Source organism: Pseudomonas sp. B26(2017) (assembly GCF_002113045.1).
In the GTDB taxonomy this organism is placed as follows: domain Bacteria; phylum Pseudomonadota; class Gammaproteobacteria; order Pseudomonadales; family Pseudomonadaceae; genus Aquipseudomonas.
In genome coordinates, this window is the sequence record NZ_NEJJ01000013.1 from 55,907 (window position 1) to 113,577 (window position 57,671).

47 protein-coding genes (2 of these 47 running past the window's edge) are annotated in these 57,671 nt (G+C 60.3%); 26 read left to right on the forward strand and 21 right to left on the reverse strand.

Going from position 1 to position 57,671, the window contains the following annotated elements:
- Positions 1-160, forward strand: the 3' end of a protein-coding gene (locus tag CAF79_RS19680; RefSeq protein ID WP_085699686.1) for an ABC transporter ATP-binding protein. It extends 950 nt beyond the left edge of the window; the window shows 160 of its 1,110 coding nt (coding positions 951-1,110); its start codon lies beyond the left edge, outside the window; it ends in the stop codon at positions 158-160.
- Between the two features lie 49 nt (positions 161-209).
- Here the strand turns inward: CAF79_RS19680 and CAF79_RS19685 are convergent, their stop codons facing one another.
- On the reverse strand, positions 210-992 hold the full coding sequence (locus CAF79_RS19685; RefSeq protein ID WP_085699688.1) for a PhzF family phenazine biosynthesis protein: 783 nt from the start codon (positions 990-992) through the stop codon (positions 210-212).
- 89 nt (positions 993-1,081) lie between these two features.
- Positions 1,082-1,552 (reverse strand): Cys-tRNA(Pro) deacylase, encoded by a 471-nt coding sequence (gene ybaK, locus CAF79_RS19690; protein ID WP_085699690.1) that lies wholly within the window; start codon positions 1,550-1,552, stop codon positions 1,082-1,084.
- A gap of 360 nt (positions 1,553-1,912) precedes the next feature.
- Between ybaK and CAF79_RS19695 the strand changes: the two genes are divergently transcribed.
- The 4 genes from CAF79_RS19695 to glpD all read left to right on the forward strand — a co-directional run bounded on the left by CAF79_RS19695 (position 1,913) and on the right by glpD (position 7,054).
- The gene (locus CAF79_RS19695) at positions 1,913-2,764 is read left to right on the forward strand and encodes an MIP/aquaporin family protein (protein WP_007953183.1); all 852 of its coding nucleotides are present in this window, start codon (positions 1,913-1,915) and stop codon (positions 2,762-2,764) included.
- Positions 2,765-2,842: 78 nt separating this feature from the next.
- Complete coding sequence (gene glpK, locus CAF79_RS19700; RefSeq protein WP_085699692.1) at positions 2,843-4,345, forward strand: glycerol kinase GlpK; 1,503 nt, start codon at positions 2,843-2,845, stop codon at positions 4,343-4,345.
- A gap of 95 nt (positions 4,346-4,440) precedes the next feature.
- Positions 4,441-5,196: a DeoR/GlpR family transcriptional regulator gene (locus CAF79_RS19705; protein WP_007953179.1), complete on the forward strand. Its 756-nt coding sequence runs from the start codon at positions 4,441-4,443 to the stop codon at positions 5,194-5,196.
- A 319-nt stretch (positions 5,197-5,515) separates the two neighbouring features.
- Positions 5,516-7,054, forward strand: a complete 1,539-nt coding sequence (gene glpD / locus CAF79_RS19710) for a glycerol-3-phosphate dehydrogenase (RefSeq protein WP_085699694.1) — start codon at positions 5,516-5,518, stop codon at positions 7,052-7,054.
- A 55-nt stretch (positions 7,055-7,109) separates the two neighbouring features.
- Here glpD and CAF79_RS19715 read toward each other — a convergent pair whose 3' ends face one another.
- Positions 7,110-7,997, reverse strand: a complete 888-nt coding sequence (locus CAF79_RS19715) for a LysR family transcriptional regulator (RefSeq protein WP_085699898.1) — start codon at positions 7,995-7,997, stop codon at positions 7,110-7,112.
- Between the two features lie 106 nt (positions 7,998-8,103).
- Between CAF79_RS19715 and CAF79_RS19720 the strand changes: the two genes are divergently transcribed.
- The 15 genes from CAF79_RS19720 to CAF79_RS19790 all read left to right on the forward strand — a co-directional run bounded on the left by CAF79_RS19720 (position 8,104) and on the right by CAF79_RS19790 (position 24,196).
- Positions 8,104-9,471, forward strand: a complete 1,368-nt coding sequence (locus CAF79_RS19720) for an MFS transporter (RefSeq protein WP_085699696.1) — start codon at positions 8,104-8,106, stop codon at positions 9,469-9,471.
- Positions 9,452-9,868 (forward strand): DUF4440 domain-containing protein, encoded by a 417-nt coding sequence (locus CAF79_RS19725; protein ID WP_085699698.1) that lies wholly within the window; start codon positions 9,452-9,454, stop codon positions 9,866-9,868. The genes CAF79_RS19720 and CAF79_RS19725 overlap by 20 nt, the downstream gene beginning before the upstream one ends.
- Positions 9,865-10,797, forward strand: a complete 933-nt coding sequence (locus CAF79_RS19730) for a PDR/VanB family oxidoreductase (protein WP_085699700.1) — start codon at positions 9,865-9,867, stop codon at positions 10,795-10,797. Before CAF79_RS19725 ends, CAF79_RS19730 begins: the two co-directional genes overlap by 4 nt.
- Before the next feature lie 41 nt (positions 10,798-10,838).
- On the forward strand, positions 10,839-12,113 hold the full coding sequence (locus CAF79_RS19735; RefSeq protein WP_234205900.1) for an aromatic ring-hydroxylating dioxygenase subunit alpha: 1,275 nt from the start codon (positions 10,839-10,841) through the stop codon (positions 12,111-12,113).
- On the forward strand, positions 12,094-12,576 hold the full coding sequence (locus CAF79_RS19740; RefSeq protein WP_085699704.1) for an aromatic-ring-hydroxylating dioxygenase subunit beta: 483 nt from the start codon (positions 12,094-12,096) through the stop codon (positions 12,574-12,576). Before CAF79_RS19735 ends, CAF79_RS19740 begins: the two co-directional genes overlap by 20 nt.
- Positions 12,577-12,604: 28 nt before the next feature.
- Complete coding sequence (locus tag CAF79_RS19745; protein ID WP_139832615.1) at positions 12,605-14,305, forward strand: NAD(P)/FAD-dependent oxidoreductase; 1,701 nt, start codon at positions 12,605-12,607, stop codon at positions 14,303-14,305.
- A gap of 31 nt (positions 14,306-14,336) precedes the next feature.
- Positions 14,337-15,674, forward strand: coding sequence for an amidase family protein (locus CAF79_RS19750; protein WP_085699706.1), 1,338 nt, complete (start codon positions 14,337-14,339; stop codon positions 15,672-15,674).
- 68 nt (positions 15,675-15,742) lie between these two features.
- On the forward strand, positions 15,743-17,011 hold the full coding sequence (mtr, locus tag CAF79_RS19755; RefSeq protein ID WP_085699708.1) for a tryptophan permease: 1,269 nt from the start codon (positions 15,743-15,745) through the stop codon (positions 17,009-17,011).
- Positions 17,012-17,274: 263 nt separating this feature from the next.
- Complete coding sequence (locus CAF79_RS19760) at positions 17,275-18,201, forward strand: glutamate/aspartate ABC transporter substrate-binding protein (RefSeq protein WP_085699710.1); 927 nt, start codon at positions 17,275-17,277, stop codon at positions 18,199-18,201.
- Between the two features lie 192 nt (positions 18,202-18,393).
- Positions 18,394-19,140, forward strand: coding sequence for an amino acid ABC transporter permease (locus CAF79_RS19765; protein ID WP_085684522.1), 747 nt, complete (start codon positions 18,394-18,396; stop codon positions 19,138-19,140).
- Positions 19,140-19,811 (forward strand): amino acid ABC transporter permease, encoded by a 672-nt coding sequence (locus CAF79_RS19770; RefSeq protein ID WP_085699712.1) that lies wholly within the window; start codon positions 19,140-19,142, stop codon positions 19,809-19,811. The genes CAF79_RS19765 and CAF79_RS19770 overlap by 1 nt, the downstream gene beginning before the upstream one ends.
- A complete protein-coding gene (locus CAF79_RS19775; RefSeq protein WP_085699714.1) occupies positions 19,808-20,542 on the forward strand; it encodes an amino acid ABC transporter ATP-binding protein in 735 nt (244 codons plus the stop codon). The genes CAF79_RS19770 and CAF79_RS19775 overlap by 4 nt, the downstream gene beginning before the upstream one ends.
- Positions 20,543-20,607: 65 nt before the next feature.
- The gene (locus CAF79_RS19780; protein ID WP_085699716.1) at positions 20,608-22,521 is read left to right on the forward strand and encodes an ATP-binding protein; all 1,914 of its coding nucleotides are present in this window, start codon (positions 20,608-20,610) and stop codon (positions 22,519-22,521) included.
- Positions 22,518-23,846, forward strand: a complete 1,329-nt coding sequence (locus CAF79_RS19785) for a sigma-54 dependent transcriptional regulator (RefSeq protein WP_085699718.1) — start codon at positions 22,518-22,520, stop codon at positions 23,844-23,846. The genes CAF79_RS19780 and CAF79_RS19785 overlap by 4 nt, the downstream gene beginning before the upstream one ends.
- Positions 23,847-23,866: 20 nt before the next feature.
- Positions 23,867-24,196, forward strand: a complete 330-nt coding sequence (locus tag CAF79_RS19790) for a GlpM family protein (protein ID WP_162831789.1) — start codon at positions 23,867-23,869, stop codon at positions 24,194-24,196.
- Position 24,197: 1 nt separating this feature from the next.
- Here CAF79_RS19790 and CAF79_RS19795 read toward each other — a convergent pair whose 3' ends face one another.
- Positions 24,198-25,232, reverse strand: coding sequence for an alpha/beta fold hydrolase (locus CAF79_RS19795; RefSeq protein ID WP_085699721.1), 1,035 nt, complete (start codon positions 25,230-25,232; stop codon positions 24,198-24,200).
- Between the two features lie 129 nt (positions 25,233-25,361).
- Complete coding sequence (metE, locus tag CAF79_RS19800) at positions 25,362-27,674, reverse strand: 5-methyltetrahydropteroyltriglutamate--homocysteine S-methyltransferase (protein ID WP_085699723.1); 2,313 nt, start codon at positions 27,672-27,674, stop codon at positions 25,362-25,364.
- A gap of 111 nt (positions 27,675-27,785) precedes the next feature.
- On the opposite strand from metE, the gene metR reads away from it, so the two are divergent.
- A complete protein-coding gene (gene metR, locus CAF79_RS19805; protein ID WP_085699725.1) occupies positions 27,786-28,703 on the forward strand; it encodes a transcriptional regulator MetR in 918 nt (305 codons plus the stop codon).
- Between the two features lie 229 nt (positions 28,704-28,932).
- Complete coding sequence (locus tag CAF79_RS28945) at positions 28,933-29,415, forward strand: hypothetical protein (protein WP_139832616.1); 483 nt, start codon at positions 28,933-28,935, stop codon at positions 29,413-29,415.
- A gap of 360 nt (positions 29,416-29,775) precedes the next feature.
- Here the strand turns inward: CAF79_RS28945 and CAF79_RS19810 are convergent, their stop codons facing one another.
- The 5 genes from CAF79_RS19810 to CAF79_RS19835 all read right to left on the reverse strand — a co-directional run bounded on the left by CAF79_RS19810 (position 29,776) and on the right by CAF79_RS19835 (position 33,772).
- Positions 29,776-30,276: a GNAT family N-acetyltransferase gene (locus CAF79_RS19810; RefSeq protein WP_085699727.1), complete on the reverse strand. Its 501-nt coding sequence runs from the start codon at positions 30,274-30,276 to the stop codon at positions 29,776-29,778.
- Between the two features lie 2 nt (positions 30,277-30,278).
- Positions 30,279-30,917 carry a LysE family translocator gene (locus tag CAF79_RS19815; protein WP_085699729.1) on the reverse strand — a complete coding sequence of 213 codons (639 nt, stop codon included), beginning with the start codon at positions 30,915-30,917 and terminating at the stop codon, positions 30,279-30,281.
- A gap of 23 nt (positions 30,918-30,940) precedes the next feature.
- Positions 30,941-31,366, reverse strand: a complete 426-nt coding sequence (locus tag CAF79_RS19820; RefSeq protein WP_085699731.1) for an NUDIX domain-containing protein — start codon at positions 31,364-31,366, stop codon at positions 30,941-30,943.
- Positions 31,367-31,441: 75 nt separating this feature from the next.
- Entirely contained in the window at positions 31,442-32,767 is a 1,326-nt protein-coding gene (locus tag CAF79_RS19825) for an APC family permease (RefSeq protein WP_085699733.1), read from the reverse strand.
- Positions 32,768-32,956: 189 nt separating this feature from the next.
- A complete protein-coding gene (locus tag CAF79_RS19835) occupies positions 32,957-33,772 on the reverse strand; it encodes a carbon-nitrogen hydrolase family protein (protein ID WP_085699737.1) in 816 nt (271 codons plus the stop codon).
- Positions 33,773-33,897: 125 nt separating this feature from the next.
- Between CAF79_RS19835 and CAF79_RS19840 the strand changes: the two genes are divergently transcribed.
- Both CAF79_RS19840 and CAF79_RS19845 read left to right on the forward strand, forming a co-directional pair.
- Positions 33,898-34,698 carry a LuxR C-terminal-related transcriptional regulator gene (locus CAF79_RS19840; RefSeq protein WP_085699739.1) on the forward strand — a complete coding sequence of 267 codons (801 nt, stop codon included), beginning with the start codon at positions 33,898-33,900 and terminating at the stop codon, positions 34,696-34,698.
- A 156-nt stretch (positions 34,699-34,854) separates the two neighbouring features.
- Positions 34,855-36,474, forward strand: a complete 1,620-nt coding sequence (locus tag CAF79_RS19845) for an FMN-binding glutamate synthase family protein (RefSeq protein ID WP_085699741.1) — start codon at positions 34,855-34,857, stop codon at positions 36,472-36,474.
- Between the two features lie 32 nt (positions 36,475-36,506).
- On the opposite strand, the gene CAF79_RS19850 is transcribed toward CAF79_RS19845, so the two are convergent.
- From CAF79_RS19850 to CAF79_RS19865, 4 genes are all read right to left on the reverse strand, one after another.
- Positions 36,507-38,021 carry a glycosyltransferase family 39 protein gene (locus CAF79_RS19850; RefSeq protein ID WP_085699744.1) on the reverse strand — a complete coding sequence of 505 codons (1,515 nt, stop codon included), beginning with the start codon at positions 38,019-38,021 and terminating at the stop codon, positions 36,507-36,509.
- Positions 38,018-38,416, reverse strand: coding sequence for a GtrA family protein (locus tag CAF79_RS19855; protein WP_326491537.1), 399 nt, complete (start codon positions 38,414-38,416; stop codon positions 38,018-38,020). The genes CAF79_RS19850 and CAF79_RS19855 overlap by 4 nt, the downstream gene beginning before the upstream one ends.
- Positions 38,417-38,500: 84 nt before the next feature.
- Positions 38,501-40,006: a glucosyltransferase domain-containing protein gene (locus CAF79_RS19860; RefSeq protein ID WP_085699749.1), complete on the reverse strand. Its 1,506-nt coding sequence runs from the start codon at positions 40,004-40,006 to the stop codon at positions 38,501-38,503.
- A gap of 169 nt (positions 40,007-40,175) precedes the next feature.
- Complete coding sequence (locus CAF79_RS19865) at positions 40,176-41,597, reverse strand: amino acid permease (protein WP_085699751.1); 1,422 nt, start codon at positions 41,595-41,597, stop codon at positions 40,176-40,178.
- Positions 41,598-42,096: 499 nt separating this feature from the next.
- Here CAF79_RS19865 and CAF79_RS19870 point away from each other — a divergent pair, with 499 nt between their 5' ends.
- Positions 42,097-45,240, forward strand: a complete 3,144-nt coding sequence (locus CAF79_RS19870; RefSeq protein WP_085699753.1) for a transglycosylase domain-containing protein — start codon at positions 42,097-42,099, stop codon at positions 45,238-45,240.
- Positions 45,241-45,390: 150 nt separating this feature from the next.
- A complete protein-coding gene (locus CAF79_RS19875) occupies positions 45,391-50,415 on the forward strand; it encodes an NEL-type E3 ubiquitin ligase domain-containing protein (RefSeq protein WP_085699755.1) in 5,025 nt (1,674 codons plus the stop codon).
- A gap of 51 nt (positions 50,416-50,466) precedes the next feature.
- Here the strand turns inward: CAF79_RS19875 and CAF79_RS19880 are convergent, their stop codons facing one another.
- The 7 genes from CAF79_RS19880 to CAF79_RS19910 form a co-directional block, all read right to left on the reverse strand.
- A complete protein-coding gene (locus CAF79_RS19880) occupies positions 50,467-51,720 on the reverse strand; it encodes a hypothetical protein (protein ID WP_085699757.1) in 1,254 nt (417 codons plus the stop codon).
- Between the two features lie 44 nt (positions 51,721-51,764).
- Positions 51,765-52,268: a CS1 type fimbrial major subunit gene (locus CAF79_RS19885; RefSeq protein ID WP_085699759.1), complete on the reverse strand. Its 504-nt coding sequence runs from the start codon at positions 52,266-52,268 to the stop codon at positions 51,765-51,767.
- Positions 52,269-52,385: 117 nt separating this feature from the next.
- Entirely contained in the window at positions 52,386-52,886 is a 501-nt protein-coding gene (locus CAF79_RS19890) for a fimbrial assembly protein (RefSeq protein WP_085699761.1), read from the reverse strand.
- 15 nt (positions 52,887-52,901) lie between these two features.
- Positions 52,902-53,645 carry a pilus assembly protein gene (locus tag CAF79_RS19895; protein ID WP_085699763.1) on the reverse strand — a complete coding sequence of 248 codons (744 nt, stop codon included), beginning with the start codon at positions 53,643-53,645 and terminating at the stop codon, positions 52,902-52,904.
- 43 nt (positions 53,646-53,688) lie between these two features.
- Positions 53,689-54,897: a hypothetical protein gene (locus CAF79_RS19900; protein WP_085699765.1), complete on the reverse strand. Its 1,209-nt coding sequence runs from the start codon at positions 54,895-54,897 to the stop codon at positions 53,689-53,691.
- A gap of 4 nt (positions 54,898-54,901) precedes the next feature.
- Positions 54,902-57,424, reverse strand: a complete 2,523-nt coding sequence (locus tag CAF79_RS19905; protein WP_085699767.1) for a TcfC E-set like domain-containing protein — start codon at positions 57,422-57,424, stop codon at positions 54,902-54,904.
- A 101-nt stretch (positions 57,425-57,525) separates the two neighbouring features.
- Positions 57,526-57,671, reverse strand: partial view of a CS1 type fimbrial major subunit gene (locus CAF79_RS19910; protein ID WP_085699769.1) — the final stretch only. The gene runs 346 nt beyond the window's last position; only the last 146 of its 492 coding nucleotides appear in the window; its start codon lies off the right edge, out of view; it ends in the stop codon at positions 57,526-57,528.

The following is a 57,671-nucleotide window of genomic DNA, read 5'->3' on the forward strand; positions in this document are numbered from 1 at the left end:
GGAGTCGATCTTCCCGAGCCATGCCGACCATCAGGTTGGTGCGGATGTCGGGATTCGGGTGGCAGCGGAACATCTGGTGCTGTTCCAGGCGTCGGGCAGCACGGCCGCTCAAATTCCGGCGACAGAGAACGGCGTCCGCCGTTACAGCGCCGCACGCTGATCTGCACGCAAACAATGAGGGAGCCTGATGGCTCCCTGGTTTTTTGGCTTCAGCCCAGCATCAATGTGCCGCTGGCCACCAGCGTCGCATTCCCGCCGATCTTCACTCGCTCGCCTTCCAGCCGACAAAACAACTCGCCGCCCCGCGCCGAACGCTGGCACGCGGTCAGGCTGGATTTGCCCAGACGTTTCGACCAGTAGGGGATCAGACTGCAATGGGTCGAACCGGTCACCGGGTCTTCATTGATGCCGATGGCCGGGGCGAAATAGCGTGAGACGAAGTCATGCTGATTGCCCGGGGCGGTGACGATGGCGCCCAACCACGGCAATTTGGCGAGGGCGACCATGTCCGGCTGGCAATCAAGCACCGCCTGCTCGGACTCCAACACCACAAACAGCTCGTTGGAACTCAGAACATCCACTGCCTGGACATTCAGCGCCCGCTCGATCTCCACGGTGACGCCTTTCTCCACCGCTTCGATGGCCGGAAAATCCAGCCATAGCGTGCCGCCTTCGCGACTGACGCTCAATGGCCCGGACTTGCAGGTGAAGTCCAGACGCTCGGCCGTTTCCTTATAAATCTCGAACAGCACATAGGCGCTGGCCAGGGTCGCATGACCACACAACGGCACCTCGGTGGTCGGCGTGAACCAGCGGATATGCCACGCCTGTGCTTCGCGCACCAGAAACGCGGTCTCCGCCAGATTGTGCTCGGCGGCGATCTTTTGCATCAGTTCGTCCGCGAGCCACGCGTCGAGGCGATAGACCATTGCCGGATTGCCGCTGAACGGCCGGTCACTGAACGCATCGACCTGATGAAACTCGAGCTGCATAACCTTCTCCCTGTGTCAGTGGAACGAGCATGCAGTGCCGGCCGGATCAGCGCCAGTGACAGTGCCGGCCAATTTTCTTCATACAGACGTCAAGGGCGACCGATGTCGGCAAATTTCGCCTGGGTGTGTGCTGCCAATACTGCCGGCGCCAGCTCTACTTCCAGCCCGCGCCGACCGGCGCTGACGTAGATGGTCGCAAAAGGCTGGGCCGAGTTATCGATGAAAGTACGCAGGCGTTTTTTCTGCCCCAGCGGACTGATGCCGCCCAACAAGTAACCGGTGGAACGTTGCGCGGCAGCCGGGTCGGCCATCTCGACTTTTTTCACTCCGGCGGCGTGGGCAAGCCCCTTGAGGTCGAGACTTCCGACGACCGGTACCACGGCCACCAGCAACTCACCCTTCTCACTGGCCGCCAGCAGCGTCTTGAACACCTGCGCCGGATCGAGCCCCAGCTTTTCCGCGGCCTCCAGGCCATACGACGCAGCCTTCGGGTCATGTTCGTAACTGTGCACGCGATGTTCGGCACGAACTTTTTTCAACAAGTCCAACGCAGGGGTCATGGCAGCTCCGGGCTCGGCAGTGGCAAAAAATCCTGCGGCGAATTTTAGGCCATCGTTGTGCAAAAGGCTCTACCACACGCCACGTTTCCCGGAGTTTGCAGGCTGATAACAGCCGCGCAGGCCGGGTGACCTGCAGGATCATTCACATGACTGATAGTTTATTTGTGACTGATGGTTCACTTTCGACCTTTGACAGGTTTGTTTCTTGTCTATATTTTTTCGAATCTGAATAATGCAAGAATTATCGTCATCGCAGCACCCAGCAGTAAACCGGGAACAGGATGGGGATCCTGCCTCGGCGAAAATCGCGCCTTGCCCTTTCGGCAACGCGCCAGACAACAACAAAAACCGAGGTTTTCAATGACAACTGCGTTACAGCAACCTTCGCTCTCGAGCCAGTGTCTGGCCGAGTTTCTGGGCACTGCACTCCTGATCTTTTTCGGTACGGGTTGTGTCGCCGCGCTCAAGGTCGCAGGCGCCAGCTTCGGTCTGTGGGAAATCAGCATCATCTGGGGCGTCGGCGTCAGCATGGCGATCTACCTCACCGCCGGCGTTTCCGGCGCGCACCTGAACCCTGCCGTCAGTATTGCCCTGAGCATTTTTGCCGACTTCGAAAAGCGCAAACTGCCGTTCTACATTCTGGCCCAGGTCGCCGGCGCCTTTTGCGGTGCGCTGCTGGTTTATACGCTGTACAGCAACCTGTTCTTCGATTTCGAACAAACTCACCATATGGTTCGCGGCACTGAAGCCAGCCTCGAACTGGCGTCGGTGTTCTCCACCTTCCCGAACCCGGCGCTGTCGACTGCCCAGGCGTTTCTGGTCGAGGTGATCATCACCGCGATCCTGATGGGCGTGATCATGTCCCTGACCGACGACAACAACGGCCTGCCGAAAGGCCCGCTGGCGCCGCTGCTGATCGGTCTGCTGATTGCCGTGATCGGCAGCTCGATGGGCCCGCTGACCGGTTTCGCGATGAATCCGGCCCGGGACTTCGGTCCTAAACTGATGACTTTCTTCGCCGGCTGGGGTGAAATTTCCTTCACTGGCGCACGTGAAATCCCGTACTTCCTGATTCCGATTTTTGCACCGATTGTCGGTGCCTGCCTCGGCGCTGCCGGGTATCGCGGGCTGATTGCCCGTCACCTGACCGGCGCCACACCTGCTACAAAGGATGCAGAACCGGCCATTGACGGCAAACCAAGAACTTCTTGAAACAGTCGGCGCGGGCTCCTGCCCTTATAGAGCCCGCGCCACGGCCCACTCTCCCTTATTTCGTCCAAGGCAATCGACATGACCGACATTCAGAACAAGAACTACATCATTGCCCTCGATCAGGGTACGACCAGCTCCCGCGCGATCATTTTCGACCGCGACGCGAACGTGGTCTGCACCGCACAACGCGAATTCGCCCAGCATTACCCGCAAGCCGGCTGGGTCGAACACGACCCGATGGAAATCTTCGCCACCCAGAGCGCGGTGATGGTCGAAGCCCTGGCCCAGGCCGGTCTGCACCATGACCAGGTCGCCGCCATCGGCATCACCAACCAGCGTGAAACCACCGTGGTCTGGGACAAGACCACCGGCCGCCCGGTGTACAACGCGATCGTCTGGCAATGCCGCCGTAGCACCGAGATCTGCCAGCAGCTCAAGCGCGACGGTCATGAAGATTACATCCGCGATACCACTGGTCTGGTCACCGACCCGTACTTCTCCGGCACCAAGCTGAAGTGGATCCTCGACAACGTCGAAGGCAGCCGCGAGCGCGCGCGCAACGGCGAATTGCTGTTCGGCACTGTCGACAGCTGGCTGATCTGGAAATTTACCGGCGGCAAGGTCCACGTCACCGACTACACCAACGCCTCGCGCACCATGCTCTTCAACATCCACACGCTGGAGTGGGACGCGAAGATGCTGGAAATCCTCGACATCCCGCGCGAGATGCTGCCGGAAGTCAAAGCGTCGTCGGAAATCTACGGCCGCACCAAAAGCGGCATCGCCATCGGCGGTATCGCCGGCGACCAGCAGGCTGCGCTGTTCGGCCAGATGTGCGTCGAGCCGGGCCAGGCGAAAAACACCTACGGCACCGGTTGCTTCCTGCTGATGAACACCGGCGACAAAGCCGTGAAATCCCGGCACGGCATGCTCACCACCATCGCTTGCGGCCCGCGCGGCGAAGTGGCTTACGCCCTGGAAGGCGCGGTGTTCAACGGCGGTTCGACCGTACAGTGGCTGCGCGATGAACTGAAAATCGTCAACGACGCCCTCGACACCGAATACTTCGCCAATAAAGTGAAGGACAGCAACGGCGTCTATCTGGTGCCGGCCTTCACCGGCCTCGGCGCTCCCTACTGGGACCCGTATGCCCGTGGCGCCCTGTTCGGCCTGACCCGTGGCGTACGTGTGGATCACATCATCCGCGCCGCACTGGAGTCGATCGCCTACCAGACCCGCGACGTTCTCGACGCCATGCAACAGGACTCCGGCGAACGCCTCAAGGCCCTGCGCGTGGATGGCGGTGCAGTGGCGAACAACTTCCTCATGCAGTTCCAGGCCGACATCCTCGGCACTCAGGTCGAGCGTCCGAAAATGCGCGAAACCACGGCGCTGGGCGCAGCTTATCTGGCCGGTCTGGCGTGCGGTTTCTGGGGCAGCCTGGAAGAACTGCGCGGCAAGGCAGTGATCGAGCGCGAGTTCGAACCAAGCCTGGACGAAGCGGCAAAAGAGAAGCTCTACAAAGGCTGGAAAAAAGCCGTCAGCCGTACCCGCGACTGGGAACGTGAGGACGCTGAATAAGCCAGTCTGAGGACTGGTAACGGCATGTAACTGGTCGGGAGCGGATTCCTGCGGCATCATGGGCAAATTTTGCACGGCAGCCCAAAGGAAGCCCCATGAATCTGCCTCCCCGTCAGCAGCAAATCCTCGAACTGGTCCGCGAACGCGGCTATGTGAGCATCGAGGAAATGGCCACGCTGTTCGTTGTTACCCCGCAAACCATCCGCCGCGATATCAATCAACTGGCGGAAGCCAATCTGCTGCGCCGCTACCATGGCGGCGCCGCCTATGATTCCAGCGTCGAAAACACCGCCTATGCGATGCGCGCCGATCAGATGCGCGATGAAAAGCAACGCATCGGTGAAGCCATCGCCGCGCAGATTCCCGATCACGCCTCGCTGTTCATCAACATCGGCACCACCACCGAATCCATCGCCCGCGCCCTGCTCAACCACAGTCATCTGAAAATCATCACCAACAACCTGCACGTCGCTTCGATGCTCAGCGCCAAGGATGATTTCGATGTGCTGCTGACTGGCGGCAATGTCCGTCGCGATGGCGGCGTGGTCGGTCAGGCGAGTGTGGATTTCATCAATCAGTTCAAGGTCGACTTCGCGCTGGTGGGCATCAGCGGTATCGATGAGGACGGCAGCCTGCTCGACTTCGATTACCAGGAAGTGCGGGTGTCCCAGGCGATCATCGCCAATGCCCGACAGGTGATCCTGGCGGCGGACTCCAGCAAGTTCGGCCGTAACGCGATGATCCGCCTCGGCCCGATCAGCCTGATCGATTGCCTGGTCACCGATCAGCAACCGGTGCCGGCCCTGGCGCAACTGCTGAGTCAGCACAAGATTCGTCTGGAAGTCGTTTAACCCCCCTTTGTTTCTCGTTCCCACGCTCTGCGTGGGAATGCAGCCCGGGACGCTCCGCGTCCCATTCAGAAGATGACGCAGAGCGTCAATGCATGCATTCCCACGCGGACGGTTCGACGCCTCGACATGGGAACGATCACTCCTGCTCCGGCGCCTTACGCGCATCTAATGTTCGAAAATTTTCTTTTAACCGTCCTTCGATGAGTTTTTTCAATCGAAGTCGACTGGCTGCGCGCGTCTTTATGGGCTACCATTTTCGCAAATGAACATTTATGTTCGATTTCCAAGACAGAAAATCAAAAGAGCCCGAGGCCAGCCGATGTCCACCTCTACCTTGCGTACGCCCCCCATCTCCGAGATCTACGACCTCGCCGTCATCGGCGGCGGGATCAATGGCGTGGGGATCGCAGCGGATGCCGCCGGTCGCGGTCTTTCGGTGTTCCTTTGCGAAAAGGACGATCTGGCCAGCCACACCTCGTCGGCCAGCAGCAAGCTGATCCACGGTGGACTGCGCTATCTCGAACATTATGAATTCCGTCTGGTGCGCGAAGCCCTGGCCGAACGCGAAGTGCTGCTGGCCAAGGCCCCGCACATCGTCAAGCCAATGCGTTTCGTCCTGCCGCACCGCCCGCATCTGCGTCCGGCGTGGATGATCCGTGCAGGTCTGTTCCTGTATGACCACCTCGGCAAGCGCGAAAAACTCGCAGGCTCCAAAAGCCTGAAGTTCGGTGCCGACAGCGCGCTGAAAAGCGAAATCAGCAAAGGCTTCGAATACTCCGACTGCTGGGTCGACGACGCCCGCCTCGTGGTTCTGAACGCCATGGCCGCCCGTGAAAAAGGTGCGCACATTCACACCCAGACCCGTTGCGTCAGCGCTCGTCGCGCCAAGGGCCTGTGGCACCTGAACCTGGAACGCGCCGACGGCAGCCTGTTTTCGATCACTGCCAGAGCGCTGGTGAACGCCGCCGGCCCATGGGTCGCCAAGTTCATCCGTGACGACCTGAAGATGGAATCGCCGTACGGCATCCGTCTGATCCAGGGCAGCCACATCATCGTGCCGAAGCTGTACGAAGGCGATCACGCGCACATCCTGCAAAACGAAGATCAGCGCATCGTTTTCACCATTCCGTACCTGAACAACCTGACCCTGATCGGCACCACCGACCGCGAGTACACCGGTGATCCGGCAAAAGTGGCAATCACCGACGGCGAAACCGATTACCTGCTCAAAGTGGTCAACGCCCACTTCAAGAAGCAGATCAGCCGTGACGACATCCTGCACACCTACTCGGGCGTGCGCCCGTTGTGCAACGACGAATCCGACAACCCGTCCGCCGTGACCCGCGACTACACCCTCGCGCTGTCCGGCAGCACCGAAGAAGCGCCGCTGCTGTCGGTGTTTGGCGGCAAGCTGACCACCTATCGCAAACTCGCCGAGTCGGCGATGGCGCAGTTGATGCCGTACTTCACCCAGATGCGCCCGAGCTGGACGGCCACCGCCACCCTGCCGGGTGGTGAAGACATGACCACGCCACAGGCCCTGAGCGCGCTGATCCGCGACAGGTTCGACTGGGTTCCGACCGAAATCGCCCGCCGCTGGGCCACCACCTACGGCAGCCGTACCTGGCGCATGCTCGAAGGCGTGGACAGCCTGGCCGACATGGGCGAACACATCGGCGGCGGTCTCTACACCCGTGAAGTCGATTATCTGTGCGCCGAAGAGTGGGCCACCACCGCTCACGACATCCTGTGGCGCCGCAGCAAGCTGGGCCTGTTCACCACCCCGGCCGAACAGGAAAAACTGGCGGCCTACCTGAACCAGGTCGAGCAGAACCGCAACAAGATCGAAGCAGCCTGATCTTCAAGCCGCTCAAACGAAAGCCCCTGAATCGCGAGATTCAGGGGCTTTCGCGTTACTGCGCCAGATGCAGCAGGAGGAAATCGATGAACGCCCGGGATTTGTGCGGCAGATGCGCGGTGTTGGGGAAGACGACGTTGATCGACTGCGATGGCAACGCATAGGCCGGCAACAGGCGAATCAGTCGTCCGCTGGCGATATCATCCTCGACCACCCAGCCCGGCAGCACCGAGACACCGAGCGACGACAAGGTCATCGAACGAATCGCCGTCGAGGAATTGGATTCGAAATGGCTGATGCCATTGACCTCCACCGCCCGCCCCTGATCATCGCGCAAAACCCATTGCGTAGGCGCCTGCAGATTGCTGTTGGCAATCCATGGCACACCGTTCAGATCCTGCGGCAATGCCACCGGATGACGTTCGAGAAATGCCGGAGTCGCCACCAGCACGATCTGATAATCCGCCAGCTTGCGACTCTTGAAGGCCGAATCCGCCAGATTGCCAAGACGCACTACCAGATCCAGTTTTTCCGCCACCAGATCATTCAACGACGAGTTGAAGTTGTAGCTCAGGCGGATTTCCGGATAACGCTCGTTGAACAATGGAATCAACGGAAGAATGAACTTCTCGCCGTACTCGCTGGTTGAACTAATTCGTAACTTTCCGGAAACCCGGTTATTACCCTTGAGCACATTATCAAAGGCATTATCGATATCCGCGACAATGCCCTTGAACTCCTCATAGAAGTCCTGACCTATTTCAGTCAGCGATATGTTTCGGGTATTGCGGATCAGCAGTGTCGCCGAAAGAACTTCTTCCAGCGCCTTGACATGCAGGCTGGCCATGGCTTTGCTGATACTCAGATAGTTCGCGGCCTTGGTGTAAGAGCCAAAGTCGACCACGGCGAGAAATGTCTGAACCCGATTCAGATGAGCATGCATGGCGGTAGCGTTCACTGTTTAATTCCTTCAAACATTGTTTCAAGGATAGTCGTATCGACACTCCAAGTCCATCGCCCCTATGCTTTGCGACAAAGAGGAAACAACAATGAACTATCGCTACAAGATCGCGCTGATCTTTCTGATCGGCTTTTTTATTGACTGCATAAACATATTCATGTCTGCCGTGGCATTGCCAAGTATCTCGGCAACATTGCAAGTAAGCAGTTCTTCGGTGGCCTGGGTGGCCAATGCCTACATTCTCGGTCTGACGCTGATCATTCCTGTCAGCACCTGGCTGGCCGGGCGCTTCGGCAGCCGCGAGATTCTCACCGCCTCGATGCTGGTGTTTACCGGGTCCGTGTGGATGTGCGGCCTGGCCGACAGCTTCCATGAGCTGGTGATCTGGCGATTCGTCCAGGGCATCGGCGGCGGTTTGCTGATTCCGGTGGGCCAGGCGTTGACCTTCAACCTGTTCCAGGGTGAGCAACGGGCGAAAATCTCCACGCTGGTGATGGCCGTGGCCCTGATCGCCCCGGCGATTTCGCCGACCGTCGGTGGCATCATCGTCGACAACAGTTCGTGGCGCTGGGTGTTTTACAGCAACATTCCGTTTTCGCTGATTGCCGCAGGACTATCGTGGTTCTGGATCCGCGAAGCACGCCCCACCAGCCTGCCACGCCCGGACGTCCTCGGTCTGCTATTGGTCAGCGCCGCCCTGGGCAGCCTGCTGATGGGCATGTCGCTGTATGGCGGCGACTATCCTGCCATCGAAGCCATCGCCTGTGTCGCGGCAGGCCTGATGTTCGTGGCGCTGTACCTGCTGCACTACCGTCGCAAAGGCGACGCGATCATTGACCTGAGTCTGCTCAAGAGCAAAAAACTCAGCACCTCGATCTTCATCTATTACGCGATTCCCGGCGTGTTCACCGGGGTCAACCTGATGAGCATCTTCTTTCTACAGAACACCCTGCACTTCAGCGCACGCCTGACCGGCATGTTCATGATCCTCTACGCCATCGGCGCATTCATCGCGATGCTGATCTGCGGCCGGGTCTACAACAGAATCGGCGCCCGACGCCTGTTCACCCTCGGCATGCTGCTGCACAGCGCCGGCATCGCCACCCTGATGCTGGTGGATGCACCGACCGATATCGGGGTGATCGTGATCGCCTACAGCCTGATGGGCATCGGCGGCGGAATCGGCGCCAACACCGCGCAAACCACCTCGCTAATGGACTTCAAGGGCGGCGAGACCCACAAGGCCAGCGTGATCTGGAACATCAACCGACAGATGTCGTTCAGCGTCGGCGCGGCCCTGTTTCTGATGATCTACAACCTGCTGCTCAAACAATTCGACTCGACCCCGGCCTATCACGCCACGTTCGCGATTGCCGCGCTGGTCGGACTGTTCCCGCTGTTTCAAATGAGTCAACTGAACCCTCCAAAGGAATGCCATGAACAACAACCCGGTTGAACAAGCACGCCACAGCATCCACCACGTGCATGAGCTGATTCATCGTGTTTTCACCAATGCCGACGGTGCCGGCGAATCCGCCATCGCGCCGCTGATGGATGTCTTCAGCGAAGACTTCAGCATGGTCAGCACCTCGGCCGCCGTCGTCGGCCGAGCGCAGGTCGAGCAACTGTTCAAAGGTGCGGTCGGTGCCCGACCCGGCCTTGAGATCGACATCAGCGACCTGCACACGATCTTCCACGAAGGCCCGACCGTCGCCCTGCGCTACAAGGAAACCCATCGCCAGAACCAGCGCGAGAGCTCGCGCATTTCCGTGGCGATTCTGCGCGTGCATCAGCACAGCACCCGCTGGCTGTACCTGCACGAAACGCCGCTGCCCCAGGAAAACCCGGCATGAATTACACCGTTACCCATTGCCGGATGCTGTCGGCATCGATCAAGGAAATCACCGTCAGCGGCGCCCCCGCCGCCACGGAGTCGGCCCACGCCGGGGCGCACTTCAAATGGCTGATAGCGCCTTCGGGCGAATGGCGCCATTACTCAACCGTAGAGCTCGGCGACAGCGCCGAAGGTCAATTCACCTTCGCCATCCGTCTCAGTGACGAATCCGCCAGCAGCCACTACCTGCGCTCATTGGTGGCCGGTGATCGGGTGCAGCTCGAAGGCCCGTTCAACACCTTCAACTACCCGCTCGACACCCGGACCGGCCGCGACATCGCCATCGCAGGCGGCATCGGCATCACTCCGTTGACCGGCATCCTGCGCCATCTGACAGCGCTGAAGCGTTCGGCACACCTGCATTACTTTGCCCGCAGCGCTGACGATGCGGCTTATGCCGAAGAGCTGCGCGCACTGCTGCAGGAGCGGATGAGCCTGCACCTGTCCGGTCAACGCCCGGCGATTCATCAGGTGCTCGCCGACCTTAGCCCCGCAGACCGGCTCTACGTCTGCGGCCCGGCAGCGATGCTCAACGACATCCTGAGCCATGCCGAATCCGCCGGACTGGCCCGTGATCGCATCCATCTGGAGGTGTTCAACGTTGCCAGGGACGAAGGTGCCCAGGGCTTCACGGTCGAGGCGGCGGATTCCGGCGTGAACATCGAGGTCGGCCCCGACCAGAGCTTGCTCGAAGCCCTGGAAGCCGCCGGCCTCGACCCGATCTCCGACTGTCGTCGCGGCGAGTGCGGTGTCTGCGCGCTGGACGTGCTGGAAGGCGACGTCGAGCACCGGGATTTCATCATGAGCGAACAAGAAGCGGCCTGCAGCGCACGGATCTACCCTTGCGTTTCCCGGGCGAAAAGCCAGCGCCTGAAGCTGGCGATCTGAAGAGGACTCCCCCGTTGGACAACTATTTCAATGGCAGAGAAGTGCACAAATCTCTGTTCCTTGATCAACAACTGTTCGAACAGGAGCAGCAGCGTGTCTTTGCCGCCAGCTGGTGCTATCTGGGCCACGACAGCCTGATCCCCGAGACCGGCGACTATTTCACCGCGACCCTCGCCGGCCGACCGCTGGCAATGGTGCGTCAGAAGAACGGTGACATCGTGGTGCTGCACAACCGCTGCCCGCACAAAGGTGTGAAAGTGCTGGCCGAAGCGCGTGGCAATGTGGGTCGCTTCATGCGTTGCCCCTATCACGCCTGGACGTTCAAGACCGACGGCGAGCTGCTGAGCATCCCGGTGAAAAAGGAATACGACGACTGCGACCTGAGCAGTTGCTCGGCCCACAAGGGTATGCAACCCGTCGCGGCGGTGCACAACTATCGCGGCTTCGTGTTCGTGCGCCTGAGTGAAACCGGTATGGGTTTCGACGAGTTTTTCGGCGAGTCGCTGTCGACACTGGACAACATGGTCATGCGTTCTCCGCAAGGTCAGCTGCGTGTGGTCGGTCAACCGCTGCTGCACAGGCATCGCTGCAACTGGAAGATGGTGGTCGACAACCAGACCGACACCTGCCACCCGATGATTGCCCACGAATCCTCGGCGGGCGAAGCCATCCGCCTGTGGAAGGAAACCGACGACCAGAGCCAGCCTGCACCGATGGCCGTGGAGTTGTTCTCGCCGTTCATGGGCTCGTACGAATTCTTCGCCGGCATGGGCATCCGCGTCTGGCCTAACGGCCACGGACACACCGGGGTCAGCAACTCGATCCACAAGGCCTACACGAGCATTCCCGGTTATTGGGAACTGATGGTGGAAAGCTACGGCGAAGACCAGGCCCGGGCCATTCTCGACGACACCCGTCACAACACCGTGTATTTCCCCAACCTGATGGTCAAGGGCCCGATCCAGACCCTGCGGGTGATCCGCCCGGTGAGTGCACAGGAAACCATCGTCGAATCGTGGATCTTCGAACTGCAAGGCGCCCCGGTGCAGTTGCTGGAGCGGACCGTGCAGTACAACAACCTGATCAACTCGCCGTGCTCGATGGTCGCCCATGACGACGTGGAGATGTACGAGCGGGCCACGGAAGGTCTGCACAGCGACGCCAACGAATGGGTCAACGTCGCCCGCCTGTTCGAACCGGGCGAAACCCACGACCAGACGCGCGTGGTGTCCGGCACCAGTGAACTGGCGATGCGCAACTTCTACGACACCTGGCAAAACCTGATGCGGAACGACCATGCACCACGATCAAACTGAACGGGCCATCGAGCGTTTGCTCGAGACCGAAATGCACCTGCTCGACCAACAGGATTTTGAAGCCTGGCAGCAATTGCTGAGCGACGACTACACCTACTGGATTCCGATGACCCGCGAACAGCGCAGCCCGCTGCACGAATCCTCGCTGGTGTATGAAGACCGCTTCCTGACCACCCTGCGCATCAACCGTCTGGCCAATGCCCGCAACTTTTCCCAGCAGCCGAAAAGCCGCTGCCTGCACATTGCCCAGCGACCACGGATCACGATTGAAGAGCCAACGTACAGCGCCGTCGCCAGCAGCAACCTGCTGTATTGCGAAGCCCGTGGCGACCGCGAATGGCATTACCCGGCCACCGTCGAACATCGTCTGATCAACCTCGACGGCGAGTGGAAAATCCAGGGCAAGAAAATTCTCTTGCTCAATCCCGACCGCGCGCTCGAAAGCCTGCAGCTCATCATCTGACCGACCGAGAATGCCCCCTGTGAACTCCATGAACAATCCTGCCAGCCAGGCTACCGCGTGCCTGTCTTTCCCCTATGTCGACCTGCTTTACGATTACGGTCAGTTCCTGCGCAACGCCGACCAGGCCATCGGCTGCCTGCCGGCGCACACTGCGCAAAAACACATCGGCATCGTCGGCGCCGGTCTGACCGGACTGGTGGCGGCCTATGAACTGTTGCGTGCCGGTGCCCGTCGCGTGACCCTGTTCGAGGCCGAAGAAAGCCATATTGGCGGTCGCTTGCTGACCCAGTGCTTCGATGCAGAACAACCGCAGTTCATCGCGGAAATGGGCGCCATGCGCTTTCCGCCGAGCGAGGTCGGACTGTTCCACTACCTCGACAAATTCGGCATCCAGACCACCGAAGCCTTTCCCGATCCGGGGGTGGTCGATACCGAACTGCATTACCGTGGCGAGCCCCACCACTGGCCGGCGATGCAGCCGCCGCCGGCGTTGTTCAGTACCGTGCACCAGGGCTGGAATGCCTTTCTGCACGAAGGCGCCGTGCTGGACGACGGCACCTGCCTTGCCCCGCCGCTGCTGCTGACCGACTTGCTCAAGCAGCACAACTTCAGTGAAGTTCAGCCGGAGTGGCAACGCTATCTGGATTGCTTCGGCGACAGCTCGTTCTACTCGGCCATGGTGCGCATCTTCACCAGCCAGAAACCGCCGGGCGGAAAGGTCTGGCGCAAACCGGAAGACTTCCACCTGTTCGGCTCGCTGGGCATCGGTTCCGGAGGGTTCCAGTCAGTCTATCGCGCCTCGTTCACCGAAATCCTGCGGCTGGTGGTCAATGCGCTGGAGGTCAATCAGCGACTGGTGCCGAACGGTATTTCTTCGCTGGCAGAACTGATCGCCGACACCCGCTTCAACGGCATGCAACTGCGCGACATGATTTGTCGCACGCGCATCGAATCGATCAACAAGGGCGCCGACGGGCAAATCCTGCTGGCCGGCAGCAACGGCGAAACCTATGCCTGCGACCGGGTGATCACCACCACTACGACCCGCGCCTTGCAGGTCAATCTCAAGCTGACGCAGAACCAGGCATTCGTGAACCGTGACGTGGCCCGTGCGATCAACGAAACCCACATGGTCGGCTCGTCCAAGCTGTTCATCCTGACCAAAGACAAGTTCTGGCTCAAACACGGCCTGGCGCAGAACATCCAGACCGACACCCTGGTCAAGGGCGTGTACTGCCTGGATTACGCCCCGCAGGATCCAGACTCCTGGGGCGTGGTGCTGATCAGTTACACCTGGGAAGACGACTCGCACAAGATGGTCTCCATGACCGACAAAGTGCAGCGCTGCCTGCGGCTGGTGGATGAACTGGCGATGAGCGCGCCGGAATTCGCCCGCCACCTGGTTCCGCTCGACGGCGATTATCAGCGCTACGTGCTCGAATACGACTGGCTGACCGACAAGCACGCCCTCGGCGCCTTCAAACTGAACTTCCCCGGCGATGACATCTATTCCGAGCGGCTGTTCTATCAGTTCCGCACCGCCCTCGACCCGCGCCAGGACACCGGTCTTTATCTGGCGGGCTGCGGCGCATCGTTCACCGGCGGCTGGGCCGAAGGCTCGATCCAGACGGCCTTGAACGCAGCGTGTTCGGTCATCAGCAGCCTGGGTGGCGACCTCATCGACGGCAATCCGCTCGACGGTCTGGTCCCGCAATACCGCTACTGCTGATGGCGCCCTCCTCTTTTCGCCGAGACCTTCCATGTACAGTCAGTTTTCCATCGAACAGCTCGTCAACGGATTGCGCCGTGGCGAGCTCTGCCTCGACACCTGGCAGCAAGCCCTGCGCGAGCGCCACAAAAAAGCGCAGCATCTGAACAGTTTCATCACCTTCGATCCGACGGCGCTGGGCTATGCCCCGGATGCCGATCGCCTGGCGCCGCTGTACGGGCTGCCGGTGTCCTTCAAGGACAACATCAATGTGCGCGGCATGCCGACCACCGCCGGCACGCCCGGCCTGGCCGATTACCGGCCGCAGAACGATGCCGGCATCGTGGTGCGCTTCAAGCAATTGGGCGCGCGCGTGGTGGGCAAGAACAACATGCACGAACTGTCGTTCGGCGTGACCTCGGCCAACCACAGCCACGGCAGGGTCATCAACCCGGCGAACGAACGTCACAGCGCCGGGGGCAGCAGCGGTGGCTGTGCCGCCGCCGTCGCCGCCGGGCTGGTGCCGTGCGCGGTGGGCACCGACACCGGCGGTTCGGTGCGCATTCCGGCGGCCTTCTGTGGGATCGTCGGCCTGCGCCCGACCACCGGCGAGTATCCGGCCGACGGCATTGTCCCGGTCTCGCAGACCAAGGACACCCCGGGCCTGCTGACACGCACGGTGGAAGACTGTCGGTTCGTCCACGGCCACCTCAGCGGCCAGCACATCGCACCGCTGCCTGAGGATCGTCCGCTGCGCATCGGCCTGCCCGAACGCTTTCTCTGGGCCGATCTGGACGACAACGTCAGCCGTGACTGCCGCGTCGCCATCGATGCACTCGCCAGCAACGGTGTGGAGATCGTACCGATCGACGACGCGGTGATCGGTGAGATCAACGAATACATCCAGTTCCCGCTGCCGATCTATGAATTCTTCATTGATTTCCCACGCTTCCTGATGAAGGAAGGCCGTGGCGGGGATTTTCTCGACGTCCTGGCGCAAATCGCAGACCCCGGCATCAAGAAAATCCTCACCACACAACTGGAAAGCCCGGCAATTTCCTACACCGACTATGTGCAGGCATTGATGAGCAAAGTCCGGCTGGAGCAGGAGTACCGGCAACTGTTCGAGCATCACCGACTGGACTTGATGGCCTACCCGACGGTCAGTTGCAGCGCGCCACTGCTGACTGATTGCGCGGATGAAAGCCATTTCGAGCGGTTCGTGCGCAATACCGACCCGGCCAGCAACCTGGCAGCGCCGAGCATCACCGTGCCGGTAGCGGCCTCGGGTACTCTGCCGGTGGGCCTGTCGTTCGATGCACTGCCGGGACAGGACCGTTTCCTGTTGCAGGCCGTGAGCCGGCTGTCAGCACTGTTGAACATCCGATGAGCGCCGCTCGCTCCGAGAGGGGCGAGCTGGATCGAATTCTTCATAACAATATCGATGCAGGCCCTGCCATGCGTGCCACCTCACTCGATTCACCCGCTTCATCCTCCGTCCTCGAACGGCCGCCCTCGATCCTGGGCGGCGCCATGATCATCGGCGGCACCATCGTCGGCGCGGGAATGTTTTCCCTGCCGGTCATCATGTCCGGGCTGTGGTTCTACGGTTCGGTCGCGGTGCTGGTGTTTGCCTGGTTCTGCACCCTGCATTCGGGCCTGATGATTCTCGAGGCCAACCTCAACTACCACGAAGGGGCGAGTTTCTCGACCATCACCCGTGATCTGCTGGGGCATGCCTGGAGCCGGATCAACGGTCTGAGCATCGTCTTCGTGCTCTATACCCTGACCTACGCCTACATTTCCGCCAGTGGTTCAGTGATCCATCACACCGTGCAATCCATGGGCATCTCGCTGTCGCCGCGCCTCGGCGGGCTGGGATTCACCGTACTGGTGGCGTTCATCGTCTGGCTCAGCACCTCGGCGGTGAGCCGGATGACCACTGTGGTGTTTGGCGCGAAGATTCTGGCGTTTTTCCTGACCTTCGGCGGTCTGCTCGGCCATGTACAACCGGCCACGCTGCTCGACCTCAACGGCGGCGACAGCCGTCACTGGCCCTACCTGCTGGTGACCCTGCCCTTCTGCCTGACCTCGTTCGGTTTCCACGGCAATGTGCCGAGCCTGATGAAGCATTTCGGCAAGGACCCTCGGCGAATCCGCGCCTGCCTGCTGGGCGGGACGCTGATCGCGCTGGGCCTGTATCTGGTGTGGATGCTGTGCAGCATGGGTAATATTCCCCGCGAAGCCTTCAAGGACATCGCCCAGCGCGGCGGCAACATTGATGTGCTGATCAGCGCTCTCGGTTCGCGCCTGGACAGCGCCCATGTCGACCTGTTGCTGACCTTCTTCTCCAACTTCGCCGTGGCCTGCTCGTTTCTCGGCGTGACCCTGGGCCTGTTCGATTATCTGGCCGACGTGCTCGGCTTCGACGATCAGCCCATGGGCCGCCTGCGAACGGCTGCCGCCACCTTTCTGCCACCGATGATCTGCGGGTTCCTCTGGCCGGAAGGCTTCATTCATGCCATCGGGTTTGCCGGGCTGGCCGCCACGCTCTGGGCCGTGATCACCCCGGCGTTGCTGGCGCGGGCCTCGCGCACTCGCTTTGGCAGCCCGCATTACCGGGTCTGGGGCGGCACGCCCATGATCGCACTGGTGCTGTTTTTCGGGGTGATCTGCGCGCTCTCGCACCTGCTGTTCACCCTGGACCTGCTACCCGTCTGGCGCTGAACCATCGGCATTCGGTTTTCCGAACGCGACCTGTCGGTCGGTTCGGATTACCGGATCAGAAAGGCTGAAAAACGCCATCACAAAACTTTAATAACCAGCAAAATCAACCAGTTAACCTGTCGCAACTGGTCTGGCACGACTCATGCTCTACACTCCTTCGACGAATGCCTGTTGCGCCAACACAACCGGAGCCGTCAGGCATTCGAAGTACAAAGGGCCCGCTCAACCGGCTCCATAAAAAAAACAATGTCGAGGAAAATTTGATGCGCATCGTTCCCCATATCCTGGGCGCAGCCATTGCTGCCGCTCTGATCAGCACACCAGTTTTCGCTGCCGAGCTCACCGGCACCCTTAAGAAAATCAACGACTCGGGCACCATCACCCTCGGGCATCGTGACAGCTCCATTCCCTTCTCCTACATCGCCGATGCTTCGGGTAAACCCGTGGGCTACTCCCACGACATTCAGGTCGCTATCGTCGAAGCCCTGAAAAAAGACCTGAACAAGCCTGACCTGAACACCAAGTACAACCTGGTCACCTCGCAAACCCGTATTCCTCTGGTGCAGAACGGCACCGTGGACATCGAGTGCGGCTCCACCACCAACAACGCCGAACGCGCCCAGCAAGTCGACTTCACCGTCAACATCTTCGAAATCGGCACCCGCCTGCTGGTCAAGAAAGACAAGGAAGGCAAGCCGTCCTACGCTGACTTCGCCGACCTGAAAGGCAAGAACGTCGTGACCACCGCCGGCACCACGTCCGAGCGCATCATCAAGGCGATGAACGCCGACAAGCAGATGGGCATGAACGTCATCTCCGCCAAGGACCACGGCGAATCCTTCCAGATGCTGGAGAGCGGCCGCGCCGTCGCCTTCATGATGGACGACGCCCTGCTGGCCGGCGAAGAAGCCAAGGCCAAGAAGCCGGACGACTGGGTCATCACCGGTACTCCGCAGTCCTTCGAAGCCTACGCGTGCATGGTTCGTAAAGACGACCCGGCCTTCAAGAAGGCTGTAGACGACGCCATCGTCGCGCTCTACAAGTCCGGCGAGATCAACAAGATCTACAGCAAATGGTTCGAAAGCCCGATCCCACCGAAGGGTCTGAACCTGAACTTCCCGATGAGCGAAAAGGTTAAAGAGCTGATCGCCAACCCGAGCGACAAGCCTGCACCAGACGTAAAAATCTGACGCTGATCTAACCTTGTCACCTGAGGGAGCCCATCCTTCCTCGGGTGACAGTTAATACCTGCTGGTTTCAACTGGAACACTCGACCTGGTGGTTTTCGAGCCGATCGCGTGTGCCTGACGTTCAACGTCAGACGGGAAAGGATCTTCCCCAGGCGGGCACTTGTACATCGATCGAATCGAGGGGAGACCCTAATGAATTACAACTGGGACTGGGGCGTGTTCTTCAAGTCCACCGGCGTGGGCAGCGAGACCTATCTCGACTGGTTCATCTCCGGCCTGGGCTGGACCATCGCCATCGCCATCGTGGCCTGGATCATTGCCCTGTTGCTGGGCTCGCTGCTGGGCATCATGCGCACCGTGCCGAACCGCATCGTGGCGGGCATCGCGACCTGCTACGTCGAACTGTTCCGTAACGTGCCGCTGCTGGTTCAGCTGTTCATCTGGTACTTCCTGGTGCCCGACATGCTGCCGCAGAACCTGCAGGACTGGTACAAGCAGGACCTGAACCCGACCACCTCGGCCTACCTGAGCGTTGTCGTCTGCCTGGGCCTGTTCACCGCCGCCCGGGTCTGCGAACAGGTTCGCACCGGTATCCAGGCGCTGCCGCGTGGCCAGGAATCCGCCGCCCGCGCGATGGGTTTCAAACTGCCGCAGATCTACTGGAACGTGCTGCTGCCCCAGGCCTACCGGATCATCATTCCGCCGCTCACCTCGGAATTCCTGAACGTGTTCAAGAACTCCTCCGTGGCCTCGCTGATCGGTCTGATGGAGCTTCTGGCGCAAACCAAACAGACCGCCGAGTTCTCGGCCAACCTGTTTGAAGCCTTCACCCTGGCGACCCTGATCTACTTCACCCTGAACATGAGCCTGATGCTGCTGATGCGCATGGTCGAGAAGAAAGTCGCCGTGCCCGGCCTGATCTCCGTGGGGGGTAAATAATGGAATTCGATTTCAGTGGCATCGTTCCGGCCATCCCCGGCCTGTGGAACGGCATGCTGATGACCCTCAAGCTGATGGCGCTGGGCGTGATCGGCGGGATCATCCTCGGCACCCTCCTCGCGCTGATGCGTCTGTCCCACAGCAAACTGCTGTCGAGCATCGCCGGCGCCTACGTCAATTATTTCCGCTCGATCCCGCTGCTGCTGGTGATCACCTGGTTCTACCTGGCAGTGCCGTTCGTGCTGCGCTGGATCACCGGCGAAGACACCCCGATCGGCGCGTTCACCTCGTGCATCGTGGCGTTCATGATGTTCGAAGCGGCGTATTTCTGCGAAATCGTCCGGGCCGGCGTGCAGTCGATTCCCAAGGGCCAGATGGGTGCCGCCCAGGCACTGGGCATGACCTACGGCCAGATGATGCGCCTGATCATCCTGCCCCAGGCGTTCCGCAAGATGACCCCGCTGCTGCTGCAGCAGAGCATCATCCTGTTCCAGGACACCTCGCTGGTCTACACCGTGGGCCTGGTGGACTTCCTCAACGCCTCGCGCGCCAGTGGCGACATCATTGGCCGCTCGAATGAGTTCCTGATCTTCGCAGGTCTCGTGTACTTCACCATCAGCTTTGCCGCCTCGCAGCTGGTCAAGCGTCTGCAAAAAAGGTTCGCCGTATGATCTCTATCAAGAACATCAACAAGTGGTATGGGGACTTCCAGGTGCTGACCGATTGCAGCACCGAGGTCAAAAAGGGTGAAGTGATCGTGGTTTGCGGCCCGTCCGGTTCGGGCAAGTCGACCCTGATCAAGTGCGTCAACGCGCTGGAACCCTTCCAGAAAGGCGACATCGTGGTCGACGGCACGTCGATTGCCGATCCGAAGACCAACCTGCCGAAACTGCGCTCGCGCGTCGGCATGGTGTTCCAGCATTTCGAACTGTTCCCGCACCTGACCATCACCGAAAACCTGACCATCGCGCAGATCAAGGTGCTGGGCCGCAGCAAGGAAGAAGCGACCAGGAAAGGCCTGCAACTGCTTGAGCGCGTCGGCCTGTCGGCTCACGCCCACAAGCACCCCGGCCAACTGTCCGGCGGTCAGCAACAGCGTGTGGCGATCGCCCGTGCACTGGCGATGGACCCGATCGTCATGCTGTTCGACGAGCCGACCTCGGCGCTGGACCCGGAAATGGTCAACGAAGTGCTCGACGTGATGGTGCAACTGGCCCACGAAGGCATGACCATGATGTGCGTGACCCACGAAATGGGCTTCGCCCGCAAAGTGGCTGACCGCGTGATCTTCATGGATGCCGGCAAGATCATCGAAGACTGCCCGAAAGACGAATTCTTCGGCGACATCAATGCCCGCTCCGAACGCGCGCAGCATTTCCTCGAGAAAATCCTGCAGCACTAAAAAACTGCCGGATTCCCCGACAGCAACTGTCGGGGAATCCGGGTGGTTGACCCAAGGCATCTGTGATGAAATGCGACCCCACTCTCTATCGCGCCACGCCGCCATCACTTGCCGTGAAACCCCGTCTGATCCGCCACCTGTTCCTGCCGCCGCTGGTCATCGCCCTGATGATCGGACTGGGCTACATCGGCTTCTGGACCAGTGAACACTTCGGCATTCGCAGCCTCGGCGAAAACGGCCAGCGCCAGCTGGAACTGCACGCCCGCGCGGTCGAAAGCGAGATCAGCAAATACACCTACCTGCCCAGCCTGCTGGAACTCGAATCGAGCGTTTCGCAGTTGCTCGGCGACCCGACCCCGGAACACCGGCAAACGGTCAACGATTACCTTGAAGGCCTGAACCGGCGCAGCCGCAGTCGGGCCATCTACGTCATGGACACCACCGGTCGCGTCATGGCCACCAGCAACTGGCGCGACGTCGACAGCTACCTCGGTGAAGACCTGTCGTTCCGCGCCTACTTCCAGAATGCCATCCGCGGCCAGCCCGGACGTTTCTACGGGATCGGCAGCACCAACGGCGAACCCGGCTATTACCTGGCCCACGGCCTCGAAGAACACGGCAAGATCATCGGCGTCGCGGTGGTCAAGGTGCGCCTGGAAGCCATGGAAGAACGTTGGCAGCGAGCGCGCCTGGAAGCATTCGTCAGCGATGAAAACGGCATCATCATTCTGTCCAGCGACCCGGCGCGGCGCCTGAAATCGGTAATTGCGCTGAGCGACGAGACCAAGGAAAAACTCGCCCGCAGCCTGCAGTACTACTGGTTCCCGCTGAACGAGCTGCAACCGCTGGCCCGGGAAACCCTGTCCGAAGGCGTGGAAAAACTCACCTTCCCGGCCAACAGCGAAGTGCCGAGCCAACAGGACCGCCATGAAGAAAACATCAGCTATCTGGCGCAAACCCGGCCGCTGAGCGACACCCCGTGGAATTTCACTCTGCTCACCCCGTTGCAGGACCTGCGGCGCGAGGCGATCAATCAAGGGATTCTGGTGGCCGTGGCATTTGCCTTGGTGGCGTTCCTGCTGATCGCCTGGAACGAACGGCGCAAGGTCATCGCCACCCGCCTCGCCGCCCGCGAAGCCTTGCAGGAAGCCAACAATCAGCTGGAGCGTCGGATTACCGAACGCACCGCCGACCTGCGCGCCAGCAACGACCGGCTCAAGAGTCAGATCCGCGAACGGCGTCAGGCCGAAGAAACCTTGCGCCGCGCCCAGGACGAACTGGTGCAGGCCGGCAAACTCGCGGCCATCGGCCAGATGTCGACCAGCATCGCCCACGAACTGAACCAGCCGCTGGCGGCGATGCGCACGCTGTCGGGCAACACCATTCGCTTCCTTGAGCGCGGCCAGCTGGATGTCGCGAGCACCAACCTTAAGACCATCAACGACCTGATCGACCGCATGGGCCGGATCACCGCCAGCCTGCGCTCCTTCGCCCGACGCGGCGACGACAAGGGCCGCGCCAGCCTCGGCAAAGCGGTGGATGCCGCGCTGCAAGTGCTCGGCGCCCGTGTCGAAAAAGCCGCCCTGCAACAGCATCGCCAGTTCGACGATGTCCAGGTGCAGATCGACCAGACACGACTGGAACAGATTCTGGTCAACCTGATCGGCAACGCCCTTGACGCGATGCAGGCGCAACCGCTGCCGGAACTGTGGCTGGAAGGCGAAGAATTCAACGGCAAATATCGCCTGCGGGTACGCGACAACGGTCACGGCATCGACGCCGAAGCGCGCAAGCATCTGTTCGAACCGTTCTTCACCACCAAACCCGGCGAACAGGGTCTGGGCCTCGGCCTGACCCTGTCGGCCAGCCTCGCCGCCGCCACCGGCGGGCATCTGGGTGTCGAACACCCGGCCAGCGGTGGCACCACCTTCGTCCTCAGTTTACCGTTGGTAAGCCCTACTCCTGCCGAGCCAATATGAACAACGACCTTAGTGTGCTGATCGTCGAAGACGATCCCCATGTGCTGCTCGGCTGCCAGCAGGCGCTGACCCTCGAAGACATTCCCTGCATCGGCGTGGGCAGTGCCGAAGAGGCGCTGGAGCAGGTCGGCGACAACTTTGCCGGCATCGTCATCAGCGACATTCGCCTGCCGGGCATCGACGGCCTGGAACTGCTGACCCGCCTCAAGCAACGTGATCGCAGCCTGCCGGTGGTGCTGATCACCGGGCATGGCGACATCTCCATGGCCGTCGGCGCGATGCAGAAAGGCGCCTACGATTTCATGGAAAAACCGTTCTCCCCCGAACGTCTGGTCGATGTGGCCCGTCGCGCGCTGGAGCAACGCAGCCTGAATCGCGAAGTCTCGTCCCTGCGCCGGCAACTGGCCGAACGCGATTCCCTTGAAGGTCGGATCATCGGCCGTTCGCCGGCCATGCAGAACCTGCGGGAGCTGATCGCCAATGTCGCCGACACCTCGGCCAACGTGCTGATCGAAGGGGAAACCGGTACCGGCAAGGAACTGGTCGCCCGTTGCCTGCACGACTTCAGCCGCCGCCACACCAAACAGTTCGTGGCGCTGAACTGCGGCGGTCTGCCGGAAAACCTGTTCGAAAGCGAAATATTCGGCCACGAAGCCAACGCCTTCACCGGCGCCGGCAAGCGGCGGATCGGCAAGATCGAACACGCCGATGGCGGCACGCTATTCCTCGATGAAGTCGAAAGCATGCCACTGCCGTTGCAGATCAAACTGCTGCGGGTGTTACAGGAGCGCACCCTTGAACGCCTCGGCTCGAACCAGAGTGTGGCGGTGGATTGCCGGGTGATTGCGGCCACCAAGTCCGACCTCGACGAATCGAGCAAGGTCGGTGAATTCCGCAGCGACTTGTACTACCGCCTCAACGTGGTGACGCTGGAACTGCCGCCTCTGCGCGAACGCCGCGAAGACATCCTGCAACTGTTCGAACACTTCACCCAGCAATCGGCCCTGCGCTTCGACCGCGCACTGCCGGAGCTGGACAACCAGACGCTGTCGAGCCTGATGAGCCACGACTGGCCGGGCAACGTGCGCGAGTTGCGCAACGTCGCCGAGCGCTTCGCCCTCGGTCTGCCGGCGTTCAAGAAAACCGGCGCGGGCAGTACAGGCCAAGGCCTGGCGTTCGCCGAAGCAGTGGAAGCGTTCGAACGCAACCTGCTCAGTGACGCCCTGCAACGCAGCGGCGGCAACCTGACCCAGGCCAGCCTGGAACTGGGGATGGCCAAGACCACGCTGTTCGACAAAGTGAAAAAGTACGGCCTGAGCCATTAAGCGAGAACGACGTGGATCTGATTTTCAAGGCAATGCTCGGCGCGGCAGTGGTGGTGATCCTCGCCATGCTGGCCAAGACCAAAAACTACTACATCGCCGGGCTGGTGCCGCTGTTCCCGACCTTCGCCCTGATCGCCCACTACATCGTCGGCAAGGGCCGTTCGATCGACGACCTGAAGACCACCATCGTCTTCGGTATGTGGTCGATCATCCCGTACTTCGTGTATCTGGCGACGCTGTACGTGATGGTCGACCGCATGCGCCTCGAAGCTTCGCTGGCGGTCGCGGCGGTGGCGTGGCTGATGGCGGCGACGGTGCTGGTGTCGGTGTGGGTACGGCTTCACGCCTGAGTCAAAGCAGGTTGTGCTCTGCCACCGGTTCGATCTGCGCCCAGTGCGACGTGTCTTCGCGATGCTCGCGCAGATACGGCAACACCGCCGCCAGCAACGGCTCCTTGAACGCTTCCTGAAAGCGGTGCGCCAGCCCCGGAATCAAGCGCAACTGACTGCCGCGAATGTGCGCCGCCAGATGCACGCCGTGCATCACCGGCAGCAGCGGATCCGCCGTGCCATGCACCACCAGCGTCGGGACCCGCAGTTGATTGAGCAACGCCACCCGGCTCGGTTCGGCGAGGATCGCCATGATCTGGCGCTTCACGCCTTCAGGGTTGAACGCCCGGTCATAGGACAGCGCCGCCTGATGCAGCAACGCCTGGCGATCATCACTGACTGAAGGGCTGCCCAGCGCCGCCAGCAGATCCGCCTGTTGCTCCAGTGCGATCTGGCGATTGGGAGCACCACGTCGAGCCAGCAATTGCACCAGTGCCGCGCTCGGCGCCGGCAGCCCTTCGGCACCGGAGCTGGTCATGATCAGCGTCAGGCTCTCGACCCGTTGCGGTGCCATCGCCGCCATGTGCTGGGCGATCATCCCGCCCATGCTCGCGCCGAGCACATGGAATTGCTCGACGTGCAACGCGTCCATCAGCCCCAGCGCATCGTCGGCCATGTCGGTCAGGCTGTAAGGCGCCGCCACCGGCAACCCGAGTTTGTAGCGCAGCACTTCAAAGGTCAGGTTGGCGTCGGCCGGCGCCTGGCGCCAGGTCGAAAGACCGACATCGCGGTTGTCATAACGGATCACCCGAAAGCCCTGCTGACACAGCGCAACCACCACTTCATCCGGCCAGTGGATCAACTGCCCGCCCAGCCCCATCACCAGCAGCAGCGCCGGATCCGACCCACGGCCGATGCTCTGGTACGCCAGGCTCACCTGCTCCAGATCGACCCGCTCGGTCGGTACATTGACGTCGCAACGCGACGCCGCAGAAGACGCCGGAACGAAAAAAACCGCGGCCAACAACGCCGCGATTGCAAAAATTCCCTTGAACATGAAAAACACCGAAACGCAGAACCCCAGTAGAGCGCGAGTCTGATGAAGTTTGTTCAAGCGCGCTGCCACAGTTCGATGACAGTTTGATGAAGAGTGCCGAGCGGTCGCCACTCTTCATTCGGTGTTGCGTTACGCCAACTGACTGCGCAACTGTCGCGCCGCCGCGACCATGTTGACCAGCGCCGCCTCGGTCTCAGGCCAGGCGCGGGTCTTCAGGCCACAATCGGGGTTGACCCACAACCGCGCTGCCGGAATCCGTTTCACGGCCTTGCTCATCAGCTTGACCATTTCCGCTGTGTCCGGCACTCGCGGCGAGTGGATGTCATAGACGCCCGGGCCGATGTCGTTCGGGTAGTCGAACGCTTCAAAGGCCTCAAGCAATTCCATGTCCGAGCGCGAGGTTTCGATGGTGATCACATCGGCATCCATGTCGGCAATCGCCTTGATCACGTCGTTGAATTCGCTGTAGCACATGTGGGTGTGAATCTGGGTTTCGTCCTTTACGCCCGAGGCGGTCAGGCGGAACGCTTCCACCGCCCAGTCGAGGTATTCCTGCCACTGTGCGCGGCGCAGCGGCAAGCCTTCGCGGAACGCGGCTTCGTCGATCTGCACGATCCTGATCCCGGCGTTTTCCAGATCCACCACCTCGTCACGCAGGGCCAGCGCCAGTTGTTGCGCCTGGACCTTGCGCGACACATCTTCGCGGGGGAACGACCACATCAGCATGGTCACAGGGCCGGTCAGCATGCCTTTCATGACCTTGTCGGTCAGGCTCTGGGCGTAGGTGATCCAGTCCACGGTCATGGGGTTCGGACGGGACAGATCGCCATAAATCACCGCTGGTTTGACGCAACGGGAGCCGTAGCTCTGGACCCAGCCGAAACGGGTGATCAGATAGCCGTCCAGTTGCTCGGCAAAGTACTCGACCATGTCATTGCGCTCGGCCTCACCGTGCACCAGCACATCCAGGCCCAGACGTTCCTGCACCTGCACCGCGTGGCGGATTTCGCTGCGCATCGCATCGTGGTAATCGTTGGCCGACAGTTTGCCCTGCTTGAACGCCTGACGGGCCAGACGAATCGACCCGGTCTGCGGGAACGAACCGATGGTGGTGGTCGGGAACGCCGGCAATTTCAGACGCGCCTGTTGCGCGGCGATGCGTTTGGCGAACGGCGAATGACGCTGGCTGTCGCTGGCGTTGATCGCTTCGATCCGCGCCTGCACGGCGGGTTTATGAATACGCGGCGAGCGGGCGCGACGCTCTTGAATCGCGCGGCTTTCGGCCAGCGCGCTTTGCACTTTCGGCGCTTGCGGATCGTTCAGCGCATCACGTAACACAGAGATTTCGCTGCACTTCTGCACGGCGAATGCCAGCCAGCTTTTCAGTTCCGGGTCGAGCTTGTCTTCGCGCTCGACATCCACCGGGCTGTGCAGCAACGAGCAGGAACTGCTGACCCACAGGTTGTCGCCAAAGCGCTCCTGCGCCGGTTGCAACTGCGCCAGTGCCTGCTCCAGTTCGCAGCGCCAGACGTTGCGGCCGTTGACCAGGCCTACCGAAAGAATCTTGTAGGTCGGCAGGCGATCCAGCACCTGACCGAGCTGATCCGGCGCCCGCACGGCGTCGATGTGCAAGCCCTGCACCGGCAAGCCGACGGCCAGGCCGAGGTTGTCTTGCAGGCCACTGAAATAGGTCGCCACCAGTTTCTTCAGCGGCGAGTACTGAAGGATGTGATAGGCGCGTTCGAAGGCACTTTTCCAGGCTTGCGGCAGGTCGAGGGTGAGGATCGGTTCGTCGATCTGCACCCACTCCACGCCCTGTGTGGCGAGACGGCCGAGGATGTCGTTGTACACCGGCAGCAGGCGCTCGAGCAGGTCGAGCTTGTCGAAGTCGTTGCCTTTGACCTTGCCCAGCCACAGATAAGTCAGCGGGCCGATGATCACCGGTTTGACGTTGTGACCGAGGGCCTTGGCTTCTTCGACTTCATCAAACAGCTGTTCCCAGCTCAGCTTGAACTGCTGGTCTGCGCTGAACTCCGGGACCAGGTAGTGGTAGTTGGTGTCGAACCACTTGGTCAGTTCCTGTGCGTATCGGGTCTTGCCGTGCTCAGCACCGCAACAGGACGCCGTGGCGCCACGGGCCATGGCGAACAGCGTGTCGAGCGTCGGCAGGCCACGCTCGTCGCGCACCCCGTCGAAGCGCTCGGGGATCACACCGAAAGTCAGCGAGTGGGTCAGCACCTGGTCGTACCAGGCAAAGTCGCCGACCGGCAGCAGGTCGATGCCGGCGTCTTTCTGCAATTGCCAGTGCCTGGCGCGCAGCTCACGGCCGACCTGGTTCAGGGACGCCTGATCGAGATCGCCTTTCCAATAGGCTTCGAGGGCTTTTTTCAGTTCGCGGTCGGCGCCAATGCGCGGGAAACCCAGAGTGTGAGCCACGGCCATGTCGAATGTTCTCCATTGCGTAAAAGATGGCGCCATTGTCGACAGCCAGGGCAACATGAGACAAACTCAACCTTTTCGTGTTGATCACAAATTTTACTCATGGAGCCTGCGGTGCTTGAGATCCGTCACCTGAAAACCCTGCACGCCCTGCGCGAAGCCGACAGCCTGGTGGATGCGGCCGATCGCCTGCACCTGACCCAGTCGGCGCTGTCCCACCAGTTCAAGGAACTGGAAGAGCGCATGGGCATGCCGCTGTTCGTGCGCAAGACCAAACCCGTACGCTTCACCAGCGCCGGCCTGCGCCTGCTGCAACTGGCCGACGCGACACTGCCGCTGCTGCGCGCCGCCGAACGCGACATCGGGCGTCTGGCCGGGGGCACCGCCGGGCGTCTGCACATGGCCATCGAATGCCACAGCTGTTTCCAGTGGCTGATGCCGACCATCGATCAGTTCCGCGATGCCTGGCCGGAAGTCGAACTCGACCTCGCTTCGGGTTTCTCCTTTGCCCCGCTGCCGGCGCTGGCTCGTGGCGATCTGGATCTGGTGGTGACGTCCGATCCGCTGGAAATCGCCGGCATCACCTACGTGCCGCTGTTCACCTACGAAGCCATGCTCGCAGTCGCCAACCAGCACGCATTGGCGAGCAAACCGTACATCGTCCCCGAAGATCTGCTGAGCGAAACCCTGATCACTTATCCGGTGGAACGGGATCGTCTCGATATCTTCACTCGCTTCCTCGAACCGGCCGACATCGAACCGGCGCAGGTGCGCACCTCAGAGCTGACGGTGATGATGATGCAACTGGTGGCCAGCGGCCGTGGTGTGTGCGGCATGCCGCACTGGGCACTGCATGAATACAGCTCGCGGGGCTACGTGAAGGGTAAGCGGCTGGGCGAGAAAGGCTTGTTTGCAACGCTGTACGCGGCGATCCGCGCCGACATGCTGGACGCGCCGTATATGCGCGATTTCCTGCTGACGGCCAAGGACACCTCGTTCTCGACGCTGGATGGGGTCAGCGCGGTTCGTTGAGGCTGGCGGTTGGCACGAAAAGCGCGCACCACATATGGATCTTGTCGAAGTAGTCCTCACCGACCCGAACCGCCGATTTATGTCCTACGTCAGCAGACGTTGCGCAAGCCTTGACCACTCGTCTGGACTGTCAAAGTTGACAGGTGCGCAACTTTCTACCGACGGCGCTCAATGGTGCATGCCTGCTGCCATTCCGGTAAGGGGCTGAGCCTGCAAAGGAGCGCTACCAATGAATACCAATGAAGTACTGAGTGAAGACTTTGGAAATGAAAGAGTCTTATTTCAACCCGATATTACATATACGATCCCCAGCGGAGAAATAACACTTTTGCCTCACAGTTTACCCCTGAATAGCGGAATTCTAAGTGCAACTTGGGCTCACTCTCCCGGAAAAAACGAAGAGAGCTCATTATGCGTAGAAAATGGAGGAGTGAAATATACATTTAACTCTACTTACTCTTACGTGAGTTTTTGGTTCGCGATAAGCAGGGGAGGCACTGGTCGCCCGTATGATTCTTATTCGATAAGATTTTATGATGCACAGGAAACGCTACTCCACACTACCATTGCGCAGGCACAGGAGTCGATTTCCTATCATCCGATATCATTTTCCGGGAAGGGAATAAAAAGCGTGCAAATTCAACTTGGAGATGAGGATGTCGGTGGATATCAAATAACTACCGCAGCTGATTTTTTTCAATTCAGAGTTTAGGAGATGCAGGACGCGGGAACGCGTTAATTAACCAGCTCCGGCAGGAAAAAGGGACCGTCAAGGTTAACCTCCCCACAGCCCGCAGCAATGCGGGTGAAATAAGTGGGGGGCATTAATTACCTGCCAGGTCATCAAAGCCAGGCAATTCATCAGGGCGGTTGAGTACCTGTCGAAAGTTCTCCATGGCTTGGTGGGGGGGCGAGTATTGGCAGGCCATGCAGTTCGCGTTGGGAAATTCCGATTCCTCTACAGGAAAACGTGAACATGTGGTCTTCCGTCAGACCGTGACTATGCGCAATAAAGGCCGCTTCGCAGCCCCGCAGGAGCAAGTTCCCTCGCCACGAAAGTCCGACCAGGACTTCAGCGAGATTCACACCACATATGGATCTTGTCGAAATATTCCTCACCGACCCGCACCGCCATCGGCTCCAGACCAAACTGGATGAAACCGCAGCGCTGGTACAGTTTGAATGCGGCTTCATTGCCGGCGGTGACGGTCAGTTGAATGACTTTCAGTGCCGGATGCTGCTGCGCTTCCTCCAGCACGGCCTCCATCAATTTCAGTCCCAGGCCTCGTTGACGAAACCCGGCCGACACATACATGCCGAACACCGTTGCCTTATGCCGGGCCTTCTCCCGAGGCTCGAACGCCAGGCCGACAATGCCCGCCAGCCGACTGCCTTCGAACGCCCCAAACACCGCGTCGAGCTTGCTGGTCAGCCGTGATTCCCACCAGCTCAGCGGCATCACTGCGCGCTCGCGCACACTGGAAGTGAACGCTTGCGGATGCCGGTCATAGGCTTCCAGCATCAATTCGCGATAGGCCAACGCATGACTGGCGTCGAGCCGTTCGATCCACATGTTCAGGCGGCCTTGCGTTGTTCAAGCATCAGCCGCACGGCCAGTGCGCCCAGCACAAAGCCCATGAAATAACGCTGCACCGCCAGCCAGGTCGGGTTGTTGACGAACCACGACGCGATACCGGCCGCCGACAGGGCGATCAACAGGTTGACGCTGAAACTGACGCTGATCTGGGTCAGGCCGAGAATGATGCTCTGGCTGAACACCGAGCCGTGCTCCGGCGTGATGAACTGCGGAAACACCGAGAGGTAGAACACCGCGATTTTCGGGTTCAGCGCGCTGGTGAGAAACCCCATGGTGATGAGCTTGCGCGACGAGTCCGCCGGCAATGCCTGCACCTCGAATGGCGAGCGTGCGCCGGGTTTCACTGCCTGCCAGGCCAGCCACAACAGGTACAGCGCGCCGGCCCACTTCAACACCTCATAAGCCATCGGGACCGCGAGAAACACCGCCGTCAAACCGGCTGCCGCCGCGAACATATGCACGAAGAACCCGGCCACCACGCCCACCAGCGACGTGACCCCGGCCTTGCGGCCCTGACAGATCGAACGGGAGATCAGGTAGATCATGTTCGGCCCCGGCGTCAGTACCATCAGCAGCGCGGCGGCGGCAAAAATCAGCAGGTCTTGAAGCGGGATCATGACGAAGTCCTTTGCACGAATGATCAGGCGATCGCGGTCAGCGAGGCTCGATAAAACGGCAGGATCAGGTCACGTGTCAATGGGGCGAGAACGACATTGCCGTCGGTGGCCGGGTCGATCCAGATCACCTCTTCGATCTCGGCGGCCGGAGATACCCTGGCGTCGATGGTCAGCTGAAAGATCTCGGCCTGCACGACGAATCCCGGCTCGTTGGCGGCGGGTGCCGAGAACTGGCCGAGAAAACTCGCCTGCGCCGGATCGATCAGCAGTCCCAGTTCTTCTTCCAGCTCACGGGCCAGCGCATGCACCGGCAGCTCATGGGCTTCGATTTTGCCGCCGGGCTGCATGAACGCCGTGGTGTCGCGCTTGCGCACCAGCAGGGTCTGGCCGTCGGAGTTGAGCAGCAGCGCGGCAGCGATGCGGATCGTGGAACTGTTTGCGGTCGACATGAACGAAAAGCCTATGACTCAAAAACGGCAAGGATCACACGCTTGCCGCTCGTGAGGCAAAGGCTCGACCGCACGTCAGGCCGCTTCCTGGAAATCCATTTCCGGCGGCTGACGACGGAACCCGCCGGTCAGCACCGCCAGATACACCACACCAATCGCCAGCCAGCTCAGGCCCAGATACAGCGCCAGGTGATCGAGGCTGACCATCAGCCACAAGTCCGCCGCCAGGCCGATGAACGGGAAGACCAGAAACAGCATCAGCTCGCGCAGGCCTTTTTTCTCGCCGCCGATCCAGTAGTGAAAAATCACCGACAGATTGACCAGGCTGAACGCCAGGAACGCGCCGAAGTTGATGAACGAAGTCGAGGTGGTCACGTCGAGCTTCAGCGCCAGCAAAGCCACCACCGCACACAGCAGGATGCTGTTGACCGGCGTACCGAAGCGCTCGTGCAAGGTGCCGAAAAACGACTTGGGCAGCACACCGTCACGGCCCATCGCAAACAACAACCGCGAACCGCTGGCCTGCGCCGACAGGCCCGAGGCGAACTGACCGACGATCAGGCCGATCAGGAAGATCGACACGAACAGGTCGTCACCGATATTGCGCGCAATTTCGTAGGCCGCCGAGTCGACGCTGTCGAACTGGAACGATGGATGGGCGATCTGCACGAAGTACGATACGCCGACGAAAATCAGCCCGCCGATCAGGGTGATCAACATGATTGCCCGAGGAATGGTGCGGCGTGGATCACGGGTTTCTTCGGTGAGGGTGCTGACCGCGTCGAAACCGAGAAACGAGTAGCAGGCGATGGCGGCCCCGCTCATGATCAGCGGCATCTGCATGTCGCCATTGAAGAACGGTTTGATCGACCACAGCGGCGTGCTGGCATCGCCACCGACGTAGTGCACGCACAGCGCGACAAAGGCGATCAGCACCAGGAACTGCACCAGCATCAGCAAGGCGTTGATGCCGTTGGCCAGTTTCAGGCCGATGATGTTGATCGCGCTGGTGATGCCGATGAACGCCAGCACCCAGATCCACTGCGGGATCGACGGGAAGGCCGACGCGAGGTATGCGGCGCCGATCAGCCAGATCGCCATCGGCAGAAACAGATAATCGAGCAGCACCGCCCACCCGGCGATGAAGCCGAGTTTCGGGCTGATGGCCTTGCGCACGTAGCTGTAGGCCGAGCCCGCCACCGGGAACGCGGCGGCCATGCGGCCATAACTCATGGCGGTGAAAAACATCGCCACCAGCGCCGCCAGATACGCGGCGGGCACCATGCCGGCGGTGGACTGGGCGAGGATGCCGAACGTGCCGAGGACAATGATCGGCGTCATGTAGGCGATGCCGAACAGCACCACCGACCCCAGCGAAAGGGTGCGTTGCAAACGAGCCATGGGCGACTTACTCCGGATTTTATTGGATTTATGGCAGAGGCCGAGTTCGGCGAATGTTTCGGGTGTTGCTGATCGTTCCCACGCTCCGCGTGGGAATGCAGCCCGGGACGCTCTGCGTCCCAAGAGCGGACGCAGAGCGTCCATGGAGGCATTCCTACGCAGAGCGTGGGAACGATCGGGTACAACGGGTCAAGGGATCAGCAGCTCTCGTACTCCCGAGGCGTGCTCGACCACCTCCCCCGGCAACTTCAATCGCTGATCATCCAGATAGCGATAATCCTTGCGCGCCAGCGCCAACTGGTCGAAATCCAGCTCAACGCTGAACCGCCCCTCCTCACGCCCGGCCTCGAACAGCACCGTTCCCAGCGGATCCACCAGCGCACTGCCGCCGGCAAACATCAACCCGTCATCCCCGGCTTCCACGCGGTTGACCATCAATGCAAACGCCTGGTTTTCCTGAGCCCGGGCCATGATCGCAGTGCGGTGGGTCGGGCCGTACGGGTCCATGTTGCCGTTGGTCACGATCAACATCTGCGCACCCAGTTGCGCCAGGGCGCGGGCCGATTCCGGGAACTCGATGTCGTAACAGATCAGCAGACCGACCCGCACACCGTTCCACAAACACGTTGCATATCGGTCACCCGCTTCGAACACACCACGATCCGACGCCCAGAGGTGGGTCTTGCGGTATTTCAGGGCGATACCTTCGGGAGTGATCAGCAGCGTGGTGTTGTAGAAGCGGCCGTCATCGTTCTCGGCCATGCCGATCACCACCGCCAGGTTGCGTTCACGGGCGGCGGCCTGCACGGCGCTGACGGTCGGGCCGTCGACCGGTTCGGCGACCTGCGCCACGGTGTCAGCGGTCGGGAAGCCCATCAGGTGGGTCTCGGGGAACACGATCAATTGCGTGTCGGTGGCGCAGGCCGCAATCGCGGCGAGGGCGCGTTCGAGGTTGTACGCCGTGTCTTTGTCACGGCCCGCCAGTTGGGCGAGTTCGACTTTCATGGGGAGTCCTTGTGATGAGCGCCGGGGGCGGAAAGATTGCCCGGCGGCTGTCTGTGGGCCAGTATGCTTCGCATTCGACCGGCCAGGGAATTACGCGGCCGGGGTAACCCGATAGGGGTAGAGGCATGACTGTTTCGTTTGACGACATCAACTGGCACCGCGCCGTCGGGCAGTTGATCGACGCCCTCGACAAGCCGAATTTCTGGGCGCAACTGGTGCGCCTGCTCGACCAGTACGTCACGTTCGATAGCTGGGTGGCGCTGCTGTTCAGCGCCGACCGTCACCCGCAGGTGTTCGCCGAATGCCCCGGTGCCGACGGCAGTCCCGACCAGCTGTTTCAGGATTATCTGCGCGGGTTGTACCTGCTCGATCCGTTCTACATCGCCTGCCGCGAGCAATCGCGCACCGGGTTGTATCGCCTGTCGGAGGTCGCGCCGGAGCACTTCGAACTGACCGAGTATTACCAGCGATACTTTCGTCTGAATGTGGTGGCCGACGAAATCCAGTTCAATTGCCAGCTCGAAGGCGACCGCACGCTGTGTCTGTCACTGGGCAGCCAGCAGCGCTTCACCGGCGAGCAGATTGCCCTGCTGTCGCTGATCCAGCCGTGGGTGCTCGGCCTGTTGCGCCAGCGCCTGCCCTATGAAATCAACGAAACCGTGGCCCTCGCCCCGGCGCCTGCGCAACCGGACTGGCGGGTGCAGCTCGAAGCGTCGGTGCAGCAACTCAAGGGCGCTCAGCTGACCGCCCGGGAGCTGGACGTCGGGCGCCTGATGCTCAGCGGTTGCTCCAGTAAAGAAATCGCCCGTAAGCTGGAAATCTCTGTTGAAACCGTGAAAGTCCATAAGAAACACATGTACAGCAAGCTGGGGATCAAATCCCAGTCGGAGCTGTTTTCGATCTTTCTGCAGGCGCAGAACGCCTGATACAGCGCTGTGAGCTTTTCTGTGGGAGCGAGCTTGCTCGCGAAAGGGCCGCCATAACCGACTTATGCGTTGACTGGCCCACCGCTATCGCGAGCAAGCTCGCTCCCACAGGGATCTGCGGCGCTGAACAATCCAAGTCCGAACCAAGGAAACCGTATGAGCCTGTCACTCCTGAGCCGCTACGCCTTCTTTGCCGTCTGCGTGATTTTCACCCTCGCCAGCCTGCCCTTTCTCGAACACGACTGGCTGTGGCCGATCACCGCCGTCACCGGCGTATTGAGCCTGATCGGTCTGTTCGACCTGATGCAGAGCCCGCACGCGGTGCGCCGCAATTACCCGATCCTGGGCAACATCCGTTATCTGGTCGAGGGGATTCGCCCGGAAATCCGCCAGTACCTGCTGGAATCCGACAGCGACGCCCTGCCCTTCTCTCGCGCCCAGCGTTCGCTGGTGTATTCGCGAGCGAAGAATGAAACCGCCGACAAGCCGTTCGGCACCCTGATCGACGTCTACCAATCCGGCTTCGAATTCATCGGTCATTCGATGCGCCCGGCACCGTTGAGCGACCCGAGCAGCTTTCGCGTCACCGTCGGTGGCCCGCAGTGCACCCAGCCTTACTCGGCATCGGTGTTCAACATCTCGGCCATGAGTTTTGGCTCCCTCAGCGCCAACGCGATCCGCGCGCTGAACCAGGGCGCCAAACTCGGCAACTTCGCTCACGACACCGGCGAAGGCAGCATCAGCCCCTATCACCGCGAACACGGCGGCGACCTGACCTGGGAACTGGGCAGCGGCTATTTCGGCTGCCGCACCAGCGACGGCCGTTTCGACCCGGAACGTTTCGCCGCCCAGGCGCAGACCCCGCAGGTGCGGATGATCGAAATCAAGATGAGCCAGGGCGCCAAACCGGGCCACGGCGGAATTCTGCCCAAGCACAAAGTGACCCAGGAAATCGCCGACACCCGCGGCATCCTGATGGGCGAAGACTGCATCTCGCCGTCGCGCCACAGCGCGTTCTCCACACCGATCGAGATGATGCATTTCATCCAGCAGCTGCGTGAACTGTCCGGCGGCAAACCGGTGGGCTTCAAGTTCTGCCTCGGCCATCCGTGGGAGTTCATGGGCATCGCCAAGGCCATGCTGGAGACCGGCATCCTGCCGGACTTCATCGTGGTCGACGGCAAGGAAGGCGGCACCGGCGCCGCCCCGGTGGAGTTCACCGACCACATCGGCGTGCCGATGCGCGAAGGCCTGCTGTTTGTTCACAACACCCTGGTGGGGCTGAATCTGCGCGACAAGATCAAGCTCGGCGCCAGCGGCAAGATCGTCAGCGCCTTCGACATTGCCAGCGTGCTCGCCATCGGCGCCGACTGGGCCAACTCGGCGCGCGGCTTCATGTTCGCCATCGGCTGCATCCAGTCGCAAAGCTGCCACACCAACAAATGTCCGACCGGCGTCGCCACTCAGGACACCCTGCGCCAGCGTGCGCTGGTGGTGCCGGACAAGGCCCAGCGGGTCTACAACTTTCACCGCAATACGCTCAAGGCGCTGGCGGAAATGCTCGCCGCCGCCGGCCTCGATCATCCGTCGCAACTCTCGGCCAAGCATTTGGTACGGCGCATGTCGGCGACCGAGATCAAACTGTTTTCACAGCTGCACGTGTTCCTGAAACCGGGGGAGTTGCTCACCGGGGAAGTGAACGGCGAGTTCTATTCGCGGATGTGGCAGATGGCGCGGGCGGACAGTTTTGAACCGCAGGAAGTCGTAGCTGCTTGAATGATTCATGGCCTGTCCACGCCGGCAGGCCCTCACTTGTGAACAAACAAGCGGGCTTCGATATCACCTCCGTCAAGGCTCCGAATCTTGATCCATTGGTTCGAGAACAAAGAGAGATCTTTGGCATTCGATTTGTGCGCGACCCACCACACTCGTTTTGCATCCAGCGCCCTTATCGAATCATCATCAATCAGCATTGATTGTTGCGGTGCCGGGATCAGCGCCCATCCCGAACGATCCGGATATCCGGAAAGCCGTACACTTGTCATCCCTACAAAAATCTTTGGTGATATGCCCGTTTTGTTGTAGTTCGCGAACGGAAAATACCAATACAGATTGTCAAACACGATCTCGTCGCCTGAACGGCTCTGGGCATTCAAGGCAATCGCCAGTGCCTCCATCTCTGCACTGTTGTTTCGACGCCTGGAGAGGTCTGCCATTCCCTGGAGTTCGCCCAGTAGAAACGCTGCCATGAGCAGCAAGGCAAGTGTCCGTCGACGATGCCACCACTTATCAATAGCCACCGCAACGATCAATGGAAGCGCGATAGCTGCAAAGTAAAAGTAGCGGAGGATAAACGCTGGTTTCACCAGGGAAATCGCTAGCAAAAACAGTAATGGGATAAAGAAATATCCCACCAAAAGCCAGGCATACCGTCGTGAGTCACGATGTTGCATCAGTACGGTAAACGCGCAGGCGATGATAAAAACAGACGGCCAGACTCGCCACCATGTCGCCCAGCTTACTGACTCGCTCGTACCGGTTATTTGCCATATGAGGGTAAATACCGATTGCCAGGTGAGCGGCGCTATCCAGCCGAAATCCGGTCGGCTGAGCAGTTGATCAGTCAGTACAGGCAGCCAGGGCACATACAGTAGAACGATCATGCCGTTAGCCAGAATCCAGGCACGCCCCCCAATTGCCTTGTCTTGAAGTTCGGAGCACGTTTTCCACCAGAAAAGCCAATGAATGGCCACGCACAGGAACGCAAAGTAATGCGTATAGAACGCAGCAGCCATCAATAAAACATAGGAAATCGCAAACCGTTTTTTTTCGGGTGCCCGAGTCCAACACACCAGAGCCATCGTTGCGCCAATCAGCCAAAACCCCAGCAGGGTGTACATTCGGGCCTCCTGACTGTAGCCGGCGGATAACGGCAGCAACGCCAGCAGCAACGCAGCAATCCAGGTGGCCCGGCGCGTGGAAATCAGGCTCATCAACCTGACACACAACAACAGCGTTCCCACATCCGCCAGCGCACTCATCGCCCGGGCCGGCAGTGCTCCCTCCCCCCACAACATCACCCAGTAATTCAGCAGCACGTAATACAGTGGAGGATGAACATCCAGCGCAGTCAGTGCCAAAATGCGCGCCGGCGTTTCGCGTGCGAGCAACAGACTGTAGGCCTCGTCATACCAGATACTCGGCACATCAATGGCGTAAAACCGCACGATCAGGGCGAGGAATACAACCGCCAGAAGGGCCAGTCTGTCGATCCTCAAGGAAGTGAACCCCGCGGAGGCCGCAACGCTCGCAAGGCTTTTCATGTCTGACGCCGCCGAAACAGCACAAACCGGAAAAAGCAGTACCCCAGCAACAGATTCAACAGCGAAAACACGGACACCGTCGCCAGTCCCGGCAAATTCCGCGCATCACCGAACTCACCTGTGCCATAACTCAAAACGCCCATCACGCTCATGAAGCCCAGATAGGCCAGCACTGACGTTCCAGTCTCGAATGTGTAGAGCGCGTTCATGTAAAACGAGAAGGCGGCGGCGATACAAAACGCGGCGAAGTTACTTGCCGACTGAGTCGCCTGAACGGCGCTGGTCAACACGAAAAAAATCTGCCAGTGAATCAACATGCCGCCGAGGCCGATGGCCGTTTGTGCGGAAAACCCTTTCCACAAGATTCTCATCGCCAATCCTTGCTGTCGCGGCAACCGTCGAGTGCTTCAAGCTAGGACAGAGCGTGAGCAGGGTCTACTGTCAGAAATTACAGGAGGGGGGTGGTTTCAGACCGACGGTCACCATTGCAGCAAGCGGCCATGGGGCGGCTCCTTCATGACGATGAAACCGTAATCACCGATCAGATAGATGCGGTAATAGAGTCGATCAACCAAGGCTGGAAACCCCTGATAGCCGACGCGGGTAGCGTTGCGCCGCTCGCGCTCGGCAACCACGTTGGTGATGCCGGTCGACGGCAGGTTTTCCGCGAGCATGAAGTAGTCGATATTCAGCAGATAACGCAGTACCGGTAACTGTTTGAACGTGCCCGTCGCACTTGCCAGCCAGCGATCGGAGTAAGTGACCGACATATAAATCCGTTTGGCGTCGCGCAGTTCGCGATGGGAAGAAATGTCGTGACTGAGGCTGTAGAGAGCACTGTTGGCGAAGGTCTTTTCCATCGTCAGTACTCGCCCGTAAGCGAAGGACAGCGACAACGTGGCCAAAAGCGGAATCGCCAACAACAGGGGCAGCCGCGAGTGCAGCGACGTCAATCCGGTACAGGCCAGATAGAACAGCAACATCAGCAGCACGCCGAACCCCATCAGGGTACGCGCACCTTCATTGAAGTCGCGAAACAGCAGCGTCATCCCCGGTATCAGCAGCACAACCAGCGGCAAAGTCAGCAGACAGCCACAGCTCAGGAGCAGGCCCTTTGCGGGTGGTTCCTGGCGCAGGCAAATTTGCCGTCCCATCCGTACACCACCGAACAATGCGCACAGAAGTAATACGACGAACACTGCTGTGTAGCCACTGTGAAACAGCAGCGCCACCTTCTCCATGACCCGGCCAACATTGATGCTGATCTGCAGCAGTGGATCAGCACTGAGGTTGAGCAATTCGGTGCGTGTGGAATCCGTGAACGGATAGGCCGTGACCGCGTAGATCGACACGCCCAGCACCAGCTGCGCCAGCCGCCAGCCTGACCGGCACCAGAGTTCACCCCACGGCACTCGCCGATGAACATTGCGCAGCAATTCCACGCAGCACAACCCGAGAAACACATTCAGGCTGATCTGATACAACCCGATCGCCAGCGCCAGCAACACCGACGGCACCAGCCAGCGCTGAATGCGTGAAGCGCCGCCAAACGTGATCGCGTAGATCACCGCGACCAGACTCAGCGCCATGCCGGCCCCGTCGTATTGATAGGACAGGTTCTGCAACAGGAACGGGTTGTACCAGAGCGGCAACGGCACCAGACAACAGGCCAGCGTCGGTTCGGGGAAATAGTGGAAGGTCAGCCGGGTCAGCGCGAACGACATGGCCACCGTGGCGAGCAACAGCGGCAACGGGAAAATGTTCGGCGCAGCGCCAGTGAAAGTCAGCGCTTGATAAAACCAGTCCATGAACAACCGCCCCTGCCGCGCCCAGGCATTGCCGGCAGCGAGGGTGCGCCAGTTGTCGTCGATGTAGGGAAAGTCGACGAGGATCAGCGGCAGGATGTACAGCATCGTGGCGAGCAGAAAGAACAACACGACCTGACGGCGGCCGAGTTCTCGTACGAGAAAATCGCTGATCCTCATACCTGCGCCTCTGTTCACGGCTGCGCTGGAAACGACGTAGATAAACCTTCGAACATGACTCTGAATCAGAAGTCGTTTTTTGCGGCGCTTTCAGACCAGCGGCATCACTTCGCCCCATGAAAAAGCCCCGGACTTTCGGCCGGGGCTTTCAGGTTTCAGCGACAACGAATTACGAAGCCGAACGCATCGCGCCCTGTACCGAATCCTTTGGTTGCAACTTGAACACGTAGAACAGAACGGTCAGCAGGACCAGGAACGCCGGGCCTACATACAGCGCCACGCGAGTGTCCGGGAAATACGCCATCAGGCCGACCACCAGCACCAGGAACGCCAGCGCCAGATACGAGCTGACCGGGAACAGCCACATCTTGTACTTGAGACCTGCACGTTCGCTGGCGCTCAGGCCTTTGCGGAATTTCAACTGGGCCAGCAGGATCATCACCCAGGTCCAGATCGCGCCGAAGGTAGCAATCGAAGTCACCCAGACGAAGACCTTTTCCGGCACCAGATAATTCAGCAGCACGCCCAGCAGCAGGGCGAAGATCGACAGCAGCAATGCCCGACGCGGTACGCCGTTGCCCGAGGTGCGAGCGAAGCCGGCCGGCGCCTGGCCGTTCTGCGCCAGGCTGTAGAGCATGCGCCCGGTACTGAAGATGCCGCCGTTGCAAGACGACAGCGCGGCGGTGATCACCACGAAGTTGATGATGCCGGCGGCAGTCTTGATGCCCAGACGTTCAAAGGTCATCACGAACGGACTGCCCTGGGTGCCGATTTCGTTCCACGGATAGATCGACAGAATCACGAACAGTGCGCCGACATAGAACAGCAGGATGCGCCAGAACACCGAGCCGATCGCATTCGGGATGGTCTTGTGCGGGTTCTTCGCTTCGCCGGCGGTCAGGCCGATCATTTCCACACCGAGGTAGGCGAACATCACCATTTGCAGGGACATCAACACGCCCGTCACGCCGTTGGGCATGAAGCCGCCGTGGGCCCACAGATTGGAAATCCCCAGCGCCACACCGTCGTTGCCGAAGCCGAAAGCGATGATGCCGATGCCGCCGAGCACCATGGCGATGATGGTGACGATCTTGATCAGGGCGAACCAGAACTCGAATTCACCGAAGGCCTTCACCGCGATCAGGTTGATCGAACCCATGCTGACCAGTGCCGCCAGCGCCCAGATCCAGCGCGGCACATCGGGAAACCAGATACCCATGTACACCGCCACCGCCGTGATTTCGGCGACGCAGGTCACCAGCCACAGGAACCAGTAGTTCCAGCCGGTCAGAAAGCCCGCCAGCGGGCCGAGGTAATCCTGTGCATAACGGCTGAAGGAGCCGGCGACCGGGTTGTGCACGGCCATTTCGCCGAGTGCGCGCATGATCACCAGGATCGCCAGACCGCCGATGATGTAAGACAGCATGATCGCCGGGCCGGCCATTTCGATGGCCTTGGCCGAACCGAGAAACAGGCCGACACCGATGCAGGCGCCGAGCGCCATCAGGCGAATATGCCGTTCACCGAGTTCGCGTTTGAGCGGGCCGCCTTGAGCGGTTTCGCCATGGGGCGGGGGATTGCCGACTGGCATGGGGGACTTCCTCGTCTTGTTATTGGATGTGACCACCGAGTGTTCAAGCGTCGGCCGATAAGCCTGCGCCTGGGTCAAAACCGGCCCTGCTTCGTGGGCAGGACCGTCCCGCAGAAGCAACCTGCGGGATCAGCGGGGCGTGCAGTATAAAAAGCTTGCGACAGGTTTTTTCACTCTATAAGGCATCTGATTCAGACGTAAACCTCGTCAAATACGCGGCTTACGAGACAAATCGTCCTGCATTTTGAGGATTATTCACCGCGCAAATGGGCGCCGAGTATTGCACAGCAATGGTGCAGCGTCATGCCGCGACCAAAGTCGCATCGACCTCAAGACCTCTCTGTTCCGGCCCTTTCAGGCTTGCAATCACTTGCCGGAGGGTGGCAGCCGGATTTGCAGATTTGTTCAGGGTGCCCTCTTCACAATTTTTTCACCCACGCCAACCACCGACTAAGCTTCAGACAAGTCCGATCAATCTGCGTGAATGGATCAATCGACTATGGGCGCTTTGTGGCAAACCGATTCGAGTGAAAAAGTGGTTCCGACTGAACGTGTGGATGAAGCGCCTGTCCCTGAAAAACCCCGTCGTAACCGGCATGGGTGGAAGGCTTTCTGGCTCCTGTTGGTGATCATCGCGATTGTCGTGGGTCTGGCTGCGATGAAGGAAATGCGCACCTCGCGATTTCAGTCCCGCGAGCTCAGCCAGTACGCCGCCAAACTCAAGTACGAATTGCAACCGGGCCCCAGCGACGCCATCCGCTATCCGGGCAACGGGCCGTTCGACCTGCGTCTGGGCTACAGCTCGCTGGACGAGTTCCTGCCACGGCTGATCAAGCGCAACTACGTGATCACCGAACAGACGCGTTTCTCCCCGGCCCTGCTCAACTACACCGACAAGGGCCTGTTCGTGCCCTATTCCGAAAAGATCCAGGCCGGGTTGTCGATCACCGATTGCCGCGCCGCACCGCTGTATCAGTACAACTACCCCCAGCAGCTGTATTCGAGTTTCGACACAATCCCGCCGGTGGTAGTCAACAGCCTGTTGTTCATCGAAAACCGCTTTCTGCTCGACCCAAAGCAACCCTTGGCCAACCCGGCGGTGGACTGGCCGCGCTTCGGCATGGCCGCGTGGTCGCAAGTCGCCAAGTTGCTGCACTTGCCGGGGCAGTCGGCCGGTGGCAGTACCCTGGCGACGCAACTTGAGAAATATCGTCACTCGCCCGATGGCCTGACGGTGTCCGGTGCGGAGAAGATCCGCCAGATGATTTCCGCCAGCGTGCGCGCCTACCAGGGCGGCCCGGACACCTTGCAGGCGCGGCAGAACATCATTCGTGATTACCTCAACAGCGTGCCGCTGTCGGCGGTGCCGGGGCATGGCGAAGTACACGGCATGGCCGAGGGCCTGCGGGTCTGGTATGGCGCCGATTTCAACGAGGCCAACCGCAAACTCTCGAGCACTGAAACCGATCCGAAGAGCATGGCGGACAAGGGCCTGGCCCTGCGCGAAATGCTCTCGCTGATGATCGCCCAGCGCCGTCCTTCGCATTACCTGACCAAGGGCCGCGAAGAGCTGGTCGAACTGACCAACAGCCACTTGCGCGTGCTCAAGCAGAACGGTGTGATCGACGCCACTCTCGCCGATGCGGCGCTGGCCAGCACCATCAGCTACCGTGACTGGCAGACCCAGCCGACCATTCAGCCGATCGAAACCAACAAAGGCATCAGCGTCGCCCGCAGCCGGTTGGCGTCGATGCTCAACCGTCCGCTGTACGACCTCGACCGTCTAGACCTGTCCGCTACCAGCACCTTGCAAGGCGAGCTGCAGACCCAGGCCACCGCCTACCTGAAACGACTGGCCGACCCGGCCTACGCCACCGAAGTCGGTCTGATGGGTGAACGCCTGCTGACGCCCACCAGCACCACACAGGTGCGTTACAGCTTCACCCTGTTCGAGCTGACCCCGGACGGCTCGCGCGTGCGGGTGCAGACCGACAGCACCGATCAGCCGTTCGACATCAACGAGGGCAGCAAGCTGGAACTGGGCTCCACCGCCAAGATGCGCGTGCTGACAACCTACCTGCAAATCATCGCGGAGCTGCATGACAAATACGGCGCCATGACCGGGCCGGAACTGAAAAAAATCGACGTGCCGGATCAGGATCGCCTGAGCCGGTGGGTGATCGACTACCTGATCCAGAACAAGGATCACGATCTGTCGAAGCTGCTCGGCGCCGCCCTCGACCGCAAATACTCGGCCAGCCCCGGTGAAGCGTTTTTCACCGGTGGCGGGCTGCATGTGTTCCATAACTTTCGCAAGGAAGACAACGGCCGCATGCCGACCTTGCGCGATGCCCTGCGCGAGTCGATCAACCTGCCGTTCATTCGCCTGATGCGCGATCTGGTGCGCTACACCACCTACTCCGGCCCCAACAACAGCGCCGAACTGCTCAAGGACGACCGCGACCCGCGCCGTCAGGAATACCTCGCCTCGTTCGCCGACCGCGAAGGCACCTCGTTCCTGCTCAAGTTCTGGAAGAAGTACAAGAACAAGGACACCCAGGCCCGCCTCGACACCTTCCTCGACAGCATGCGCCCGACGCCGATCCGCATGGCCGCCGTGCACCGTTACCTGCTGCCCGAAGCCAGCCAGGAAGACTTCAATACTTTTGTGCGCTCGCACCTCAAGGGCGTCAAAATCACCGAAAAACTCACCGACGAACGCCTCGAACGGCTTTATCTGGCCTACGGTCCCGGTACCTATGACCTGCCGGACCAGGGCTTCATCGCCAAGGTCCACCCGCTGGACCTGTGGCTGATCGGCTACCTGCTCAACCACCCGGACGCGACCTGGAGCCAGATCGTCAAGGCCAGTCAGTTCGAGCGTCAGGAAGTCTACAGCTGGCTGTTCAAGAGCAAGCACAAAGGCGCCCGCGACAGTCGGATCCGCACCATGCTGGAAATCGAGGCGTTCCTCGAGATCCATCAGCGCTGGCAGAAAGTCGGCTATCCGTTCGATCACCTGGTGCCGTCACTGGCCACCGCCATCGGCAGCTCCGGCGACCGCCCCGCTGCGCTGGCCGAGCTGATCGGCACCATCCTCAATGACGGCGTGCGCATGCCGACCCTGCGCATCGACAGCCTGCACTTTGCCGCCGGCACGCCTTACGAAACGAAACTGGTCAACGACCCTCATGTCGGTAAACGGGTGATGCCGTCCGAAGTCGCCACGGCAATGCGTGAAGCGTTGTCGCAAGTGGTGGACTCGGGAACGGCCAAACGTGTTTCCGGCAGTTTCAAACTGAACGATGGAACACCGCTGACCATGGGCGGAAAAACCGGTACAGGCGACAACCGAATCGAGGCCATTGGTTCCGGCGGGCGCATTCTGAGTTCCAAGTCGATCAACCGCACCGCGACCTTCGTGTTCTACATCGGCGATCACCATTTCGGCACGCTCACGGCGTTCGTTCCAGGGCGGTCGGCGGAGAGCTTCAAATTCACCTCGGCCCTGCCGGTGCAGGTGCTCAAGGGCATGGCGCCGATCCTGATGCCGTATCTGCAACCGGGCAGCGACTCGCAATGTCGGCCGTCGCCCGTTTCTCAGGTGACACTGGCAAACCTGCCATCGCTTAACACCGACTGAAGTTGCGGGGGCAATAACTATTTGTTTTATGCATTCCAATATTCAATCGTTCCCCTGTCTGGCTCGCACTCGAGAAACAAACTTTTGAACTAATCCTCCGCATACTTGAACGTTAGGCTCAACATTCCTGACTTATTCAAGGCTGCACCCATGACTGCAAAAACCGAATACAAAGGGCAACATTACGAATTAATCAAATCGCGGATCGATCCGGTTTTTACCGATATGAAACCGCATCACGGCGAAGTATTGAAAAATATAAAACCGCGTCGTGAATACTGGATGCAGCCGCGACTGGCCAGCGTCCATCGCAGTGCCTGGGCAGCCCGCAACGCTGCCGACAAGGCACTGGCCCGACTGAAAGATATTCACGCGTTTGCCGAACCGTTATTGAGGACACGCTTGCGGGAGAAAACCGGCATCGACGTCGATATCAGGAATACATTTCTGATTCTGTATCGCGAAAGCAGATCGCCTTGGTACGTCAGAAATATTTTGAGTGGTTCAACCTCAAGAAAAATTTCATTGCTCGAAGCTGCCCTGAACAACTTCGCCTATAACGAAACTTACGCATCGAATTCCGCGTTCGTCCTCAAAATGCAACTTGTAAACGATCAGTACGACATTTCCCCACTGGATCGACTGATGACCGTGGCCCAATTCCAGACGCTGTGTCGCGAACTGGATATCGGCAGGCTTTATCAGGCACATCTTCAGGAAATGCTGTTGAACGACGACCCGGTAGCGCGCAGTTACGTAAAGACGCAGGTCGTGCAAAGCCAGAAGGCCGCGCTGCGGGTGGCCGCACGCGTGGCGCTGGCAAAGAAAGACATCGACCGTGAAGGCGCGCAGCTGATCCGTGCCCTGCTCGACGGTCGGGTGGCACTCAGGCTCGGCCAGCAGCGGATGCAGGCTTGCGAGCTGACCATCATGGATCTGAAGATGACCGGCATCCTGATTCTGCGCCCCGACCCCGGGCATCCGCTGTCCTCGTCACGGATCATCGCTTACGTTCCGCACGACCCGGAACATCCGTTGAAAGAATACGCCACCCACCTCGACTTTCTGACCGAGCTGACTCGCCAGTTGCAGAAGAACGACACACTGCCCTCCACCGGAGGCAGCTACTGGCAGTTCTTCAGCCAATTCGTCGATCACAAGGACCGCGGGTATTTCTTTGCCGATCTCAAGCAGCGTCTGCTGCATGTGAAATGGTATCCACACGAACGTGGAGACTCACGTCCTTCCTGGCGCGAAACACCGGTCAGCCATCCCAACCTGCAATACGGTGCGATACCGATCAGCGGCGCCTTGTGGGAATCGCTCTATCAGCGCCAGCTCGACAAAATCCTCAATGATGCGCGCAACATCGCCGTGCCTACCGCCGATGCGGACGAGAGTGCTCGCGCAGACTGGTGGGCGAACGCTTTCGCAATTGTCCAGGACATCCTGAACGTGGCGGTGATGGTGGCTGCACCCTTTGTGCCTGTCGTCGGTCTGGCAATGCTCGGCTACACCGCCTGGCAATTGACCAATGAAGTCATCGAGGGGGCGGTGGATCTGGCACTGGGCCATTGGGAAGAGGCTGCGGAACATGTGGTGGGAGTGGTCAACGACGTCCTGCAACTGGCGGCGTTCGCCAGTGGTGCGGTGGTCGCCAGGCCGTTTCTGCTGAAGTTTTCGCCGCTGATTGAAAACATGAAAGCCGTACGCTCGTTCGATGGCAGCACACGGTTGTGGCACCCGGACCTCCAACCGTACGAGCTGTCGCAACCGGCCTTGCCGGAGGGCGCCAGACCGGATGCCCTGGGTCTGCACCAACATGCCGGCAAGACCATTCTGCCGCTGGAGGGCAGGCACTATTCAGTCAGGTTCGACCGCGAAAGCGGCCAATACCGTGTCGAGCACCCTTCCCGACCGCAGGCTTACTCCCCGCGGCTGAAGCACAACGGTGCGGGGGCCTGGACTCACGAAGCAGAGACCCCGCATGACTGGGATGGCCCGCAACTGATGCGACGTCTGGGGCACTCGGTCGACGGTTACAGTGATGTCGAACTGGAAAGGATACGTCGCATCAGTGGCACGCCGATCGACGCGTTGCGCCGGATGCATGTGGAAAACAGCCCGCCACCGCCGCTGCTCGAGGACACGCTGAACCGCACCCGTATCCGCGAGGAAACAAAAGGGCTTGGCGAGCGCATTCGCAGCGCAGAGCCCCTTCCCCCGGATTCGCACTGGTTTGACCGAATGATCACCGACATGCCTGGCTGGCCAGCCGACAAGGCCGTCAAAGTCTGGCAAAACAATGATCTGACCGGCGCTTACCGGCAATACGGCAACCCCCTTGCGTTTGATCATCAGACGCTGTCCATCGGACTTGACGACGTATTGGACAACCGCTTGCCCGAGCGAGTGGTGGAGTTCCTGGATGACGCCGACATGCAGTCACTGCTGGGCGGGGACTATCCCAAAGCCCGGCGGGCACAGGTCTTGCGCAATCGATTGGCCGACGCCGTGCAAACCCGCGAAAGCGAAATTTTCGACTACCAGTACCGCTTGAGAAACCAGGCCACCGATGCCGGGGCCCAGTTGATCCAGCGCCATTTCCCTCCCTTGTCGGCACGAATCGCCGAATCGCTGACAAACGAGGCGACAGCCGACGAGCACGGCATCATGAGCGAGCAGCAACACATCCCTTTGCGCCTGAAAAGTCAGGCCCGGGAAACCGCGTTCGAGGTACTCGCCACCCGGGCCAACGAGGGCTTGCATGATCCGGCATGGCTGGTGCCGGATACCGAACGTCTCACGCTCGGCGCGCTGAGGATCTACACCGACACGTTCTCAGACTTGCGCATAGAGGTTCGCGAAGGCACGCATGACGGCCGGTTGCGAAGCAGCGCCGGCCCGGACGATGCCACAACAGTGCGCAGATTGATCTGGGATGAACACGGTCGTTATGAGGTACGCGACGGTGAGAACAACAAACTGCACGACGCTGCTGACTTCTATGATTCCATACTGGCCGCCCTGCCCGAAGGCAAACGCCGTGCACTGGGCTATCGCACGGGCCAGGGGCAATCGTTCAGACAATGGGTGATGCTCTGCACCGAAACGCCAGCCGAACGCAGGACAATCCTGGCACGCTCCCCGATCCGTCCTGTTATCCCGCTGGAAACCGAGCTGCTGTTGCGCGGACCGAGGCTGTCCAAGGCGCCGCTGACCGTGGAAGAAAAAGTCGGAAATCTCTATCCGCACTTCAGCGAAACAGAAGTGGCGACGTTCGCCCGGTCATTGCAGGCCACCGGCGATGCCCACTGGAAAATCGCGCGGCTTGAAAGTGAACTCACGACGCTGAAGCAAACACTCGACTCTTGGGCATTCAGGTTCCGGAGCCAGGGTGCCCCCGTGGACTTCGAGAACATGGGCGTCCCGCAAACCTGGTGGGAGTATCAACACAAAGGCGGACGCTTCCTTGCAGAGCGTCTGGTGGAGTGCTTCGAACGCAGGTCCGAGGTATTCCAGGAACGCAGCATCAGCCTTGAGAGCGGCTACGCGCTGGACTTGTCGAAAGAGATGCTGCCCCATGACCTCCAGCAATGGTGGGGGCAATTACCGGACGGCCTCAAACCCTGGCTCGATCAGATCACGACACTGAATCTGGACGGCCAGAGTTTTTCTTTAACGGCCGACGGCTTGCTGAAGGATTTCCCTCAACTGCGTCAATTGAGTGCCAGACACTGCAACCTCAGGACCCTGCCCGCCGGCATCGACCGGATGCAGCGTCTGGAAACCCTGCGTCTGAACAACAACCTGTTGCAGCTGACGCCTGCCAATACTCAGCTTTTGAACACGCTGACGCGCCTGGAAACCCTGAGACTGGACAACAACCCAATCAGCATGCCCCTGTCGGTCGGGCGCATGCCGAGATTGCGGATCCTGAGTCTGATCAATACACAGATCGACAGCTGGCCGCTGGGCCTGTTCGATGTTCCCCGCCCCCGAGGGTTCTTTCTTGATCTGGGCAACAACCCGCTCAGGTACATTCCCGAAGTGCGGCCCGGCTCCGATGAGGCTTACCTGATCGCCCGCACGCGTGTTCGTCTGGAACAAATGGCCAGCCAGGCACGCTCCACTTACGAAAGCTATCGCACGTCCGTGGGTCTGCGTCCGTCACACACTTACGCCACCGTTGCTGAAGACTTGCTGGAGCAATGGCCGATTTCCATGGACACCGAAGTGGCTGATGAAACGCCCGGCATCGGGGCGCTTCGTCCGGAAGCGTGGCATGACCTGGCGAGTGAACCCGGCTCCGACGGCTTCTTCCAGGTGCTGCAGGGTCTGACCCGTTCTGCCGATTACGAACTGGGTGGAGAGACACTGAATCAATTGACCGAGCGTGTCTGGCGAATGATCGACGCCATGAACATCGATACCCGGCTGCGCGAAGAACTGTTCCTGATGTCGACTGACCCCGAAGGTTGCGAAGACGCCGGCGCCCAGTTGTTCAACAGCATGGGAATACGCGTGCTGGAATCGGAAGCACGCACTTATTCCAGTTCTCCCGATGAGCTTGAACGCCGACTGGTGACACTGGCCAAAGGTGCTGCGCGCCTCAGGCAAGTCAACGAGATTGCCCGGGCCGATATCGCGGCCCGCCAGGGCGCAGCTGACGATGTGGAAGTCCACCTGGCCTATGAAACCGGTCTGGCCAGACGCCTTGAACTGCCCTGGCAATCCGAGGCCATGAAATTCCGTGCGATCGCCGGGGTCACCGACGAAACCATCGATGCGGCCGGCGACAGGATTCTCGATGCCGAGGCCGATGGCGGTCTGGTCGACCAGATGCTCGACCAATTTTTCTGGGATCGTTATTTGCGTGAAACCTGGTCGGGAGAAATCGAAGCCAACGCGCGCGTGTACCAGGAACAGGTCGACCTGCTGATCGATTTGCAGGAAGCCCAGGAACGCTGGAGCGAAGGAAAGGATCGCTCCCCCGAGCTCAGACGCACCCTCAGTGAATTGGCTCAGCGCCTGTCGATCCCGGAGGATCTGCTCTTCACAGAGGAAAAAACCAGTCAGATGATCTTTGACGATTGGCTTGAAAGCATCGGTCGGCAGGAAAAGGCACTGAAACAAAGGCTGACCCGCGAGGCCATGGCTCGCGCGGGGATCTGAGCCGCTGCCCAGCCCCGAAGGCAACCGGTCAGGTTGCCTGCAGGGCTGGGCTCAGACTTCCGAATCCCAGATCACTGTGACATTGCCGGCGTAACGCCGGGCCTGACCGGGCTGCAGCATCTGCTCGACATAGTCCTTGGGTATTTCGAAATGCAGCGTGCCCGGCGCCCGGTCCAGAAACCGGCCCGGCTGAAATCCCGGGACACTCGGACTTGCCGACAACGGCCGATGCCGCACCGGCTGGCCCGCACTGTCAGTGATGCTGTCGGGCAGGCTGACGCTGACGAACACCTGCGCCTGCGTGCTGCCTCCCGCCGAGTCCTGCAACCCGCAAGACTGCGCGCCGCCGTGCTGGCACTCAAGGAACATCTTGAAGCGCGAGGAGGACGAAATGTTGAACGTCTGGTCGCGAAACAACCGTGCCGGTTTTCGCCCCTGTTGCAACCAGGCCTGCCAGCCCCCTTCGGGCACCAGCACGACCTTGTTGCCGCCCGGAGGAATATCGACTTTCAGAACGTGCTGGACATCCAGCACGAACCGGAAAGTCACGGCCGACGCATCCGGCAGCAGATTGTCGCCGGTGTCGATGTCCATGCCTGGCCCGACACCGTAGGCCAACTGACCGGTGTACAGGCCGGCAGACATCGTCAACGGATCCGGCATGTGCAATTCGTAGCCCACGTCCAGATAGCCATAGGACATCCAGGGAATCATGAACGCGGCCCGTTTGGCGCAGATACCTTCGGTCGGCGTCTTCCAGAAGAACTGGAAAAAATCCGGGCCGTGAGACGGCATCGCCCCGGGCCGGCAGGGCAGCGGCGCGACACCCCAACTGGTGCCCCACAGCTTGTAGTGCGCCTGCTGATCATCGGTCTCGCCCGTCAGGTTGGCCGCCGTGTCGCTGAGCACATACTGCGAACCGAACCCGCCGATGCGCATGTCCACTGTCGCGGTCTCGCCGGTAAAGACATTGGTGACCATCAGGCTGCGCCACTGCGCCGGCATGTTGAACATCGCGCCGTTGCGCTCGGACAAGCCTGGCTCCAGCGCCTGCACTGAAGCGAATCGCAACGGCAGCCGGACGCCCGATAACGGTTTGCAATCGTTGGGATAGGTGGCGCAGTAACCGCTCTGCGGCGTCTGGTTGATGAAGCTGTTGGTCTGCGGATTGGCGGGATCCGGTACATAGACCGCCCTGATTTCCTGAGTCACCGCGTGCGCCGATGAGCAGATCAACCAGCCGTAGAGACCCGCCTGCCACTTTGCCTTGCCAAATCTGTTGAATGTTCGCAACCCTGAAACCATTACCAGCTCCTTGCTCAGCAAACGGTCTTTTGTTGGTTCAACGATCAACCCGTCGGGGCTGCCACATTGAAGATGATGTTGACGGTGCCGTAGTAATCACCCGGCGTATAACCGTTGGCAGGCCTGCGCGGCTCGATCTCCAGCTGCACCCTCTTGCCCGCGACAGCTTCCTCGCGCGACACGACCTGAACCGGAACCGGCTGATGACTCAACTCCGTACCGTTGAAGTTGATGCGCAGACTGATGTCATCCCGTGAATCCAGGCCGCTGGAGAGAAAGGGGAAGCTTTCGAGGCGGGCTTCGATGGCACTGCTGTCAGTGCGCACATCGAAGTTCTTGCGCAAGCCGCCGAGGGTCGAAGTGGCAATGTCCCAGGGCAGCGTCTGTTGATGGTGTATCCAGTCCGTTTCGCTCGGTATCACATAAAATTCCAAGGTTGGAATATCCACCGAGACTTCAAAAACGTGCTTTTCCTGTGCTGCGAAGGCTTCACCGGCCATCGGCGTCGAAACGCCCACGCACACGGCGATCACCAATTGCTTGATCATGTCGCTTTCCTTTGCATCGATAAAAATCCGCCTCCCTGGCGGCTGCCCAGCCCGGCAATGATCGCGATCTTTCCTTTATCCATCCGCAAACGGATACCGATCAGCGACTGCCGCTTGTTACTCTCCCGGGGCCCTCGCGTTGAACACGACCAGTACGTTGCCGAAATAATCTCCCGCCTTGTAACCACCGGCCGGCATGATCGGATCGATCTCCAGCGGCACTCGCTTGCCTATCGCGGCCTCCTCCTTTGACAGCACCTGACGGTACGCCGGAGCGGCACTCAGTTCCACGTTGTTGAAGCGCACCCGCAGATCGATATTCTCGCCGGGCCTGCCCGTCGACAGGTACGGCGCGCTTTCCAGCCGAGCCTCGATGGCGCTGGTGTCATGCCGCACATCGAAGTTCCTGCTGAACCCACCGAGGGTCGAATCCGGGTAGTTCCAGGCCAGAATCTGCGGTCGGTGGATCCAGTCCGGTTCCGACGGCAGGATGTAAAACGGTCGGCTGGGGATGGTCAGCGTCACTTCGAAATGCAGCGTTTCCCGAGCCGCCGAGACAGTGGTTGCGGTCAACGTGCTGATTGCCGCCAGTACGGCGGCCACACAATACTTGTTCATGTCATTTCCTGCGGGTCAGCGGCTGACGACCTTGAGATCCTGCTTGCGCTCGCCTTCGACGAGTTTGAAGCGATACTCGCGGCCCTTTTCCTTGTCGAAAGCGAACGTGCGGCCGGCCATCACGTGGTGTTTGACGGTCGCGCCGCAGTCGGTTTCCTTTACCAGTGAACAGCTCTTGAACTCGTCGACCACAACCACCGTGTTGCCGTTGTTGCGCACTTCATACCGACTGCCGGTGTCGTTGAGGACCGTGTCGTAGTGAGTGTCTTTCGGCCGTACGAAAAACACCGTGCCGAAACCGGTCATCACGTTGACGCCCGCCGAAAGGGTCTTCTTGTAGTCTTCGCGCTCTTCGCCGGACACCACAAAATCGTCCTCCTTCTCCGGCACCACCGGCACGAAGCGCACACGGAAATAGCGCTCGCGGTCGCGCTCCCCCATATACAGCAGACGCGTGCCCTGCATGCCCTGGGCCGGAATGATCAGGCGTGCCGGGCTGGCCATCAGGCCGTTGCGCGACGCGCCATCAGCGGCACTCGCAACCGGAACCTCCTGGGGCTGGCCCTGGCCGTCGTAGACGATCTCCAGCACGTTGACCTTGACGAATGCCGTGCTGTCGCCGCTGTTGAACACCCGTTTCAGGTAGGTGCTTTTGTCGCCGTCCAGGTAGTCGTACACCGTGCCCACATTGATTTGCGGTCCGGCCTGGGCCGTGGTCCAGAACACCGCGCACAGCAACAGCAAAAACAGATGTCTCATCCTTTCAACCTCATGAAAATCACAATGCCCCGTTGGCAGATGCTCATACTTCCGAATCGAAAATGATCGTGGCGTTGCCCCACAGCGTGCCGTTCATGCCGGGCTTCAAAAAATCCAGAAACCTGGGAGAGATGAAGAAGCGCAACATGCCTTGTTTGCGATCGACATAACGGCTGGGCTCGAACGGTCCAAGCCAGGTGTTGTAAGTCAGCGTGCCGGACCAGCCATCGGTATTCCCGGGGCCGACAATGCCGGGTGGCATCGTCAGCCGGACCTGGAACTTGGAAAAGCCCACCTGGTTATTGCCTATGTTGCAGTCGGACCCTCCCAGAGAACTGCACTGCAACATCACCTTGAAACGCGATGAAGCGGACAGGAAAAACGGCTGATTACGGAAGATGTCGGTCGGCCTGCGGCCGCTGTTGATCCACTGTTGCCAGCCGCCTGCCGGCTCCAGCGCAATTTTGTTTCCGCCAGGAGGCAGCTCGACTTTCAGCGTGTGCTGTACGTCCAACACGAAATCCAGAGTCAGATCGCTATCGTCCGGCACCATCGTCGTGCCCATCTGAAAATCACCATCGGGGCCCATGGTGTAGGACAACGACCCGGTGTAGAGCCCTGATGACATACCCAACGGATTGGGCGTTCTCAATTCATAGGCAAAATCGAGGTTGACGAATGACATCGACGGAATCGTGTACGCGGCGACCTTGGTACAGGCAGCCTCTTCCGGTGCCTTCCAGAAAAACCTGTAGGTTGCCGATGTATATAACCCTACACCGCTGTATTGACACGGAGCCGGAACATAGACCCAACTTCTACTGGTCCAGAGTTGCTGATGTCCCTCCAGGGGGGTCGCCGCGCCTGTCAGTTCGGCCGCCGGATGGCTCAGGACATAGGTGGACCCGATGCCGATGATTCGCACTTCAACGGTTTCGGTTTCCTGCGTATCCCGATTGGTGACGGTCAACCGCCGCCAATTGGCCGGAACCCTCACTCCCAGACTGTCGCCAGGGGCGAAGGGCCACGTGGACGTGAACCGCACCGGCGTTTGAATACTGAACATATTGTGCGCCGAGCACTGACCCGGATAACTCGCGCAATAGCCACTGTTGGGCGTCTTGTTGACAAAAACATTCTTGTTTGGCTGCGAGGGGTCTGGCTGGAACAACGCCTTTATTTCATGAGTGGCTGCCTCGGACGACAGGCTCAACGCCGTTAGTAAACCCAGCCAGTACTTTGTCGCTTTCATGGCATCAACCCGCCTTCTGTTCGATGGATGCGAGATCGGCGAGAGTGTCGGGCGTGCAGCGCAGGTCACCGATCATCAACACATTGTTTTCGCTGCGGTGATCCCTCTCGTTGAGACGGAACTGGCACAGCAGGTTGTTATCCCGGCGCACTTCCAGCGTCGGGGAGCCAGCATTCATTTCCATCGAGAAGAACCCGTCGACTTCGGTCACTCCGCGACTGGCGTGGTTGATCACGTGATGGCCCCTGAGCGGACGCCCCTGCGCATCCACCAGACGACCGAGGACAGTGAGGGTTTTCATCACCCGGATCTGCCGGTAATCCACGCCGCCCTTGTTCAGGTGATAGCGGGTCCGGGCCGGAGCGATGGTCGCGGCGGGCACATGGTTGCCCTCGAAGTCGAAGCTCACGGAGCTGTTCTGGTACGCCGTCAGCGGAATGAAATTGCGCCCCGGCTTCAATGAAGCACCGCCGCCGCTGAGGTCGTCGGCCCGCAGGACAATCCCGTCAATGTCCGATTCCACATCGACGATCATGCCGGCGCCGCGCATCTCGTATTCGCTGGTCATCAGCATTTTCTGCCCGCCCACCACCAGCGTGCTGTCGAGGTTCAGGCCGCCGGTGAACTTGTTGTTATAGGACGAACGCTGAACGAAACCGTCGCCATTGACCGTGTCGGTGCGGAAGTTGGCCAGGCTCGACAGGCCCATGCCGTAGGTATCGCTCAGCGCAGTAACCGATACGTTCTGCAGCACGTGATCCTTGAAGTCCTTGCGCCAGCCCAGAGAGGCGTTGTTGTCGCGACCGCCATCACGGTCGGTGCGTGAACCGATGCTGCCGGTCAACTGCTGGCCCGGCGCGCCGATGGCGAGGTTCAGGCTGAGATCGACACCCCGGCTGCGATCATTGCCGCTGCTGAAACTGCCGGGACGATCGAACAGCGACAGGCGCCAATTGGCATCGTTGCCGAACAGCACGGCACGGCGGTTCCAGCCCAGATCCACGCCGAAGCCTTCGACGTTGCCTTCACTGTGCGAAACCCGGGCGTTGAGGGAGTTGCGCTGATCGACGCGATGATTGATCGCCAGCGAAGAATTGCTGGTCTGGCCGACGAACACGTTGCGTTGGCGCACACGGGTGCCATCGGGCAGGATTTCGTAAAGATCGGTGGTGTCCAGCCAACTGCGGGTGTGGCTGAAGATCAGGCTCCCGGAGCCATAGTTGTACAGGCTTTGCAGGTCCAGTCCGGTGCCGTAGTCCCGGGTCTGGTAGACGTTGGCATACAGGCTGAGATGGTTGGCCAGCGTCCAGTCGATGGACGTGCCGTACTGCAGTGTTTCCCGGATCTGGCGTGCCGACAGCCCGAGAATCACCCGCGGGTGCGCCAGGTAATTGATCGAAGCGCCGGCCGTGGGACTGCCGCTGGCCTGTTGATCCCAGTTGCTGAGCAGCTTGCTCTCTTCGCCGGCGAACAGGTTGTAGCGCCAGCGCTCGTCGAGGTTGCGCCAGTTGTTCGGCTTGTAGACCAGCTCCTGGGTGGTGGAGGTGATCTGACCGTCTTCGATCAGCCGCACTTCCACTTCATAGATGCCGCCCGGAAGCGGTCGGGTATCGAGGGTCTGCAATCCGGCCGGCACCGACTGCGTGTTGATCAACAGGCCGTCGCGGTAAATCTCCACCGAGCCCTGACGGTTGGCGGTGACATAAATCGGATAAACACTGGGCATCGCGTTGTTGATGGCCAGACTGTCGGAGCTGCCGTACATCACACCGACCGCCGTGTCGGGGCTGGTGCCGAATGTACGCGGCTGACGGGTCAGGCCTTCGGAATTGGGGGTGAAATAACCCAGACGAAAGAAGCTGCCTTGCAGCTCGCGTTGGGTGTAAAGCTCGTGCACGGCGTGGTACAGCTTGTCGTCGGGACCGCCCATGCGCGCCAATTGCATGTTGAAGGTCTGGCTCCAGTTACCCAGGCTGCCACTGGCCTCCAGACCATAGCGCCCACCCAGGTCCTGATCCTGGCCACCATTGAGGTTGAGCTGATTGCGCACCATCAGGCCGCTGCTGCCTTCGAGGGGTTGATCGTGAAAACGCTTGGCCTCGAGATCGCGCTCGGCATTGCGGGTGAGGATCGAGACCAGGGAACTTTCGAGGTTGTAATGCACGGCCAGCACATCATTCGGGCACGCACCGGAGCAATCGCCCAATGGCACGCCGGGCTTGAGATAGGCCGCCCACTTTTCCCGTTCAGCCGGGCCGTAGCGGTTTTCGCTGGTATCGGTGAATTCGAGCAAGGTGATGCGGTCATCGCGTGACAGCACGACCAGAGCTTCTCCCAAAGGCTGCTGGTCAAGCTCGACCCGCACGGCCAAGGGCACGTCAAAGAAATGCTCCTCGAAATCCGCTGGCAAACCTTTGGCTTGCGCCAGCAGACTGCGGGGTGTCGAACCCGCGGAAACAGGTGCCGCCGTCGCACCGGCACAAAACAACAGTGCAAGCGCGACCGCGATGGGTGTCATCGGGAACATGAACTCTTACTCTGATTTCGAACAAGTTGAAGTCCGGCGGGACATTGGGGAATGGGTGTCCCGCCGGGAAACGCTACCGAGCGGTCAGCGCAGCTGCCCGATCAGAGCGCAGCGATCGGCGGTACAGCGTCGAAGGTCAGCGCGACAGTACCGGTGTAATCACCCGAGGGGAAAGAGCTGCCTGTGGCGCGGATTTTGATCGGTGCGCGATAGTTCACGTCGGACTCGGACTCACCCACGACCATTT

Bases quoted from the DNA above. Each gene is read 5' to 3' on its own strand.
- CAF79_RS19685 (WP_085699688.1), bottom strand. From the start codon at position 992: ATGCAGCTCGAGTTTCATCAGGTCGATGCGTTCAGTGACCGGCCGTTC.
- ybaK (WP_085699690.1), bottom strand. From the start codon at position 1,552: ATGACCCCTGCGTTGGACTTGTTGAAAAAAGTTCGTGCCGAACATCGC.
- CAF79_RS19695 (WP_007953183.1), top strand. From the start codon at position 1,913: ATGACAACTGCGTTACAGCAACCTTCGCTCTCGAGCCAGTGTCTGGCC.
- glpK (WP_085699692.1), top strand. From the start codon at position 2,843: ATGACCGACATTCAGAACAAGAACTACATCATTGCCCTCGATCAGGGT.
- CAF79_RS19705 (WP_007953179.1), top strand. From the start codon at position 4,441: ATGAATCTGCCTCCCCGTCAGCAGCAAATCCTCGAACTGGTCCGCGAA.
- glpD (WP_085699694.1), top strand. From the start codon at position 5,516: ATGTCCACCTCTACCTTGCGTACGCCCCCCATCTCCGAGATCTACGAC.
- CAF79_RS19715 (WP_085699898.1), bottom strand. From the start codon at position 7,997: ATGCATGCTCATCTGAATCGGGTTCAGACATTTCTCGCCGTGGTCGAC.
- CAF79_RS19720 (WP_085699696.1), top strand. From the start codon at position 8,104: ATGAACTATCGCTACAAGATCGCGCTGATCTTTCTGATCGGCTTTTTT.
- CAF79_RS19725 (WP_085699698.1), top strand. From the start codon at position 9,452: ATGAACAACAACCCGGTTGAACAAGCACGCCACAGCATCCACCACGTG.
- CAF79_RS19730 (WP_085699700.1), top strand. From the start codon at position 9,865: ATGAATTACACCGTTACCCATTGCCGGATGCTGTCGGCATCGATCAAG.
- CAF79_RS19740 (WP_085699704.1), top strand. From the start codon at position 12,094: ATGCACCACGATCAAACTGAACGGGCCATCGAGCGTTTGCTCGAGACC.
- CAF79_RS19745 (WP_139832615.1), top strand. From the start codon at position 12,605: ATGAACAATCCTGCCAGCCAGGCTACCGCGTGCCTGTCTTTCCCCTAT.
- CAF79_RS19750 (WP_085699706.1), top strand. From the start codon at position 14,337: ATGTACAGTCAGTTTTCCATCGAACAGCTCGTCAACGGATTGCGCCGT.
- mtr (WP_085699708.1), top strand. From the start codon at position 15,743: ATGCGTGCCACCTCACTCGATTCACCCGCTTCATCCTCCGTCCTCGAA.
- CAF79_RS19760 (WP_085699710.1), top strand. From the start codon at position 17,275: ATGCGCATCGTTCCCCATATCCTGGGCGCAGCCATTGCTGCCGCTCTG.
- CAF79_RS19765 (WP_085684522.1), top strand. From the start codon at position 18,394: ATGAATTACAACTGGGACTGGGGCGTGTTCTTCAAGTCCACCGGCGTG.
- CAF79_RS19770 (WP_085699712.1), top strand. From the start codon at position 19,140: ATGGAATTCGATTTCAGTGGCATCGTTCCGGCCATCCCCGGCCTGTGG.
- CAF79_RS19775 (WP_085699714.1), top strand. From the start codon at position 19,808: ATGATCTCTATCAAGAACATCAACAAGTGGTATGGGGACTTCCAGGTG.
- CAF79_RS19780 (WP_085699716.1), top strand. From the start codon at position 20,608: ATGAAATGCGACCCCACTCTCTATCGCGCCACGCCGCCATCACTTGCC.
- CAF79_RS19785 (WP_085699718.1), top strand. From the start codon at position 22,518: ATGAACAACGACCTTAGTGTGCTGATCGTCGAAGACGATCCCCATGTG.
- CAF79_RS19795 (WP_085699721.1), bottom strand. From the start codon at position 25,232: ATGTTCAAGGGAATTTTTGCAATCGCGGCGTTGTTGGCCGCGGTTTTT.
- metE (WP_085699723.1), bottom strand. From the start codon at position 27,674: ATGGCCGTGGCTCACACTCTGGGTTTCCCGCGCATTGGCGCCGACCGC.
- CAF79_RS28945 (WP_139832616.1), top strand. From the start codon at position 28,933: ATGAATACCAATGAAGTACTGAGTGAAGACTTTGGAAATGAAAGAGTC.
- CAF79_RS19810 (WP_085699727.1), bottom strand. From the start codon at position 30,276: ATGTGGATCGAACGGCTCGACGCCAGTCATGCGTTGGCCTATCGCGAA.
- CAF79_RS19815 (WP_085699729.1), bottom strand. From the start codon at position 30,917: ATGATCCCGCTTCAAGACCTGCTGATTTTTGCCGCCGCCGCGCTGCTG.
- CAF79_RS19820 (WP_085699731.1), bottom strand. From the start codon at position 31,366: ATGTCGACCGCAAACAGTTCCACGATCCGCATCGCTGCCGCGCTGCTG.
- CAF79_RS19825 (WP_085699733.1), bottom strand. From the start codon at position 32,767: ATGGCTCGTTTGCAACGCACCCTTTCGCTGGGGTCGGTGGTGCTGTTC.
- CAF79_RS19835 (WP_085699737.1), bottom strand. From the start codon at position 33,772: ATGAAAGTCGAACTCGCCCAACTGGCGGGCCGTGACAAAGACACGGCG.
- CAF79_RS19840 (WP_085699739.1), top strand. From the start codon at position 33,898: ATGACTGTTTCGTTTGACGACATCAACTGGCACCGCGCCGTCGGGCAG.
- CAF79_RS19845 (WP_085699741.1), top strand. From the start codon at position 34,855: ATGAGCCTGTCACTCCTGAGCCGCTACGCCTTCTTTGCCGTCTGCGTG.
- CAF79_RS19850 (WP_085699744.1), bottom strand. From the start codon at position 38,021: ATGAAAAGCCTTGCGAGCGTTGCGGCCTCCGCGGGGTTCACTTCCTTG.
- CAF79_RS19860 (WP_085699749.1), bottom strand. From the start codon at position 40,006: ATGAGGATCAGCGATTTTCTCGTACGAGAACTCGGCCGCCGTCAGGTC.
- CAF79_RS19865 (WP_085699751.1), bottom strand. From the start codon at position 41,597: ATGCCAGTCGGCAATCCCCCGCCCCATGGCGAAACCGCTCAAGGCGGC.
- CAF79_RS19870 (WP_085699753.1), top strand. From the start codon at position 42,097: ATGGGCGCTTTGTGGCAAACCGATTCGAGTGAAAAAGTGGTTCCGACT.
- CAF79_RS19875 (WP_085699755.1), top strand. From the start codon at position 45,391: ATGACTGCAAAAACCGAATACAAAGGGCAACATTACGAATTAATCAAA.
- CAF79_RS19880 (WP_085699757.1), bottom strand. From the start codon at position 51,720: ATGGTTTCAGGGTTGCGAACATTCAACAGATTTGGCAAGGCAAAGTGG.
- CAF79_RS19885 (WP_085699759.1), bottom strand. From the start codon at position 52,268: ATGATCAAGCAATTGGTGATCGCCGTGTGCGTGGGCGTTTCGACGCCG.
- CAF79_RS19890 (WP_085699761.1), bottom strand. From the start codon at position 52,886: ATGAACAAGTATTGTGTGGCCGCCGTACTGGCGGCAATCAGCACGTTG.
- CAF79_RS19895 (WP_085699763.1), bottom strand. From the start codon at position 53,645: ATGAGACATCTGTTTTTGCTGTTGCTGTGCGCGGTGTTCTGGACCACG.
- CAF79_RS19900 (WP_085699765.1), bottom strand. From the start codon at position 54,897: ATGAAAGCGACAAAGTACTGGCTGGGTTTACTAACGGCGTTGAGCCTG.
- CAF79_RS19905 (WP_085699767.1), bottom strand. From the start codon at position 57,424: ATGTTCCCGATGACACCCATCGCGGTCGCGCTTGCACTGTTGTTTTGT.